Consider the following 57,671-nt stretch of genomic DNA (forward strand, 5'->3'; position numbering starts at 1 on the left):
AGGTACCGGGGCTGTGTTTTTTCGCATTACTTCATGGAGCGTGCCAGGAAGGCTGCGATCTGTGCTCTTGTGCAGGTGGCGTTGGGGTCGAACCGGTCGCCGCCCACGCCCTGGGTGATGCCGCTTTCCACGGCCCAGGCCACGGCCTGCGCGTAGTAGCTGCCGGCGGGAACATCAGCAAAGCTGACCTTATCCGTTGCGGCGGGCTGACCCATGGTGCGCCACAGCATGGTGACCATTTGGGCGCGGGTGATGGTGGCGTCGGGGTTCGTGCCGTCGGAAATACCTTTATCCTTGGACCACAGCTGCGCCTTTTCGTACCAGTTGGCGCCGCCGGAGAGATCCGCGTCGTTCTGCCGGGCCAGGATCGTCCACAGCTGGGCGCGGGTGGCGGTGGCGTCGGGCGCGTAGCGCGTGGCGCTTATGCCGTTCACCAGCTCACGGGCGCTGACGAAGTTGATCTCGTCCTTGGCCCAATGGTTTTGGGTGTCGATGAAGTTCTTGGCATTATCCACGATCTTCACCGTTGCACTGCCGTCCACAGTGAGCCGGATGCCATCCTTGGTTGGAATGGAATCCTTCAAAATCTCCTCGGTGCCGTCGGGACGGACGATAATCGCCACGGTGCCGGCGTTTGCGTTGGAAACGGGAATTTCCACCTCGGTCTTGCCGGAGTTCTGGGGCAGCTCCACCTTGACGGTGGGGGCGGTGCCGGAATTGCGGCCGGCCTCCACCTCAACGGGAGCTTTGACCGGCTTGCCGTTCTTCTTGGCGTTCTCAATGGCCTTATCGCTGACCTTGGCGTTCGCCTCGGTCTGGCCGTTCTTGCCGGTTTTCACCGTGCCGGTGGAGCCGTCGACGGCCTTATTTTCGGTGACGGAGCTGCCGTTGGGGTTGGTGGTGGTCTTGGAGACAGAACCGTCCTTGCCGGTGGTGGTCTGGGTCACGGTGCCGTCTTTGCGGGTCTCCGTTTTGGTGGTGGAGCCGTCCGGATTGTTCTTCGTCTCCGTCTTGATGATGGGGTTGCTGTCGTAGCTGCCGGAGTCGCCGGAGGAAGAGCCGCCGGGCTGAGAAGGCGTGGTGCCGCCGGTTTTCTCGGTAATGGTAATGGGAAGGGGCTCGCTAACGGCATCCTTAAAGGTCGCGTCACCCTTCTTGACAGCTGTGACCTTCACCGTTCCCGCCTTTTCGGCGGTCAGCACATCGCCCTCAATTTTAGCTTTGCCGGTTCCACCACCGAGCACTTTGTACTCCACTGCACCGGAGCCGGAGCCGCCTTTGAACGAAAGAGTCAGCGTTTCGCCAACGGCAAGGTATTCTTTGTCGGATGTCACATACAGCGTATTCTGTTCCTGCTTCCCGGTCGTGCTGGAGACAATCTCATATTTCACAGAAGCGGTCTGGCCGCCCACGGTGATTTTTGCCATGTACTTGCCGACCTTGGTGGGAGCGCCGGAAATTTCTGTAGAATCGCCGCTGGCGGCGAATTCACAATAGGTGATGTCAGACTCCTGGGCTTTTGCCACGTCCGTGGGCCAATTATCGGAATAGGTTAATTTCGCCGTGGGCGCTTCCATATTTTCGGAATATGGATAGGTGGACTGTGTCATGCTGATCTTCACAGACGCGGATTTGGTTTTGTGTTCGCAGTTGCCATCGCCTGTGCAGCTGACATAAATCGTCGAAGAATCGTCGCCTTTCGTTTGATAGCTCCAGATGTGGGTGTGCGTCCCGGCGATCCTCTCCAGCACCAGCTGGTTGTTTTTGTACTTGACCTTATATGTGTTGTCGTCGCTGAAGAATTTGCTGCTGTAATCCTGATTCACACCGGTGGCAATGACGCCGTTGTCGACCTCCTTCTTCTTGGTCACGCCGATGCTTGCGCCGTCGGTCAGACCCTTCTTGTCAATGGTGATGTAGGCGCCCCCAGCCAGATACACATTGCTGGCAGCGCTGTCAGTACTTCCCTTTGTGTTCCCCGTGACGGTCGGCGTGTTGGACACGGTGAAGGTGCCGCTGTTCACAAACACGCCGTTGCCGGTGTTGCTGCTGATCTTGCCGTCGTTCATGTTGAACTTGCCGGATGACACAGATACGCCGCCGCCGTTGGTTGCCGTGTTGCCCGTGACACTCGTTGCGTTGCCGTTCATGTTGAAGGTGCCGCCGCTGACATACACGCCGCCGCCGTAGGTGGTGTTCTTCTTGTCGGTGTTCGTCGCCGTGTTGCCGGTGATGGTGCCGTCGGTCATGTTGAAAGTGCCGCTCTTGTTGACATACACGCCGCCGCCGTTGGTGTCGCTCGGCGTTTTGTCGTTTTTCGCCGTGTTGCCGCTGATGGTGCCGTCGTTCATGTTGAAAGTGCCGCTTTCCACATACACGCCGCCGCCTTGGTTCGCCGTGTTGTCCTTGACGCTGGCGCTGTTGTTCATTTCGAACTTGCTGCTCTTGCCGGTCACATACACGCCGGCGCCGTTGAGGGCGGTGCCTCGGTTCGCCTTGTTGCCGGTGACGCTGGCGTTTTTGTTCATTTCAAAGTTGCCGCCGCTGACATACACGCCGCCGCCGTTGAGGGTGCCGCTGTTGTAGTCCGCTATGTTGTTGGTGACGCTTGATGTGCCGTTCATGGTGAAGGTGCCGCCGTTCACATACACGCCGCCGCCGTTGCTCAGGCGCTTTATCTTGTTCTCGGTGACGCTGGCGGCGTTGTTCATGATGAAATTGCCGTTTTGTTCCACATACACGCCGGCGCCGCCGCTGTCGTTGCCGCTGCCCCTGTCGCTTGTGTTTTTGGTGATGGTGCCGCCGTTCATGTTGAAGGTGCCGCTTTTCACATACACGCCGCCGCCGTAGCTCGCGGTATTTTCGGTGATGGCGCCGCCGTACATGTTGAAGGTGCCGCCGCTGACATACACGCCGCCGCCGTAGCGATCAGTGTTCTCGCCTTCTTGCCCCTTGTTTCCGGTGATCTGGCCTTTGTATAGATCGAAGGTGCCGCCTGTCACATACACGCCGCTGCCGGAGTCGATCGAGGTGGTGCCGCATGTAACCTTGCCGGTACCTTTGCAATCCGTCAGGGTCAGCCTGAAGCCGGATGGAACCTCGAACACGGGGGTTGCATCACCTTTTGTTTTTTGAATCTCCTTGCCGTTCAGGCAAATGGTGACATTGCCCGTGATCTTAATAGTGCGTTCGGTCTTATAAATATTACTCGTGTCACCGTCCAGATAATAGTTGCCTGCCGGCAGTTTCCACTGGTTGTTTGTGGTGTCAAGCTCAAGATTCGCAGCATCGCTCATACCCTTTTTAGTATGCCAGCTATAATCACCGCTTTCGCTGTACAGCTTCGTTTCAAAGGCGTTGTCCGGGTGCGGCATGCCTGAACCTGTATGCGAACAGGTTTTCCCGCAGATAGGGTGCGTGTGCGGCGTCGCCGCCAGCGCCGTGGCTGGCAGCAGCGTCAGGCACAGGGCCAGCGCCATAAAACAGCTTAAAATTCGTTTTTTCATAGGTCTCCTCCTTCACTTCATTCCCTGCCGGGGGCATAGCTCCCGCGGGCAGGGGGTATCCCGTAGGGAGTTCTTCCTACGGGTCCGGGGGCGCCCCCGGATCGGTTTGCAGGTTTACACGCTGAGTATAGCATATTTTTCGCGGTTTGTGCAGTCAACTGCACGAAATGTACTTATTTCGGCCTGAAATGTCACCGGAGCGGCCCCGGCTGATGTTCCGGTGACATTTCTGCCCCTTTTCTGTACGGCAGGATCATACGCCGTAGATTAGGGTATTGCAGCGGGGAAAAAGGCGAATGCAACCTTTATTTAATTATTTAATATTGCGATAGGGTAAAGGGATATTATTGAATGTGTCTATAACTATCTAGCATATTTTATGCAAAAAGACGAAAAGATTTAGAAGAGGGAGAAAAAGGAACTTTTGGAAAAGGGAATCGTCTAATAAAGTAAGTAAGCAGCTCTTTGAAACACGAAAGGAGAGGACGGGACATGAAAAGGATCATGGCGTGGATCGTGGCAATGGTGCTTCTGCTGGGGATGGCCCCCGGCGTTTGGGGAGCATCGGAAGAGTGGAATCAGCAGGCCCAGCAGGTCACCGGGAAGGTCAAGGCTCTTCTCGGGATCGGCGATGAGTACACCGGTTTCCACAGCGAGTATCAGACCGACGAAGGGGTGCCTTTGTGGGTGCTCAACTGGAGCTTGGATGAGCTGCGGCTGACGGTGGAAGCGACCTCTCAAGGGCAAGTGATGGAATACCGGCTGGATGATGGGGACTATTCCTCTCAGGAGCCGGGGTTTGCTCCCTCTGTGCCCAAGGTGAGTGACGCTCAGGCTTTGAAGTTGGCCCAGGCCTTCATCGACAAGCTGCTGCTGGAAGGGGAAAGCGTGAAGCTGGACGCTTCCCGGATCAGCCGGGGCGGCGATGAGATCCGGTTTTATTTTGACATCGCCCTTCATGGTCTGCCTTCCCCCTTGTCCGGACGGATCACTCTGGACGGGGAAGATGGAACGGTGATCTCCTATCGCCGCACCAATCCGGAGCACTATCGGGGCGGTGTGGACAACCCCAAGCCTTCGGTGACTCTGGAACAGGGCCGGGGCACTTTGCAGGGAACGCAGAAGCTTCAGCTGGAATACACCCGGCAGATGGAAAATGGTACAGAGAGCCAGCAGGCTCATTTGCGCTATGTGCCGGTGAGCGGGGACAATTATGTGGTGGATGCCTTTACCGGAAAAGCGGTCAACCTGTCTCAGCTGCGGCAAGAATATTATGAGGGATCCGGCGATCAGGAAAGCGGAGGCAGCAAATCTGATGCGGGCGGCGGCCTGAGCAAAGTGGAGCTGGAAGGGCTGGGCAAGCTGGATCAGGTCCTGGAAGAAAAGAAACTGGACAGTTTGCTGCGGCAAATGCCTCAGCTGGCCCTGCAGGATTTTCAGCTGGCCGAGACGGCCTACTATTATAACAAGGAAGACGATCGCTATACCGCCTCCCTCAGCTATACACGGCAGAAAGGAGAGGTACGGGAATATAAAATAGCCACCGTCAATGCTTCCGATGGACAGCTGATCCGGTTCTTTGCCTTTGGAGACGAAGAGCGGGAGGCTTTGGAAGGAGAAGCGGCTATGGCCAAAGGCCGGGCCTTCCTGGAAACCTATTTCCCCCAGCAGTTCAGCCAGGTGGGAGCCTATGAGGGAAGCAGTCTGCAAGGAGAAGGCGTGGTGTTGGTGCGTCAGGCAAATGGCGTGCCTTTCCCGGAAAACTATTATCGCATGAGTTTTGACAAGCAGACCGGCGACCTGCTGTCCTTCCGGGGGCAATGGGATGAAGATGTGACCTTTGCAGGCAAAGAGGGGATCATCTCCCTGGAGCAGGCCGAGAACATCTGGAAGGAAGCCCGTCCGGTGGAGTTGGGGTATTCGGCGGCTCCCACCGATCAAGGGGATAAATTGATGCTGGCCTATCAGTATGCGGAGGAAGCCAAGCAGGTTTATGGTGTGGATGCACTGTCTGGCGAAGCTCTGCGCAATCAGTGGGAGCAGGTGCAGGTTTCCTATACCGATGTGAAGGAAGGAGACAGCGAGATTTTAGCCCTGGCCCAGATGGGGGTGGGCTTTAAGAGCGATCTGTTCCAAAAGGACAAGGCATTGACTCAGGCGGATCTGCTGGCCTTCCTGGTGTCGGCCCAGGGGCAGTATTACGATCCTCGGGTGCCGGAAGAGCTGGAAAGCCTGTACTGGAGTGCCTATGAGCTGGGGATCCTGGAAAAGAACCAGCGGCAGGAGGATGCCCTGATCACCCGGGGCCAGCTGGTGAAGATCATTCTGGATATGTCGGGCTATGGCAAAGCGGCCGGAATGTGGCAGATTTACCAGTGCAATTTCAGCGATGCCGGAAAGATCCCCAAGGAATATTACGGTTATGCCGCCATTGCCCAGGGGCTGGGCATGGTGAAGGGGAATGGCAGCGGCCGGTTTGCGGCCCAGGATACCGCGACCCGGGAGCAGATGGCGCTGATGTTCTACCGCTTTATGGATCGGACTGTATAAAATGAGGAACAAAAAGCCGTCCCCAGGGACGGCTTTTTATTCTTGTATCAGTTTTTTGATTGATCATAAAAGAAGGGAAGGAAGGGCACATCTTCCACCTGGAAGGTCTTGCCCTTGAGATAGGAAAGCTCTCCCCAGTCTCCCTCCTGGGAAAAATGGAGCTTGTAGGAATACAGGGCCTGGTGGGTCATGCCGTAGGGGCGATTGCGCTCCATGGTGCCGTACTTGGTGTCGCCCACCAAGGGCCAGCCACGATGGGACAGCTGCACCCGGATCTGATGGGTGCGGCCGGTGAAGAGCTCACATTCCACCAAAGAGAGCTTGCCCCGGCTTTGCAGCACTTTGTAGCTCATGGATGCAGTACGGGCGCCAGGGGTGTTCTTTTTCACCACCCGCACCTGGTTTTGTTTGCTGTCTTTCAAAAGGGTATCCTGAATGACGGCCTGCCGGGGGGATGGGGTGCCATGAACCAGGCAAAGGTAGAATTTATGCACCTGGTGCAGCCGGATCTTTTCGTTGAGCACCCGCAGCCCTTCTGCTGTCTTGGCGGCCATGACAATGCCGCCGGTGTACCGGTCGATCCGGTTGCACAGAGCAGGGGTAAAGGATCGCTCTTTGTCCGGGTCCCATTCTCCTTTTTCATAGAGGTAGGCCTTGATGTGGTTGATCAGGGTGTCCAGCGTGCCCTGGTCGTCTTCATGAACCACCATGCCCGGGCGCTTGTCACACAAAAGGATGTGATCGTCCTCATAGAGAATGTGCAGCCGGGGAGTGATCCGGCGAAAGGCTTCCTCTTCCTTTACAGGCTGGAAAAACTCATCATTGATATAAAGGGAAAGCACATCTCCCTCGGTCAGCCGGTCGCTGGTCTGGCACCGTTTGCCGTTGCATTTGATCCGCTTGAGACGCACATATTTGTGCATCAGGGAGGGAGGCAGTGAGGGCAGGGCTTTTTGAAGGAACTTGTCAAGACGCTGGCCGGCGTCGTTTTTGCCGATGGTCATCTCTCGCATGGCGTTCTCCTGTCGGGTTGTTTTTTTCTTAAAGTTGTGGTATCATTATACACCAGCGGCTGTCTTTTGCAAACAGGCCGCCTGAAGCCAGGGTGAAAAATTGGGAAATGTGGGTTTTTTGAAACTATTTCTTGACAAACCCTCGGCAGAACACTATAATATTCGATGTATCATTGTGGGAGGTGTGTATTTGTGCTGCTCAACCTCCGTGATGTGCTGGCTTCCGAGGGGATGTGTCTGCCCTTTGATTATGCCTTTTCCCTGGCGGAAGAGGAGCTTTATGGGGAGCGTCCGTTTCAGGGGCCGGTGAAGGTCCAGGGGAAACTGGAAAACAAGGCCGATGTGTTTTATCTCACCGCCGCCGTTTCGGTTCCCGTTTCCACCCGCTGTGCCCGCTGCGGCAAGCCGGTGGAGTATGTGAAAGATCTGGATCTTGCGTTGGTCATCACCCAGACGGTCAGCGGCGATGATTTGGCCGAGGATGTGTATGTGGTGGAAGGGGACAGCTTTGAGCTGGACGACATCGTCCGGGAAGAGCTGCTTCTGCACATGGAACTGACAGTGCTTTGCAAAGAGGATTGCAAGGGACTGTGCCCCAAGTGCGGCCACGATTTGAACGAAGGAGACTGCGGCTGTGACCGCAGGGAGATCGATCCACGCCTTCAAAAGCTCACACAGCTTTTTCAGGAATAAATAATATGTTTTCATAGATCGAGGAGGTGTCACCGATGGCGGTCCCGAAGAGTAAAATCTCGAAACAGAGAAGAGACAAGCGGCGTAGTGCCCACTGGAAGCTGGAAGTTCCCGGTATGGTCAAGTGCCCCAAGTGCGGCGAACTGGTCATGCCCCACAGAGCATGCAGAAGCTGCGGCACATATAAAGGCCGTGAGGTCCTCAAAGTCGAGGTCAGCAAATAACACACGCATGAAAGATAGAGAGGGGACACCACCTTCTCTATTTTTTGTTATGCGGATGTTTTTGACCAAATGTTTGCCGAAAAGGAGGAACGGCCTGTGCCAGCTAAGATTGTGCATGTGGATCAGGGCAGCCCGGCTGAGAAAGCCGGGATCTCCGCTGGATGGTGGCTGCAAAAGATCAACGGCCATCCCATCCGCGATGTGCTGGATTACAAGTTTTATTCCTATGACAGCCGCCTGGAGCTGACCCTGAGCCAGGAGAAGGACGGGGAGGAAAAGTTCCTTTCCATCGGAAAGGCCGAGGGGGAACCTTTGGGGCTGGATTTTGAGACCTATCTCATGGACAAGCAGCGCAGCTGTGCCAACAAATGCGTCTTTTGCTTTATTGACCAGCTGCCCAAAGGGATGCGTCCTTCGCTGTATTTCAAAGACGATGACGCCCGTCTCTCCTTTCTCATGGGCAATTATATCTCCATGACCAATCTGAGCGAGGCCGATGTACAGCGGATCATCGCCATGCACATTTCCCCGCTGAATGTGTCCATCCACACCACCAATCCGGATCTTCGCAGCCGGATGCTGGGCAATCCACGGGGTGGGGAAAGCCTGGAATACCTCCGGCGGTTTGCTCGGGCCGGACTCAAGATCATGGGCCAGATCGTGGTGTGCCCCGGCTGGAACGATGGGGAAGAGCTGGAGCGGACACTGGAAGATCTGGCGGCCATGCACCCCAGCATCGCCCATGTGGCTCTGGCGCCGGTGGGTCTGACCCGTCACCGGGAAGGGCTGGAGCCGCTGCGCCCGGTGGACCGGGAAAAAGCCCGGCAGATCATCGGAGTGGTGGACAAGGCCCGGGAAAAGTGCCTGAAAACTTACGGTGAAGCCTTTTTCTATGCAGCCGACGAGTTTTACCTCATAGCAGGATGGCCGCTGCCGGGGGAGGAATACTATAACGGTTATCCCCAGCTGGAAAACGGTGTGGGGCTGATGTCTTTGTTCCGCCAGGAACTCCAGGGGGCGTTGCTGATGGCTGAGCCCACGGAAAATCCTCCGGCCTTCCTGATCGCCACCGGCGTGTCCGCCGCTCCCTTTATGGAGGAAATGGTGGCGCTGTGTAAAGAGAAGTGCCCGAACTTGCAGGGACGGGTGCAGCCGGTGAAAAACGACTTTTTCGGCCACGGTGTGGTTGTGGCCGGCCTGCTCACCGGCGGGGATATCATCCGCCAGGTGAAGGATGTGCTCCGGCCGGGAGAAGAACTGTGGATTCCCGACTGTATGCTTCGCCACGGCGAGACCGTCTTTCTGGACGATGTGTCGGTGGAGGAAATGGAGCAGAAACTGGGGACAAAGGTGCGGGTGCTGCCGGTGGACGGCGGCGCCTTCTGTGACGCCATCTTCCCCTGGGAAGAATAGAGAGAAGGCGGCTTTCACGCCGTTAAGATCGAAAGGGGGCAGCTATGCGAAAGCCTGTCATTGCCATTGTGGGACGGCCCAATGTGGGCAAGTCCATGCTTTTTAACCGGCTCATCGGCCGGAAACAGTCCATTGTGGAGGATACTCCCGGCGTCACCCGGGATCGGATCTATGCCGAGGGTGAATGGCGGGGCCGGGTGTTTGAGCTCATCGACACCGGCGGTATCGAGCCCAAAACCGACAACGAAATTCTGAAATTCATGCGGGAGCAGGCGCTCATCGCCATTGACACCGCCGATGTGATCATCTTCATCACCGATGTGCGCACCGGCGTCACCGCTGCCGACCAGGATGTGGCCGCCATGCTCAAGCGGTCCAAAAAGCCGGTGGTGCTCTGCGTCAACAAGCTGGATGCTCCCGGCGATCCGCCGGCGGAGTTCTATGAGTTTTACAACCTGGGCATGGGCGACCCCATCGGCGTGTCGGCCATCCACGGTAACAACACTGGCGATCTGCTGGATGCCTGCTACGCTTATTTTCCTCCGGATGCCGGAGAGAGCGAAGAAGAGGAAAACTGCATCCGGGTGGCCATCATCGGCAAGCCCAATGCAGGCAAATCCTCTCTTCTCAATCGCATCGCCGGGGAGGAGCGGGTCATCGTCAGCGATGTGCCCGGTACCACCCGGGACAGCATTGACCAGCGGGTCAGCAACAAATACGGCGATTATATCATGGTGGACACCGCCGGTATCCGGAAAAAAGCCCGGGTGGACGAGGACATTGAAAAAATCAGTGCTCTGCGGTCCATCATGGCCATTCAGCGGGCCGATGTGTGCCTGATTATGATCGACGCCACCCAGGGCGTCACCGAACAGGACACCAAGGTGGCCGGCTATGCCCATGAAAACGGCAAGGCCGCCGTCATTGTGGTGAATAAGTGGGACCTGGTGGAAAAAGAAACCAACACCCAGCGGGAATTTGAGCTGAAGATCCGGGAAGGGCTGGCCTATATGCAGTATGCCCCGGTGATCTTCCTGTCGGCCCTCACCGGCCAGCGGGTGGAGCAGCTGTTCCCCCTGATCAACACCGTGGCCCAGAACAATGCCATGCGGATCACAACAGGCACGCTGAACACCATTCTGGCTGAGGCCACCCTGCGGGTGCAGCCCCCCACAGACAAAGGCCGCAGGCTGAAGATTTACTATATCACCCAGACGGGGATCAAGCCCCCCACTTTTGTCTGCTTCTGCAACGACGCCCGCCTGTTCCACTTCTCCTATCTCCGGTATCTGGAAAACCGGATCCGGGAAGTCTTTTCTCTCACAGGCACTCCCATCAAGATGATTGTACGGCAAAAAGGAGAAGAATAGGCTTCTTTTTCCTGTTTTGCGGTTTACAAACCGGTACCCTTTGTTGTAAACTGGATGTAAATTGACCATCAAAATAGTTGAGGGGGAGAAGAAATGTTTCCGCACAGCCTGTGGGCCTGGGCGCTGGCCTTGGTCTGCGCTTATCTGATGGGGTCTTTCAGCACATCCATCACCGTTTCCAAACTTTTTTACAAAACCGATATCCGCAAGATGGGCAGCGGCAATGCAGGAGCTACCAACACCCTGCGGAATTTCGGAGTGAAAAAGGCATTGCTGGTGGTGCTGGGGGATGGCCTCAAAGCGGCGCTGGCTATGGTGCTGGCTAAAATCCTGGTGGGGCCGCAGGCCGTACTCTATGCAGGATGCGTGGCAGTGCTGGGACATATCTTTCCGGTGTATTATGGATTCAAAGGCGGCAAAGGCGTCATGAGCGCCGCCGCTATGATCCTGGTGTTTGACTGGCGGATCTTTCTCTTTGTGCTGGCCGTCTTTTTGCTGGTGGCCGTGTTCACCCGCTATGTGTCGTTGGCTTCCATAATGGCGGCGGTGGCTTTTGCCGCAGGGCTCCTTGTTTGTTACCGGGATCATTCCGGCTATCTGGCAGCGGGCCTGTGTACGGCGGTCATTGTGGTCTGGAAGCACCGCAGCAACATCAAACGGCTTTTGCACGGAGAAGAATCCAAGCTGGGTAAGAAAAAATAGATCCATTTTCAGCAGGGCCATCGCGGCCGGAGGTTACTATGAAGATTTCTGTCATCGGTTCGGGCAGTTGGGGCATTGCGGCCACCAAGATGCTCAGCGAAAACGGCCACGACATGACTCTGTGGTCTTTTGATCCCAAAGAAGCGGCCCTTTTGCAGGAAAAGCGGGAGAATCCCGCGCTGCTCCCCGGCATTCTTCTGCCGGAGCGGGTGCAGGTGACCACCGATATCGCCTGTGTGCAGGGGGCTGATATGGTGGTGATGGCGGTGCCCAGCTTTGCTGTGTTTGAAACCGCCCAGAAGATGCGGCCCTATGTGAGCAAAAACCAGGTGATGGTGCTTTTGTCCAAGGGCTTTGATAAAAACAGCGGTTATTCGCTCTTGTCCGATCTGTTGGAGCGGGTGTTCCTGGGCGAGGTGCCGGTGGTGGCCCTCACAGGCCCTTCCCACGCCGAAGAAGTGGGAAGAGGAATCCCCACCGCTGTGGTGGCCGCTTCCGTGAACCAGCAGGCGGCGGCCCTGACCCAGGAGGTCTTTATGAACCCGGTATTCCGGGTGTATACCACCCCGGACATTGTGGGAGCCGAGCTGGGCGGCGCCATGAAGAACATCGTGGCTTTGGCTGTGGGCATCAGCGACGGCGCCGGTTTTGGCGACAACACCAAAGCCATGCTGATGACCCGGGGCATCATGGAAATGGCCCGCTTCGGCGTGGCTCTGGGTGGACGGCCCGAGACCTTCACCGGCCTTTCCGGCGTGGGAGATCTGATCGTCACCTGTATTTCCCAGCATTCCCGCAACCGGCGGGCCGGATTGCTCATCGGCTCAGGTGTTTCTCCGGAAGAGGCCATCCAGAAGGTGGGGGCCACGGTGGAAGGGTATTTTGCCGCCCAGGCCGTTCACGCCCTGTCCCAGGGGAAGGATCTGGAACTTCCCATCTGCCAGGCGGTTTACGGTCTGCTCTATGAGGGCAAGCCTCTGGACGAGACTGTGCGGGCGCTGATGACCCGGGATAAAAAGAGCGAGACCCAGGAAAGCTGGATGCAGCATATCAACTGGTAAAAGAAAAAGCCTGTCCGAAAAACCGGGCAGGCTTTTTGTGTATAACAAAGAAAGGAAAATCAAAAACCCTCTGCCAAAGCAGAGGGTTTGATGTTTCACACATATTCCAGGGAAAGGCCTTAGATAGCTCTAGTGACCTTGCCGGAACGAAGGCACCGGGTACAGACATTGACATGGCTGGGAGTGCCGTTGATCAGCACTTTTACACGCTTCACATTCGGCTTCCAGGTCCGGTTCGATCTTCTGTGTGAATGGGAGACTTTGATGCCGAAGCTGACGCCCTTGCCGCAAATATCACACTTTGCCATTTTCTCTGCACCTCCTTTACCCATAAGCTACAAAGCGACACAAGCTATATTACCACAACTGTTTTTCAAAATCAAGGATTATTCGAAAAAAATCATTCTGTTGCCAAATTTTCTTCCATCCCCTATAATGGAAACAGATAGGACAGGCCGCGTGGCCGATGTTAAAAGGAGGTTTTTGACGATGGAGAAACCCTTTGTCAAATTGCATCAGATCATCGATGAATTTCATTTGAATCTGTTTTATGCGCCGGTGGGCTGTCTGGAGTCCCATGTGACCAGCATGGATGTGTACCGTCCGGGCCTGCAGCTGGTGGGTTTTTACGATCATTTTGATGCCGAAAGCATCCAGGTGCTGGGAAAAGTGGAGTGGGCCTTTTTACAGGGGCTGGATTCCCACCAGCGGGAGAGGGTCTTTGAGCTGCTGTTTGAAAAGAAGATCCCCTTGCTCATTTTTGCCCGGGATTATGAACCCTTCCCTGAGTGCCTGGCCATGGCCGAAAAATACGGCGTGCCGGTGGCCGGATCCGGGGAATACACCACCGACCTGATGGCCGCCATGACCTCTTCCCTCCATGTGCACCTGGGCCCCACCACCACCCTTCACGGCGTGCTGGTGGAGGTGTATGGCGAAGGCATTCTGCTGCTGGGCGGCAGCGGCATCGGCAAAAGCGAGACCGCCATTGAGCTGGTCAAGCGTGGCCACCGGCTCATCGCCGATGACGCCGTGGACATCAAAAAGGTGTCGGCCAAGACGCTGGTCGGTTCGGCGCCGGAAATGATCCGCTATTTTATCGAGCTGCGTGGCATCGGTATCATCGATGTGCGTCGCATCTTCGGTATGGGCTCGGTGAAGCCCACCGAGCGAGTGGATCTGGTGGTGCGTCTGGAAAAATGGGAGGACGGCAAACCCTATGACCGGCTGGGTGTGGACGAAGAGACCATGACCATCCTGGATATCAAGGTACCGGCCCTGACCATTCCGGTGCATCCTGGGCGGAATCTGGCGGTGATCCTGGAAGTGGCCGCCATGAACAACCGGAACAAGCGCATGGGCCACAACGCCGCCAAAGAGCTGAGCGACAAGCTGTACCGCACCATGCTGGCCCAGCAGAACCCGGAAGAAAACGATTAGACCACACCTGCCCAAGGGCGGACCGGATGTCCGCCCTTTTTCTTTCCCATAGGCGGGAGAAATCTCCCCTCTCCACTACCAATGGAGAGGGGTTTGTGCTATAATTATAGTAGAATATTGTGCGCATTGGGAGGACACTATGGAACAGAACAATTCCTTGAGCCAAGCCGCTGAAAAAGAAGATATCAAGATCTATTGGGATGAACCCATGAGCCGTCACACCACCATGCAGGTGGGCGGCCCCGCCGCCATGCTGGCCCAGCCCCGGGACATCCGGGAGCTGGTGAGCCTGGTCTATCTGGCGGGAAAGAACAACTTCCGCTGCATGGTTATGGGCAATGGCTCCAATCTGATTTTCCCCGATGAGGGGTACAAGGGACTGGTGATCAAGACGGTGCCCAATTATGGGGGCATTTATGTGGATGACGGCGGGGTGATCCGGGCAGAAGCCGGAGCACTTCTGTCCCAGGTGGCCACGGTGGCGGCCCAGAACGGCCTCACCGGTTTGGAATTTGCCCAGGGCATTCCCGGTACTGTGGGCGGTGCGTTGTGCATGAACGCCGGGGCCTACGGCGGAGAAGTGGGAAATCTGGTGCAGCGTACCTGCTATATGGACGCAAATGCCAAACTGCATATGCTGGCGCCCCAGGATCATCTATTTGGTTATCGCACCAGCCTGTTTAAGGAGAAGCCGGGAAATGTGGTGCTTTACACCGAGTTCAAGCTTCAGCCGGGAGGCCAGAAGGAAATTCAGGAGAAGATGAGCGATTACGCCGCCCGCCGCCGGGAGAAGCAGCCTTTGGATCAGCCTTCCGCCGGCAGCGTCTACAAGCGCCCCGAAGGCCACTATGCCGGGGAACTCATCGAGCAGTGCGGCCTGAAGGGATATCAGATCGGGGGAGCCATGGTTTCTCCCAAGCATGCCGGATTCATCGTCAACACCGGCAAGGCCACTGCATCTGATGTGATCGCCTTGATGGAGCACATTGAGGAAGTGGTGCTGGAAAAGACCGGCGTTTCTCTGGAAAGAGAAGTGCGGGTGGTGACTCACCGGCGGTAACGATCGCCGAAACGATGTCTGGAAAGGAGTGTGACTTTTCATGGAATGTTTGATTATATCGGGCATGGCCGGTGCAGGCAAGAGCATGGCGGTGGATGTGCTGGAAGATATCGGCTATTATTGCATTGACAATATGCCGGTTTCCCTCATTCCCCGGTTTATTCAGTTGTTTGAAAAAAGCCGGGAGCAATTCGACCGGGTGGCCCTGGTGGTGGATGCCCGCAGCGGTGACGGCTTTGAGGAGCTGTGTCAGGAACTGGACGATGCCCGAGGGCCGGATTTTTCCTACCGGATCCTGTTTCTCGACGCCCGCAACGCCATTTTGACCAACCGGCACAAGGAAAGCCGTCGGCGTCATCCTTTGCAGACGGCGGACATGGATCTGGAACAGGCCCTGCATCAGGAGCGGCGGGTGCTGGAACCCATTCGCCGCCGGGCGGATTTTATGATCGACACCAGCGCCTTGCTTCCTGCCGATTTCCGGGCCTATCTGGTGAGTTTGTTTGCCGGTGGAGAAGAAGGGGGCAATATGGTCATTTCCATCGGCTCCTTTGGCTTCAAATACGGAATGCCCGGGGAGTCGGACATGGTGTTTGATGTGCGCTTTTTGAAGAATCCCTACTATGTGCCGGAACTGAAAGACAAGACCGGCCTGGATCAGGATGTGTTTGACTATGTGTTTTCCGACCCGGCGGCAGAGGATTTCTGCGAGCGGGTCTGTTCGCTGTTGGAATTTCTCGTTCCCCGGTATATCGAAGAGGGGAAGATGAGCCTGGTGGTTTCCATCGGCTGCACCGGCGGTCAGCATCGTTCGGTGTCGGTGGCCCGGCATCTGGGCCAGTTGCTGGGCAGGCATGCCCGGAATGTGACCGTGCGCCATCGGGATGTGAAAAAGCACTAGGAGGCCGGTGGTATGCTGCAAAACCAAGTGCCCCATGATCTGTTGCGGGCCGCCCGGGCGGCGGGACGCAAGGTGGCGGCCATCGGCGGAGGTACCGGCCTTTCCACGCTGCTCCTGGGGCTGAAAGAATATACCGACAACATTACCGCCATTGTCACCGTCACCGATGATGGCGGCGGCAGCGGCGTTTTGCGGGATGAATACGGGATGCTCCCGCCGGGGGATATCCGCAACTGCCTGCTGGCGCTGGCCAACACCAGCGATGCCATGAACGAACTGCTCAATTACCGTTTTCCCGAAGGTTCCCTCAAGGGCCAGAGCTTCGGCAACCTGTTTCTGCTGGCCCTCAATGGGGTGTGCGGCTCCTTCCGTACCGCCGTGGCCCGGATGAATGATTTTCTGGCGGTTACAGGCCAGGTCTTGCCGGTGACCACCAGCAATGTGAGCCTGTGTGCCCAGTTTGAAGACGGCTCCTGCGTCACGGGGGAGACCGCCATCACCAAGGCCAAAAAGCAGAACAATCTGGTGATCCAGAAGGTGAGGCTTAAGCCGGAAGGGGCCAAGGCCTTACCGGAAGTCATCAAGGCCATTGATGAGGCCGATCTGATTATTCTGGGGCCGGGGAGTCTTTACACCAGCATTATCCCCAACCTGTTGGTGGATGGAGTGGCTCAGGCCATTCGCCGCTCTCAGGGGCTGAAAATCTACATTCTCAACATCATGACCCAGGACGGCGAGACCGAGGGGTACAGTGCCTCGGATCATCTCAAGGCTTTGATGAGCCACGGCGGCAAAGCCGATGTATGCCTCTATAACACCGACCGGGCGGCCCGCAGGCTGCTGGAAAAATACGCCGGCGAAAGCGCCCGGCAGCTGTGGCCCGACCCGCGGGAATTCCGGCAGATGGGAGTGGAGCTGACAGGGGAATCCATTTTGTCCCGGGACGCTCACTTTGTCCGCCATGACCCATTGCGCTTGGCCTATGCGGTGATGAAGACCGCCGCCCGGCTGGCGCCCCGGCAGCAAGTGCTGCGCTATTATGACGAATTGATGCTGCGGCAGGAGGAATAAGATGTCCTTTACACAACAGATCAAAGAAGAGCTTTGTCGCCTGGGGCCGGGCAAGGACTGCTGCGCTCGGGCGGAGTGTTATGGGATGCTGCTCTTTGCCGCGGTTTTCTCCCAAAGCCGCTTGCGGGTACACAGTGACCTGGCGGCAGTGCGGGGGAGAGTACGGCAGCTTCTCCGCCGGTGTGCCGGTGTGGAGATCTCTCCCCGGCCCGATGGGACCAACGCCTTGGTTTTGGAAGACCCGCCTTCTTTGCGGCGGGTTTTTTCCGCCTTTGGGTATGAATTTGAAGGGACCGCCCTTCATCTCAACCGGGCGGTGGTGGAGGAGGACTGCTGCCGCATCGCCTTCCTTCGGGGGGCTTTTCTCACCGGTGGGTATGTGTCGGCCCCCGGGCGAGGGTATCACCTGGAGCTGGTGACCTCCCATTACAATGTGGCCCGGCAGACGGTGCTGCTGTTGGAAGAAATGGGCCTTAGCTGCGGGTTTGTTTCCCGCCGGGGGAATTTTGTGCTTTACTACAAAGACAGCAATGTGATTGAAGATATCATCGGCCGCATGGGGGCCCCGGGGGCCGCTATGGATTTCCGGCTGCGGAAGGTGGAAAAGGACTTCCGCAACAACATCAACCGGAAGGTCAACTGTGAGACGGCCAATCTGGGAAAGACAGTGGAAGCCGCCGCCCGCCAGTGTCATGCCATTGGCAAATTGGAAAAAGCGGGCCAGCTGGAGCAGCTGCCCGAAAGCCTGAGGGAGACGGCTCGGGTGCGCCTAGGGCATCCGGAAGAGTCCCTCGCTGAGCTTTTGCAGCATTTTGATCCGCCCCTTTCCAAACCGGGGCTGAATAACCGGCTGCGGAAGCTGGAGCAACTGGCGGCCAAATTGGAAGATTGAGAAAAGGCAAAGAAATTGGGAGATAAAGATACTATGGCCATTGATTTTGTCCATTTGCATGTGCACAGCGTGTTCAGCCTGTTGGACGGTGCCTGCCCTGTGGCGGAACTGCCCCGCAGAGCCAAGGAGCTGGGGCAGCAGTCCCTGGCCGTCACCGATCACGGGGTGATGTACGGGTGCATTGATTTTTATAAAGCCTGCAAGGCGGAAGGAGTCCATCCCATCATCGGCTGCGAGGTCTATGTGGCGCCTCGCAGCCGCTTTGACAAAACAGCCGAACTGGACGGGGAAGCCTATCACCTGGTGCTTTTGTGCCAAAACCAGAAGGGATATGAAAACCTGATCTATCTGGTGAGCCAGGGTTTCCTCCAGGGGTTTTACAACAAACCCCGGGTGGACTGGGATTTGCTGAAAGAATACCATGAAGGACTGATCTGTCTGTCGGCCTGCCTGGCCGGGCAGGTGCCCCGGCTGCTGGACCAGGACAGCTATGAAGGGGCCCTGGAGCTGGCCACACAATACCGGGATCTGTTTGGCCCGGAGAACTATTTTATCGAGGTGCAGGACCACGGCATCCCGGAACAGAAAAAGGTCAACGAGGGCCTGTGCCGCCTAGCCAAAGAGTTGGGCGTGGGATTGGTGGCCACCAACGACGCCCACTATCTCAAGCGGGAGGATGCCTCCAGCCAGGATGTGCTCCTTTGCATCCAGACGGGAAAAACGGTGGATGAGCCCAATCGGATGCGCTTTGAAGGGGAAGAATTCTACCTGAAAAGCGGAGAGGAGATGGCGCAGCTCTTTCCGGAGGACAAATTCCCCGGGGCCATTTCTAATACGGTAAAAATAGCAGAGCGCTGCCAAGTAGAGTTCGATTTTTCAGAGCAGCACCTGCCGGCCTTTGATGTGCCCGAAGGCTATGACGCCGAGGGGTATCTGCGTCATCTGGCCGATGAGGGCTTTGCCCGCTTGTATCCCGACAAGGATACTTCTTACCGGGAGCGTCTGGAATACGAGCTGGACATGATCTGCCGCATGGGCTTTACCGACTATTTCCTCATTGTGGCCGATTTCGTCCGCTTTGCCCGGTCCCGGGATATTCCGGTGGGCCCTGGTCGGGGTAGCGCCGCAGGCAGTATGGTCAGCTATTGCCTGGGTATCACCGACATCGACCCCATGCGCTATAACCTGTACTTCGAACGGTTTTTGAACCCGGAACGGGTGTCCATGCCCGATATCGATATGGACTTCTGCGGCGTGCGGCGGCAGGAGGTCATCGACTATGTGGTGGAAAAATACGGAGAAGACCATGTGGCTCAGATCATCACCTTCGGCACCATGGCGGCCAAGGCGGCGGTGCGGGACTGCGGCCGGGCGTTAAATATGACCTATGCCGAAGTGGATGCGGTGGCCAAACTGGTGCCCCAGGAACTGAAAATCACCCTGGACAAGGCTTTGAAGGTCTCCCGGGAGCTGCGCAGCTTGTACGAAAGCGACGAGCGGGTGCACACCCTTCTGGATACCGCCCGGAAGCTGGAAGGCACTCCCCGTAATGCCTCCACTCACGCCGCCGGTGTGGTCATCACCAAAGAGCCGGTGCATCGCTATGTGCCTCTGGCCAAAAACGACCAGGGCGTTGTCACCCAGTACATCATGACCACTCTGGAAGAACTGGGCCTTTTGAAAATGGATTTTCTGGGGCTGCGGAACCTGACCATCCTGCACGATGCCGTGGAACTGGTGAAGCAAAGCGGGGTGGAGCTGGATCTGCACAATATCGACTATGAGGATAAAGGGGTCTATGAGATGCTCTCCCAGGGCAAGACCTCCGGGGTGTTCCAGCTGGAAAGCGCCGGGATGCGCGGGGTCGTGGTGGCCATGAAGCCCCATTCCATCGAAGACATCACCGCGGCCATCGCTCTGTACCGCCCGGGCCCTATGGCCAGCATCCCCACTTATATCGATTGCAAGCATCATCCGGAAAAAGTGCAGTACAAGCATCCCCTCCTGCGGGATATCTTGCAGGTGACTTATGGCTGTACCGTTTACCAGGAACAGGTGATGGAGATCTTCCGCCGTCTGGCCGGTTATTCTCTGGGAAAGGCCGACCTGGTGCGCAAGGCCATGAGCAAAAAGAAGATGGATGTGCTGAAAAGCGAGAGGGAAAACTTTATCCACGGCAACAAGGAAGAAGGCATCGTAGGATGCGTGGCCAACGGCGTTTCCGAAGAAGTGGCTTCCCAGCTCTTTGACGATCTGCTGGACTTCGCCAATTACGCTTTCAACAAAGCCCATGCGGTGTCCTATGCCGTTTTGTCTTACCAGACCGCCTATGTAAAATACCATTATCCCACGGAATATATGGCGGCCCTCCTCACCTCGGTGCTGGGGGACAGCGCCAAGGTATCGGAATACATTCTGGAATGCCGGGAAATGGGCATCACCATCCTCACACCGGACATCAACCAATCGGGGGCGGACTTCACCGTCCGGGACAAGACCATCCGTTTTGGTCTTGCGGCGGTGAAAAATGTGGGCCGGAGCTTTGTGGCCGCTTTGGAAAAAGAGCGGCAGAGCGGCGGACCCTTCCGCTCGTTCAGCGATTTTTGCTCCCGCATGGTGGAGACCGATCTGAACAAACGGGCCTTGGAAAATCTTATCCGCTGCGGCGCTTTTGACAACTTCGGCCACCGCCGCTCCCAGCTGCTGCGGGTCTATGAGCAGGTGCTGGACGCTTCGGTGAGCGAACGGCGGAAGAACATCGAAGGCCAGATCGATCTGTTCGGCATGGCCCAGGAAGAAGAAGCGGCGGAAGTAGAACTGCCCGACATCCCAGAATATCCCAAGCGGGAACTTCTGGCCATGGAAAAGCAGACCACCGGCATCTATCTGTCCGGCCATCCTCTGGACGAGCAGGGAGAGCTGGTGAAACAGGTGGGGGCCACCCCCATCGGCCAGGTGCTGGCTGCCTTTGCCCCGGAAGAAGAAGAGGGCATGGGAAGAGCAGAAAGCGATCTGCGGGATGGGATGTACATCACTTTGGCTGGCATCGTTTCGGCGGTCAAGCTGAAGACCACCAAAAACAACACCACCATGGCCTATGTGACCCTGGAGGACCGGTCGGGAAGCATGGAGCTGCTGGTGTTCCAGAAGGCCATGGACAGCGCGCCCGGGGCTTTTGTGGAGGACAACGCCCTGGTGGTGTATGGCCGCATTTCCGCCCGGGAAGATGAAGCGCCCAAGCTGGTGTGTGACCGGTGCGCTGTCCTCACCCCCCAGAGTGCGGCGGAATGGCAGAATAAAAACAGAAATAGTGGATGGAGAAATGCCTCCCGTGGGTCCGCTCCACGGCCTCAGGTCCGGGAGACGAAGGAAGGGGCAGAAAAGGAGCCCTCCGGCCCCCGGCTGTATCTCCGCTTCAGTGGAGAAAACGCCCCGCTATTGGAACAGACCAAGGCCCTTCTGCGCCAAAGCCTTGGTCAGACGCCGGTGGTCATCTTTTACAGTGATACCGGCAAGCGGTTCCTGGCCCGACAGGAGCTTTGGGTCACACCGAGGGAGGAACTGATCCAGAACCTGGGCGGACTGCTTTCTCCCCAGAATGTGGTGCTTCGATAGAAAAAGGGAAAGGGAACAAAGATAAATGACGGAATTTGATATCAAATACAGTGCTTTGCGCAAATCCATCCTGGAAGAGGAATTTTCCGGGCTGAACGCTATGCAGCGGGAAGCGGTGTTCTGCACCGAAGGGCCGCTGTTGCTGCTGGCCGGTGCGGGAAGCGGCAAAACCACAGTGCTCATCAATCGGGTGATCAATCTGTTGAAATACGGCAGAGGCTACGAAGAGGAAATGGCTCCTGTGGGAGCCACCGAAGAGGACTTAAAGCGCATGGCTTCCTATCTGGCCCAGCCGGAAGAGGCGACGCCGGAGGATATTGTGGATTTGTGCAGCGCAGACCCTCCCCGTCCTTGGCAGATCATCGCCATCACCTTTACCAACAAGGCGGCCGGGGAGCTGAAGGACCGGCTGGAAAAAGCCTGCGGTGCCATGGCTGAGGACATCTGGGCCCATACCTTCCATTCGGCCTGTGTGCGCATTCTCCGCCGGTATGGGGAGCGGATCGGCTACGGCAACTTCACCATCTACGATGAAGACGACAAAAAGAAAATGATGGGCCAGGCTCTGCGGGAGCTGGGCTATGATGAAAAGAAGTTCGATCTGCGGGGGGTCATCAGTCAGATTTCCCGGGCCAAGGACAAACTGATCACCCCCCGGCAGTATCAGCAGCAGGCAGGAGACGACTATTACCAGAAGGCCGTGGGCCGTATTTACGAAGAATACCAAAACCGGATGCGCCGGGCCGGGGCCATGGATTTTGATGACATCATCATGGAGACCGTCCATCTGCTCCAGGAGTGCAGCGATGTGCGGGAGCACTACCAGCGCCAGTTCCGCTATGTGCTGGTGGACGAATATCAAGACACAAACCACGCCCAATATGTGCTGTGCAGCCTGCTGGCCGGGGGCTATGGGAACATCTGCGTGGTGGGCGACGATGACCAGAGCATTTATAAATTCCGGGGGGCCACCATCGAAAACATCCTGGAATTTGAAAAGCAGTACGAAAATGCCCGGGTGATCCGCCTGGAGCAGAATTACCGTTCCACCATGAGCATCCTGGAAGCGGCCAACGAGGTGATTTCCCACAACACCGCCCGGAAAGGCAAGCGCCTGTGGACGGAAAACGGCGAGGGAGATAAGATCGTCTATTTCTCCGGGGATAACCAGGAGGACGAAGGGCAGTTTATTGCCAGCGAAATCCTCAAAGGCTATGGGAAAGGCCAGAAATTTTCTGATTTTACCGTGCTCTACCGAAACCATGCTTTGTCCAACAGCATTGAAGGAGCCCTCAAGCGCAATGCCATCCCCTACCGGATGGTCAGCGGCCTGCGGTTTTTCGACCGGGCCGAGGTGAAGGATATGCTGGCCTATCTGTGGGTCATTGCCAATCCTTCGGACGGCATCCGTCTGCGGCGGATTATCAACAACCCTCCCCGGAAGATCGGCGCCAAGACCCTGGAGCATGTGGCCGACCTGGCATCCATGGAAAATATCGACGATTTTTCCGTGATCCAAAGAGCGGGAGAATATCCCGATCTGGCTCGGGCCAAGGACAGCCTGGAGGCCTTTGCCAGGATGATCAAGGGCCTGCAAGACAAGGCCCACGATCTGTCTTTGGGCGAACTGTATGACGCCTTGCTGGAAGAGAGCGGGTATCTGCGGATGCTGCGCAGCCAGGAGAACATCGAAGCCCAGACCCGGATCGAAAATGTGATGGAGCTGAAATCCAACATTGTGGAGTTTGAAAGCACCCATGAAGGGGGCACTTTGCTGGACTTTTTGGAAGAAGTGGCCCTGTTTACTGACATTGACCGGTACGACGAGCAGGCCGACGCCGTCACGCTGATGACCATGCACTCAGCCAAGGGACTGGAGTTTGATACGGTGTTCCTCTGCGGTATGGAAGAGGGCATTTTTCCCTCCCATCGGAGCATAGACAGCGACGAGGAACTGGAAGAAGAGCGGCGGATCTGCTATGTGGCCATGACCCGGGCCAAGCGGAAGCTTTACATCACTTGCGCTCAGCGGCGGATGCTCTATGGTCAGACTTCGTTTTGCCGGCCTTCCCGGTTTATCGGGGAAGTGCCGGAGGAGTATATGGAGAAAAAGGCAAAGGCCCGTCCTGCTCCTCAGCGCCGTCAGGCTGCCAACATCCGGCCCACCGTGCAGAAGAGCTTTGCCTCGGCCTTTGGAAGCCGCGCCAAGGAGGCGCAAAAGGATCTGCCCTCTGTGCGCCCCGGCCAGGCCATCACCCACAAGGCCTTTGGGGATGGCGTGGTGCAGGCCTGCACGCCTATGGGAAACGATGTGCTGATGGAAGTGAAGTTTGCCGAAGGTACGAAAATGATGATGCTGCGCACAGCCAGCCAGTTCATCACCATCAAATAAAGGAGGAAACCCTATGAACCGTCCCATGCGTCTTGGAAACCGGGCGATGAAAGAGGAAAAAGCCCGGAAACTGCTGGCAGAATGTGAATATGCACTGTTTACCACAGTGGATGAAGAGGGAGCGCCTCACACCGTGCCGGTCTCTCCGGTGGTGTTGGGAAATGCTCTGTATTTTCATTGCGCTCCGGCGGGAGAGAAGCTGGACAACATCCAGAAGAATCCTCAGGTTTGCCTGTGCGCCCTGGGGCGCACCCAGGTGCTGCAAAAGGAAATGACCATGGCCTATGAATCGGTGGTGGCCCAGGGAAAAGCCCGGCTGGCCCAGGGAGAGGAAGCACAGCGGGCCCTTTTGGCCATCTGCCAGAAGTATTCCCCTGGTTATGAAAGCGAGTGGGAAAAGGAGATCGAAAAGTTCCCCATGGTGCAGGTGGTTGCCGTGGACCTGATCCATATCACCGGCAAGAGTAACCGCCTGTGATGGAAAAAGACCTGCCGGAAAGGGGCAGCTGGTGCCTGTACATCCTCCGCTGCGGCGATGGCAGCCTGTATACCGGCGTGACCATCGATCTGCCCCGGCGGCTCCGGGCCCATCGGGAAGGGCGGGGGGCCAAATACACCCGGGGCCGGGGAGAACTGACGCTGGTTTACTGGGAAAGCTGTCCCAGTCAAGGCGATGCCTTGCGCCGGGAGCGGCAGGTGAAAAAGCTGAAAAAGGCAGAAAAGCTGAAGTTGATTCAAAGTCACCCCTTTTCTTCGGGGGAAACACGGCCCGGAGAAAAGAAAGCAGAGGGAAGGGGAGAAGCCGACATGGAAAGAGAGATTTTGCTGCTGGGAGATCCCAGACTGTACCAGGTTTCCCAGGAGGTCAGGGAGGAAGAACTGGAGCAGCTGCGCCCTATGTTTGAGGATATGTTCGACTGCATCCGGGGCATTCGCCGGGATTATGGTTTCGGAAGGGCCATTGCGGCCCCGCAGATCGGGGTGCATAAACGGGTGATTTGTATGCTCACCGACAGGCCCTATGTGATCATCAATCCCCAGCTTTCCTTCATCGGTGAGGAAACCATGGAGCTGATGGACGACTGTATGTCTTTTCCCGGGCTTTTGGTCCGGGTACGCCGGCATCGCCACTGTTTGCTGCGCTACCGGGACGAAAATTGGGTGGAACAGGAAAAACAGATGGACGATGACATGGCCGAGCTGATCCAACACGAATACGATCATCTGGATGGCATCCTGGCTACCATGCGGGCCATTGACAACCGGTCTTTTGTGATGAAGAAGCGGCCATAGGCCATAGTTTGGTCCTGAGAATGAAGAAGGAAGAACAAAGGAGGAACTTCCCGTGCGCTATGATCTGGCCCCTCTGGAGGGGATCACCGGCCCTCTGTACCGGCGGACGCACCATCAAATTTTTGGCGGCGTCGATCGGTACTATACCCCCTTTCTTTCTCCGGGAGAAGGGGGCACGCTGAACAAAAGAGAGCTGCGGGACATCGCCCCTGAGGAAAACCAGGGTCTGCCTCTGGTTCCTCAGCTGCTCACCCGGCGCAGTGGGGATTTCATTGGCGCGGCCCGCAGACTGTGGGAACTGGGCTACCAGCACATCAATCTGAATCTGGGATGTCCTTCGGGGACCGTCACCGCCAAGGGCAAGGGATCGGGGTTTCTGGCCCATCCACAGGAGCTGGATCACTTTTTGGAAGAAATCTTTTCCGCCGCTCTGCCGGTGAAAATTTCGGTGAAAAGCCGGTTGGGCATGACTTCGGAGGAGGAATTTCCTCCCATTCTGGCCATTTTTGAAAAATACCCCTTGGAAGAGCTGATTTTGCATCCCCGGGTGCGTCAGGATCTTTACCGAAAACCGGTGCGGCCTCAGGCTTTCCGGTGGGCGGCAGAACACACCAGTCTGCCTCTTTGCTATAATGGCGATCTGGTGACTGCGGCCGACTGCGCTCGGATGGAGCAAGAGTATCCCATGCTGCGGGGGCTGATGCTGGGACGAGGGGCCATTGCCGACCCGGCGGTGTTCCGCAAGGCCAAAGGGGGCAAAGCGGCTCAGAGGGAAGAGCTGCGGCTGTTTCATGACACTCTGTACCAAGGGTACTGCCAGGCATTCCAAAGCCCCAAAAACGCCATTTGCCGCATGAAGGATGTTTGGCGGTGCATGATTTTCCTCTTTGAAGATGAGCAGGGATTGGGCAAGGCCCTTCGCAAGGCCACAGAACCGGCTGATTATCAGTGGGCTGTGGAAGGGATTTTCCGCCTGCCCTTGCGGGAGGATGCCAAAGAACCCTGGTGACCCGCCCTTTCCCCAAAGTCTTTTTGGCTTTGGGGATTTTTTTTGCCATAAGGAAGCAAAAAGCCAGGACAAGGAATCCAATGGTTGAAAGGAGGAAGCGGGATGGAGCAGGAGGAAAAGAAAGTCCTTTTTCAGAAAATGCTGGAGGAAGAAGGGGACCGGCTTTTGCGGCTGTGTACCCTCTATCTGAAGGATCGGAATCTGGCGGAGGATGCGGTGCAGGAAAGTTTTTTGCGGGCTTTTCAGCACATGGACGAATTTCGGGGTCAGGCAGCTATGGCCACCTGGCTGACCCGCATTGCCATCAATGTATGCAAAGGCTATCTGCGCTCGCCCTGGCATTGGCGCCGTCTGCCCGCTCAGGTGCTGGAACAGCTGCCGGCCCCTGGCATGCCGGAGACCGATGACACCTTGCCACGAGCGGTGATGGCTCTGTCCCGGCCCTACCGGGAAGTCGTTTTGCTTTATTACTATCAGCAGCTGAAGGTGAGGGAGATTGCAGAGATTCTCCATGTCCCCTTGTCCACGGTGACGGTGCGTCTGTCCCGGGCCCGTCGGCAGCTGAAAGAGCAGCTGAAAGGATGGTATTACGATGAAGAATAAGCGGGATTTTCGTCAGGATATGGATCAGGCCCTGTCCGGGCTGACCTTGGGAGAAAAAAAGGAAGAGATCCTGGAAAAAGCGTTTGCTCCTCAAAAGAAACGGAAAGGCCGGATGATACGGCGTCTGGCGGTGGCCTGCCTGGCAGTGTGTGCTCTCACGGCGGCGGTCTTTGCATTTTCCCCCGGCCTGCGCCAGATTCTGAACCAGCACCTGGGCGGCTGGCAGGAGGAAAGCCAGCAGTTTTCTGACGTGGAGACGGAGGACAAGGGCATCTCTGTCCGGGCAGTGTCCGCCCTATCCGATGATGGTTTTACCCAGATCTATCTGGAAATCCAGGACAAAACAGGAGATCGTCTTGGGGAGAATACCAGTCTGGGGTCCTATGGAGGTGACTGGAATCTGGAATTGCCTTCCCAGGAGATGGCTACCATGGGTCAGAAATGTCTGGGTTACGACCCGGAAAGCCGCACCGCCTTGGTGAAAGTGAGTTGGAGTGGAGAAACCACAGGAGAAGAGCAGCTGGCAAAGCTGACCTTACAGAAAATCAGCGCCCAGGAGGAATTCACAGCCTCTTTGCCGCAGACGGAGATTTCTTCCCAGATCCAGAAAACCATCCTGGCAGAAAACACCCAGAAAGATGGGGAAAAGAACCCTGTGCTCCAACCGGGGGAGGAAGCGGCTCCTTTGGAAGGCGGAAAGGGATTTTCTCTTTCGGCCCTGGGCTTTGGAGACGATGGAGCGTTCCATGTGCAGGTCAAGTGTCCGGAAGACATCTGTCTGGAGTATCTGAATGTGCTCACCACGCTGCGCAGCAGAACCGGCCAGGAAGCTCAGTACAACCAAAGTCTTACCCAGACCTTGTTTGACTGGGAGGGAGAGCTTTATTATGACCTGGCCTATGGAGGCGTGGGGCCGGAGATCCTAAATGATCTGGTGTTGGAGGACTTGTATTTCTATTACCCCAAGACACAGCCTGTGGAAGGAAATTGGGAGCTGGAGATCGACCTGGAGACGCCGGATCAGCTGGTCTATACCCCGGGAACCCAGGTGGAAGGGTGCCCGGTAAACCGCATCGTCCTCACCCCCATGACTTTTAGCGTGGAGATCGGAAGCGATCATGCAGGCTTTGGCCAGTCCACGGTGACCTTTATAATGGAGGATGGATCCAAACTGGTTCTGGACAAGGAGGACTGCGTCACCAGTTTCTGGAATGGACTGGAAAAGCAGAATGGTACCGGTCATTTCTTTGGACGGTGGCTCTTCCCCAAAGCCATCCAGCCGGAAAAAGTGCAGTCCATTTCGTTGGGAGATACAGTGATTTTTTTCCAATAAGCAGCAAAAAAGAGGGTAAGGCCAATGCCTTACCCTCTTTTTCTAGTTGGCCCAGGCGCGGACGAGAGCCTGGGTCAGGGCGGGGATCTCTTCCAAAGGCAGCCGCCCATAACCGCAAAGCAGGGTGGAAGGGGGTGCCAACACGGGGTCATGGTAACAGTGGGACAAAGGAAGAAGATCCACTCCCTGTTCCCAGGCTTTGCGGGCCATTTCTTCTTCCGAAAGGCCGCCATGGAACCGGAGGAGGAAGTGGAGCCCGGCCTGGGAACCTAAAATTTCCAGGCTTGGCCCCAGGGGAGAGGCTTTCAGGCTGGATGTCAGCTCCTCCCGCCGTTTTTTATACAGGATGCGGGTGCGGTTGAGATGCCGTTCCCAGTAGCCTTCTTCCAGAAAGCGGCACAGGGTGTGCTGCTCAAAGCGGGAAACAGTGGAGGACTGGAGAGAGAACAGCCGGTGATAAGCGGGAAGCAGGGACACAGGCAGTACCAGATAGGCGATGCGGAAGGAAGGGGCCAGGCTGCGGGAAAAGGTGCCGCAGTAGATCACCCGGTCGTGAAGATCGCTGCCCTGCAAGGCGGGGATGGGACGGCCGGCATAGCGGTATTCGCTGTCGTAATCGTCCTCGATGAGATACCGCCCTTCCTGTTCCGCTGCCCACCTTAGCATCTGGGCCCGGCGGGGAGCAGGCATCACTCCGCCGGTGGGAAACTGGTGGGAAGGGGTGAGATAGGCACAGCAGGCCCCGCTTTCTTCCAGCTTCGCCGAGTCCATTCCATCTTTATCCACCGGGATGTGGACAACTTTCCGCCCCAGATTGCGAAAGGATTGGGCGGCTTTGGGATAACCGGGCTCTTCCATGGCGTACACCGTCTCGGTGGGCAGGAGGCAGCAAAGCAAAGTGAGCAGATATTCCATCCCTGCGCCAATCAGAACCTGGTAAGGCTGGCATTGAACGCCACGGTATTGGTGAAGATAACGGCACAAGGCCTGGCGCAGGCACAGATCTCCCTGGGCTTCCCCTTTGGACAGAAGCTCTCCTTGTCCCATCACTTCCCGGGTGAGCTTGCCCCAGGTGGCAAAGGGAAAGGCGCTGGGGTCGGCGGAGCCGGGGGAGCAGTCAAAGGGGAAGGAAGCTTTGGGCGCCTGGGGCGGCGGTGGGGGAGAAAGGGGCCGCTGAGGTGTAGGAAGCTGCGGCAGCGGACAGACATAAAAACCGCTTTTGGGTGCGGCACGAAGGTAGCCTTCGGTGGTAAGCATCTGGTAAGCGGCATCCACTGTGTTGACGCTCACCGAAAGATGCTGGGCCAAGGTGCGCTTGGAAGGCAGTTTTTCCCCGGCCTGCAACCCGCCTTTTTGAATTTCTTTCAAAATATGCCGGTAGAGCTGAAGGTAATAAGGCTCGCCCCCGGAAGTGAGAAGGGGAAAGGTGATGTGGCTCATGATAAAACGCTCCTGCAAATGTGATAGGGTGCAAAAGGGTAAAAATCCCGTGTGGGACCAGATCAGATCCCTTCTATCATAGCAGAGGCGGGGCGGGGGAACAAGGTCAGTTTTCCTCCGGGCTTTGGAGCAGCCGGGGGAAAGTGCGGTCAATGGCAAAGGCACCCAAGGGGGCCGTGATGAGGATAGCCAGTACCGCCACCGTCAGCACCAGCTCTCCGCAGGGCAGGCCCATGGCCAGGGGCACCGAGCTAATGGCCGCCTGTACAGTGGCTTTGGGGGTATAGGCCAGAGCGCAGAACAGCCGCTCTTTTTTGTTCAGCGGCGTTTTCAGAAGGGAGAGTCCCACTCCCATCATGCGGAAGAGCAGCACGCCCAGCAGCAGCAAAACCGCCATAGGTCCGGCTTTGAAGGCATAGGACACATCCACCTGAGCACCTACCAGCACGAAGAGCAGAATTTCCGCACCGCTCCACAAAAGGGACAGCTGCCCGCTGAGGGAAAGGCTGGTTTTGGGAGAAGCGTGACGCCAGGAAACTCCCATGGCCATCACGGCCAGCAGGCCGGAAAAACCAATGAAGCCGGTGAACAGGTCTTCGGCGGAGGAGAGCAAAAAGGCACAGGACAGAGCCAAAAGCAGACGGCGCACAGGAAGCAGATTCCATTTTTGACAGAAGCGTGCCAGAATTTGCCCCAGCAAAAGCCCTGCAAGGCATCCCAAAACAATGGAGGTGGGGATGCGCAGGAGATTCAGAGGAGAAAAGTGGCCAGTGGCGCACAGATCAGAAAATACCGAAAAGAGCACGATCACATACACATCGTCGGCAGAGGCCCCGGCCATGACCAGCTGAGGAATGTGGTGGTTTTTACCCCATCCCTTTTCCAGCAAAGAAAGCATCTTGGGAACCACTACTGCCGGAGAAACGGCAGCGATTACCGCGCCCAGCAAAGCGCTTTCCAGCAGGGAAAGACCCAGCAAAGGGGGAGCCAAGAGGATCATGCCCACGATTTCACAGGTGGCGGGGAGAAAACACATGAGGAAGGCAGGGCGGCCCACCTGCCGCAGTTCTCCCACATCCAGGTTGAGGCCGGCCCGGGCCAGAATGATTAGCAAGGCCACCTTGCGCAGATCGGCAGACACGGCGGAGAGGGAAGGGGAGAGCAGGTCAAACACAGAAGGCCCCAGCAGGATACCGGCCAGAAGCATTCCAAAGAGGGGCGGCAGCCCCAGTTTTTGAGATGCTTTTCCCAAAAGCATCCCCAGTAGAAAAACAAGTGCTAGGCTATACAGCATTTCGATTGCTCCTTTCTGTTTCGGGGCAACAAAAAAAGCTGATGCCCCTGCGGAAAATGTCGCAGAAGTCATCAGCCAAAAAGCGGTTTGGGCCTCAGAAGGCCGGGGGAGAACTTCATTCCCGGAAAAAAGAATACCACAGAGGAAAGCGCTTGGCAAGAAAAACTTCCCCGAGGAAACCCTCGAGGAAGTCAGCGTGTCGAAAAAGTGGCTTAGGCCACTTTTTCGAGTTTTTGCAAGGGGCTGTATGCACGCCTTTGGCGCACACTTGCCCCTTGAGAAGTGCAAAAAGCCACGCACAGGTCGCGGCTTTTTGCGGATTTATAGGGGTAGGGCGGACGACCCTTTTCGTTATATAGGTTTTTCGACAGTCTGACTTCCCCGAGGAAACCCTCGGGGAAGTAGAGGTATTTTATTTTCTTATTTCTGGGGCTGGGGAATGGGGACCTCTTCGGGAATGGGGCAATGATAGGTATCGCCATGCATCCGCTCGTTCCACTCTTCCTTGGCCTTTTCCACCAAGGTAGGATCGTCCACCAGCTTGCTGGCGGTGGCGGCCAGCACCTTGGCGCCATAGAGCATACCCTTGTGGCCAATGCTCATACCGGCGCAAGCGGTGATCTGCCAGCTGTGGCCCGGAGCGGCCCGGTTACAGGTGGCGGTGCTCACCATGATGCAAGGCACGATGTGCTGTACATCGCCCACATCGGAAGAGCCATACCCGTTGCGATTGGCAATGGGAGGCACCACCGAACAGATGGCAGGGCCGTCCAGCAAACCGGCTTCCTTCATTTTTTCATATTGGGGGCTTTCCAGATTAAGCTTCTGGGCAAAGTCCAGTTCCTCCGCTGTCCACTGGGGCAGGGGGATTTGCTCCATCATGTCATGGGCCACTTCCACCAGCACCTTGTTGCTCATGGAGTTATAGCAGCCGCCCAGGAATTCGATTTCCAGCTTGGTTTCGGTCATATGGGCAGCGCCTTCGGCCACCTTTACCAGACGGGCATAGGTATCCTCGATGGCCTGGCGGCTCATGGCCCGCACATAATACCAGACGCTGGCGTTGTCAGGAACGATATTGGGGGCTGTGCCGCCCTCTTTGATCACATAATGAATGCGCACATCGCTGGTCACATGCTCACGCAGATAGTTTGCGCCCACATTCATCAGCTCTACGGCGTCCAGGGCCGAGCGGCCATTGTGAGGATCGCCGCCGGCATGGGCGGTAACGCCGTGGAAATGGAAAATGGCGCTGTTCAGGCCGTTGGAAGTGCCCAGGTTGACCCCGTTCATGGAGCCGCCGTGCCAGGCCAGAGCCACATCCAGCTCTTTGAAAGCGCCGCCGCGAGCCATGAAGGTTTTGCCGGTGAGGGCTTCTTCGGCAGGGCAGCCATAGAAGACCACGGTGCCTTCCTTTCCGGTCTCTTCCAGGTGAGCTTTCATGCCCAGAGCGCCGCCGACGCAGGCTACACCCAGCAGGTTATGACCGCAGCCCTGACCGGGTGCGCCGGGAGTGACAGGATCTTTCTGGGTGCAGATCTTCTGGCTCAGGCCGGGAAGGGCGTCATATTCTCCCAAAAAGCCGATCACCGGATGACCCTTGCCCCAGGTGGCCCGGATGGCAGTGGGAAGACCGGCATAGCCAACTTCCACAGTGAAGCCCTGCTGACGCAGATAATCGGCCAGCCACTGGCAGGCGTTGACTTCGTTGTAGGCGGTTTCGGGAGTTTCCCAGATCTTCTGAGCCAGTTCAGTCAGTCCCTGGGCGGCCTGATCCACAGCACGGGTGGCAGCGATGTCCAACATAAAAGTTCCTCTCCTTTTCTGGTGGGAGGGTCAGCCGGAAAGGATGAATTCGGCAAGTTGCCGAAAAACATAAAAATTTATGTATAAAATACATAAATACTCCGGTATTTGCCCTTCCATTTGTGGATTATGAATCAATTCTACTCCCGTTATAGCGGGTTTGTCAATGCAGTGGGGCTATTTGACAGCAAAAGAGGGGATGTGGTATCATCAGAAAAAACAAAGGGAGGATGCGAAAGTGAAAAAGGCTTATATTTCTGCGGATATCGAGGGAATGGAAGGGGTTGTCACAAACATCCAGTGCTCCCGCCAGGGGGCGGACTTTGCCGTGGCCCGCAAGCGCCTGGCCTTGGATGTGAATGCCGCCGCCCGTGCTTGTTTCGACAGCGGCTATGACGAAGTGCTGGTGTGCGATGGTCACGCCGATATGGAAAATCTGCTCATTGAAGATTTGGACGAGCGGATCAAGCTGCTCTCCGGCGCCATGCGCCAGAGTCTGCAGATGGAGGCCATCGATAGCTCCTTTGATGCTTACATTTCCTTTGGCCATGCCGGAGCCGGTCTGACTCCCGGCGGCGTCATCGACCATTGCTACAATGGGGGAAAGGTGTATAACCTGCGTTTCAACGGCATTACCATGAACACCGAAACGGTGGCCAATGCAGCTATGGCCGGTCATTACGGAGTGCCTCTGGTGGCCTGCATCGGCGATGCGGCCCTGGCCAAGGAGGTACAGGCCTTTGTGCCGAATTGTGAGGCCATTGTGGTGAAAGAGGGGGTTTCCCGCTTTGCTGCCATTTCTATTCATCCCAACAAGGCCCGGCAGTTGATCTATGAGGGGGTCAAGGCAGGGCTCGCCCGGCGGGATCAGATCCAGCCTTTGCGTCTGGGGGACGAAGTGACCATGGAAGTGGACTATAAAGATTCCAACATGGCCGATACCGCCATGCTCATTCCCGGAATGCGCCGTTTGAGCCAGCGGACGGTGGCCTATACTGGGGATGCCGAAACCGTTTTCAAACTCCATGAGCTGATGCTCTATCGTCTGGTGGACAAGCTGTAAACAGAAGGGAGAAGGAAAGTGCGTTACCCGGAACTTTTGAAAAAAGGGGATACTTTGGGCTTTATTGCCCCTTCCTTTGGCTGTGCTATTGAGCCCTATCGTTTGGCTTTCCAGAATTCTCTGAAAAAATGGGAGAGCTTGGGATACTCCACTTTGCTGGGGCCCAACTGCTATGAAGGCCAGGGCGTGGGAATCAGCAACACGCCCCAGGCCTGCGGGGAAGAGGTCAATGAGTTTTTCCTCCATCAGCCGGTGCAGGCCATTTTGTCCTGTGGCGGTGGGGAACTGATGTGCCAGATCCTGGATCATGTGGATTTTGAGTCCATCAGCAAAGTAAATCCCAAATGGTTCATGGGTTATTCCGACAACACCAATCTGACCTTTCTGCTCACTACCCTGTGCAATCAGGCTTCCGTTTACGGTCCCTGTGCTCCGGCCTTCGGCATGGAGCCTTGGCACCCCTCTCTGAAGGACGCCCATGGGCTGCTTACCGGGGAAAAGTGGACGGTGGAAAGCTATGACAAATGGGAAAAGGAAAGCCTGAAAGACGAAAACCATCCCCTGGAGCCCTATCATGTCACGGAAGAAAACCGGGTTCTGGCATTTCCTCAGCAGGATGCCGCTTTTTCCGGCCGGCTCCTGGGCGGGTGCATGGACTGCCTGGTAAATCTCACTGGTACTCGTTTTGACAAGGTGGTGGAGTTTTGCGACGCCTACCGGCAGGACGGGATTTTGTGGTTCCTGGAAAGCTGTGATCTGAATGTGTTTGCCATTCGTAGGGCTTTGTGGCAGATGAAAGAGGCCGGTTGGTTCCGGCACGCCAAAGGTTTTCTCATCGGCCGCCCTGGCGTTCACGGCCAGCAGATGATGGGGCTGGATCAATACCAGGCGGTGACAGAAGTGCTGAAAGAGTTTTCCGTCCCGGTGATTCTGGATGCCGACATCGGCCATCTGCCTCCCATGATGCCCTTGGTATGCGGCGCCCTGGCCCAGGCAGAATACCGGGGAGGAAAGCTGTCCCTCAAGATGAAGCGGGGATAGGGCTTGACGAAGAGCCTGTACCGTGGTATGCTGAATACAGAAAAGAGCGTTTTGCGGATCATACCCGATCTGCAAGGCGCTCTTTTTTTATTTTTGGAAAAGGAGCGGAAAGTGTATGACAAAATATCGGAAGATCGGGGCCGATGTGGCCATGGAGATTTTGGGTGGAATGCTCATTGCTTTGGGCGTTTACAACTTTGCCCTGGAAGCCGATTTTCCCATGACCGGCTTTTCCGGCATTTCCCTGCTGCTTTATCGTTTTTTGGGGGTGCCGATCGGCCTTTCCACTGTGCTGCTCAATGTACCGGTGGCTATTTTGTGTTTCCGGCTGCTGGGACGAGGGTTTTTCTTCCGTTCCATTCGGTGTATGGTGCTTTCCTCGCTGCTCATTGACTATGTAGCGCCCTTACTGCCCCATTATGAAGGCAACCGATTGCTGGCGGCCATCTGCACCGGTGTGCTGGCCGGGCTGGGCTATGCCCTGATTTATCTTCGTTCCTCTTCCACCGGAGGTACCGATTTTATCATCATGGCGGCCAAAAAGAAATGGCCCCATGTGACCCTGGGCAAGATCACCTTTATCACCGATGTGACGGTGGTGCTGTTGGGAGGACTGCTCATGGGGGATGTGGATGGAGTGATTTACGGCATGATCGTCAGCTACATCATGGCCATTGCGGTGGATCGGGTGATGTACGGCGTGGATGCGGGCAAACTGGCCCTTGTGGTCACCCGGAAAGGGCAGCAGGTGGCCGACGCCATTGAGACCTGCTGCGGCCGGGGCTCCACTTTGCTTCAGGGGCAGGGGGGATTCCTGGGAGAAGAAAAGAAAGTGGTGATGTGCGCCTGCAACAATAAACAGATGCATCTGGTGCGTCAGGCGGCCAAGGGAGTGGACCCCCAGGCTTTCATCATCATTCTGGAATCCAATGAAGTGCTGGGAGAAGGGTTCAAAACAGGCGCAGCATAAAAAGAAAGCAGATGCTGGGGAACGATCAAAAGCGGGGCGACTGCCCCGCCTGAGCGTGTCGAAAAAGTGGCTTAGGCCACTTTTTCGAGTTTTTGCAAGGGGCTGGCGGAGTGCCTCCGCTCCCATACTGCGCTCCCGCGCTGGGCAGGTCCGATGCAGAAAGGCAAAGAAAGTATGGCCGTCCGGCCACCGGACCAGCGGGACGCCCCGCCCTTGAGAAGTGCAAAAAGCCACGCACAGGTCGCGGCTTTTTGCGGATTGATAGGGGTAGGGCGGACGACCCTTTTCGTTATATAGGTTTTTCGACAGTCTGAAGCGGGGCGACTGCCCCACTTTTAATTTATGGCCGAATTGTTGATAGTTTATTTAGGTAAAGTTCTGCTTGCCGTCTATCTGTGCCAATCTTCTTTGAGCCAAGTTTTTGCGTCCACACCTTCTTCCTGCATGTTTTGCAGCAATATTTGCCAGTTATTCCCGGACGCGTTCCGCGTCTGAGGCATTGCTTCTATCGCTGTTTTCAGCGACATATACAGATCCTTGATGGGCAGCAGTTCCATGCAAGTGACAGTAAATTCCACATCCTGAGGAGTAGGGTCATTCAGCAAGACTTCTTCCAGCAGGTAATAATTGTTATCGATCATCCCTTTTTTCATGATATTATCCACTTTTGGATGCTGGACCACCATTCGCAGCGCTTCCAGGTCGCTCAGCATTTGCATGTCGTAGACCAGGGAGTCCTTTTTTGTGCTTTCCAAATCGGAGTCTAAAAGCTCATTGCACAGCGCTATGATTTCATCCTTCTCTTCCCGTGAAGCACCGTTTTGCATCTGCTGCACCAGAGTATCAATGGCTTCCGGTAGTTGCTCCATGTCTCCTTTGGAGTGGTACGCTGCGACTGTTTTTTTCGCCATGTCCACTGCAGCTTTTTGATTGATTTCATTTAGCCGGTTCATAGCGCGAAAACGCAGATTTTTATCGGCATCCTGTGTTAGCATGCGCAGGACTTCCATTTCTTCCGGTGTGCGGAATCCTACAAAATGGATCAAGGATGTTTTGAAGGACGGATCCACATGTTCATCTTGCAAGAGTTTTAAAAGTCTGGGATGGTTATGATCCTCTTGGGGATATTTCTGATAAAACATCTCAACCCACCATTGCCGCAGGTAGGCATCATCCATCGCCTCTTCAATCCGGTTGATGATTTCGTCATCTGAAAACTCAGATGCTCGTTCGATGCAAACCTGCCCCCAGCAAACCCCCAGTTCAGGATCGCCTTTTCCGTTTTGGATGTCCTCCATAGCCTGGTCAAAATCTTTCAGAAAGTCCGCTGTGGTCAGTTGATGGAGCTTTTCCATAATTTCATCCTGGGTTATCCCTTCCGTATGGCCCCAAACTACTTGGCGATCTGCAGACACCCATACGCTGGCCGAAACCAGCAGCGCCGTCGCAAGAGCCAACCCGGCAACAGAAATCAACATGTTCCGTTTCATCTAATTCCTCCTCACCTCTTTGTGTCAGAAAGGCAAATCACAAGCGTTTGTTAATTGAGTAAAGTTTAATTTATTGTTTTTACATTGTCAATTATATTTTTTTATTTTTCAAAAGTAATAAAGAAGCATTTCGAATTGCTTAAAATATCAAGAAGGCGGAGGAACTTCCTCCGCCTTCTTGATATAGCATATTCTTTTTGTGTTTATTTCACCACAGAGCTGTCTTTCAGCACCACATCGTGAGAACCGCCTTCCACGATGCTGGTGGCCGAGACCAGGGTGATCTTGGCATTTTTCTGCAGATCGGGAATGTTCAGCACGCCGCAGTTGCACATGGTGGAGCGGACTTTGTTCAGAGAAACCGTCACATTGTCCTTCAGGCTGCCAGCGTAGGGAACATAGGAGTCCACGCCTTCTTCAAAGGACAGCTTCTTATCGCCGCCCAGGTCATAGCGCTGCCAGTTGCGGGCCCGGTTGGAACCTTCGCCCCAGTATTCCTTCATATAGTTGCCGTTGATAATCACCTTGTTGGTGGGGCTTTCGTCAAAACGGGAGAAGTACCGGCCCAACATGATGAAGTCGGCACCCATGGCCAGAGCCAGGGTCATGTGATAATCATGGACGATGCCACCGTCGGAGCACAGGGGGATATAGATGCCGGTTTCCTCGAAATATTCATCCCGGGCCTTGGTCACTTCGATGACAGCGGTAGCCTGTCCGCGGCCGATACCCTTCTGCTCACGGGTGATGCAGATGCTGCCGCCGCCGATGCCGATCTTGATGAAGTCAGCCCCGGCCTCAGCCAGGAAGCGGAAGCCTTCGGCGTCCACCACATTGCCGGCGCCAACCTTCACTTTGTCGCCATAGCGGGAGCGGATCCAATCCAGAGTGATCTTCTGCCACTCGGAGAAGCCTTCGGAAGAGTCGATGCACAGCACATCGGCCCCGGCCTCCACCAGAGCGGGAACCCGTTCGGCATAGTCACGGGTGTTGATGCCGGCGCCCACCATATAACGCTTGGAGCTGTCCAGCAGCTCATGAGCGTTTTCCTTGTGGGAGGAATAGTCCTTACGGAAAACGAAATACTTCAGCTTCTGGTCCTTATCCACCAGCGGGAGAGAGTTGAGCTTGTGTTCCCAGATGATGTCGTTGGCTTCCTTCAGGGAAGTGGAATCGGAAGCATAGATCAGTTTGTCAAAGGGAGTCATGAATTCGGACACCTTGGTGGAGGTGTCCATGCGGCTGACACGGTAATCGCGGCTGGTGACCACACCCATCAGCTTGCCGTCGGGAGTGCCGTCGTCGGTGATGGCCATGGTGGAGTGGCCGGTCTTTTCCTTGAGGGCCAGTACATCGGCCAGGGTGTGTTCCGGAGTCAGGTTGGAATCGCTGCGGACAAAGCCAGCTTTGTAAGCCTTGACCCGAGCCACCATAGCGGCTTCATCCTCCACGCTCTGGGAGCCATAAATGAAGGAAAGCCCGCCTTCCTTGGCCAGGGCAATGGCCATGCGGTCATCGGAGACCGATTGCATAATGGCCGACACCAGAGGGATGTTCAAAGACAGGGGGGACTCTTCCCCTTTTTTGAACTTGACCAAGGGGGTTTTCAAACTCACATTGGCCGGGACGCACTGGGTGGAAGAGTAGCCGGGAATCAGCAGATATTCCCCAAATGTATGGGAAGGTTCCTCATAATAAAATGCCATGCACAACTCTCCTTTATCTCTATATGTTTTCTACAAAAAATAACACAAAAGTTTGGCGAAGTCAACAAGAAATTTTTCAAATTACAGAACAGGGGGCTGTTTCATGCCCAGACAGCTGAAAACCACCGCAGTCGCGCCGGCCACCATGGCGGAAATGCCCAGCACCAGTCCGGTGATGGCAAAGGCTTTTTTCATATGCTCCATCCTTTCTCCCGGCGGGCCGGGCGTATCGTTTTTGGGGAACGGCCAATCCTATAATAGATGTAGTATAGTATAACACACAATGAGACAAAAAGCATCCATTCTTCTGCGGAAAAACCGAAAAGGGAAAGAAAAAGTTTTGACCGGGCCGAAAAAAACAGTTGAAAAATCCGAACCAATCCGTTATACTATTTGAGTAACACGCCGGTGTGATGGAACTGGCAGACGTACGGGACTCAAAATCCCGCGGTGGCAACACCGTGCGGGTTCGACCCCCGCCACCGGCACCATACTGGAATGGAAACATTCCACTTGAAGAGCCCAGCCAAATTGGCTGGGCTCTTTTCATAACTATTTCCAGTAGAATTGGTTGAGCTGGGCGGAAAAATATGTCTGTTTTCGCAAACAGCAAAAGTGAATGAACAGCTGATCGCAACCCCGAGAAGAACTGTTATGTTCTTCTCGGGGTTTTCTTGAATATTAACTTTAATATTATTTATGATATACTCAATATAGTTAAATTAAAAACGAAAGGAAAATTGAAATGGAAATAGATAAGATTCCACAGTGGATTCTTGCATTGGAACCGGAAGATGCGACTTTTCTTAAAAATTTTGTGCTGAAATCCGGGTCGCTCAAAGAAATTGCTCGCTTGTATGAGGTATCCTATCCCACTGTTCGTCTTCGTCTGGATAAACTGATCCAGAAAATAGAACTGAACGATAAAAAGGAGGAGGAACCCTTTTCCACTTTCATCAAAGGGCTGGCCGTGGATTCCAGAATCGATCTGGAAACGGCGAAGCTTATTATTGATAAGTACAAGCAAGAGAAAGGAGAATAGCAATGTAACATTGGATTTTTATGATTGCTGTCATAGGCCTTTTGCAATCCATGAAAAACGGGGCATTGGTTTATAACTGAGAACCTTTGACTGAATGAGCATAGATGCGCAGGACTGAAATGATGAAAGCAAGTGATATATAAGGATATTTGAATCAAAGTCAGACCGTAAACCCGAGAAGTGGTTGACCCTTTGTTTTTTAGTGCCATAAATGTTTTATCGTTGTTCCAAGATCCACAAGCTTTTTTAAAGCTTGTGGATTTTTTATGCACAGGCACAGAAAGCATTTCAGACTTTCTCAGAAAGCGCGGGAAACAGCGTTTGCAAGTTGAACCGAACGAAGAAACAGTGTATAATATAAAATTAGCGTTTTGATTATTTGGGAGCCGTGAGGCGAGGGAGCGGGAAAAATGGAGAGGGAAAAAAGGCCGGTGTGGCAGATCCTGGTATGGGACTGGGGATATTTGCTCTGTTTTGAGTTGGCACATAAAATGGCAGGGTTTTTGCTGCTTTTGCCGTTGTTTCGTGGCATGTCGGCCCGGATGCTCCGCACCTCCGAGCTGGAGACCGTCACCAAGCAGACCTTGCGGGCCATGACCGAAAGCCCTGCCGCAGCGGTGGTGAGCTTTCTTTGGCTTCTGCTGTTTTTGTGGTATTTTTATTTTGAGATGATGACCTTGACTCTGGCCTGTGAACGAGCTTGGCGGCGGGAAAGCTCTTCTTTTTTCAAACTTCTGGGAAAGGCTTTTCTCCGCTCCGTGCGGCTGTTTCGGTGGGCCAACTTGCCGTTGATCCTTGGCTTGACAGCGGCACTGCCAGTGCTGATGGCGCCGTTCACCGGCAATATGGGCATTGCAGGGCAGATCGTCACCTCCTTCCTCAGCCTGGCCCAAGAACATAGTTGGGTGTGGGGGCTGTTTGTGCTGCTGATCCTGCTGCTGGCTGCGGCGTTGTTCTGGTTCCTTTTTGGTTTTCAGGCCATGGCCGATGGAGCCAATTTCTTACAGGCGTGGGAGAGCAGCTTCAGCATTCTGAGACGGCATAAAAAACAGGCTTTGAATCAGGTGGTCCGCTATTTTCTGCGGATCGGCCTGGGAGCACTGGTACTCTATTTGGTGGCTGTGTATATTACAGCCGGAGTGGCCAACTTCCGCTATGATACCGACGAAGCCCGTTCGGTTTTTCAGCTGGACTATTTGGCCTGGAGCCGATTGGGGCGTATTGGTGTTTTTGTGCTTTTCTCCGTGGTGTTCTTTGCCCTTACCACGGTGCTGTACCATCGGTTCCGGGGAGACTGGCAGCCTCAGGGAAAGCAGAGACGGAGGCTGTCCCGGATCCTGCGTCTGGTCTCCATTGCGCTGGGGCTTGCGGCTCTGGCTATTTTCAGTGAAACCGAGCTGGGCGATCAGGTGTTTTATTGGCCGGAGACTCAGATCCAGGTGGTGGCTCACCGGGGCGGCGCACAGTTGGCGCCGGAAAACACACTGGCCGCTTTGCGGGCAGCCAAAGCCAGTGGGTCGGCCATTGCAGAGATCGACATCCGCCAGACGAGTGACGGCACTTTGATTTTGCTCCACGATACCTCGCTGCGCCGCACCACCGGTTACAATGCCCAGGCGTGGGATGTGACTTATGAAGATGTGCAGAAGCTCAATCTGGTGGAGCCCATTCCCACACTGGATGAAGCCATCAAGGTAGCGGGGAAAAAACTGGACCTGATGATCGAGCTGAAGGTCACCGGAAACGAACGGTCTTTGGTAGAGCGAACGGTGGCCCTCATCCGGAAGAATCAGGCGGAGGAGCGTTGCTCCATCGCTTCCATGGATTTGGAGACCTTGGAACGGGTGAAGGAGATCGCGCCGGAGATCAAAACAATCTATATCACTTCTCTTCTTTATGGCGATCAATATAATATCGATTATGTAGATGGATACAGCATTCAGTATACATTCCTCAATCCTTTGCTGGTGTCCCAGATCCACGCTGCTGGCAAGGAGGCCTATACCTGGACGGCCAACAGCGAATGGGGCATCCGCCGGGCTATTTATTGTCAGCCCGACGGTATTGTCACCGACAATCCCTATTTGGTTCAGTATTTCCTGAAATCGGGCGATCAAAGCCTGTTGCTGGAATTCTGGACACCGGTGTTCTTTGGCTATCCCACAGCGCCTGCTGTGATGTTGGATGAAGTAAACGATTTGCTGGAATAGAAAAGAGGACAGATATGAAACAGGCCATATTTCTGGATACTTTTTTGGGTCGGGTGGGTATCGCCCAGGAGGGCGGGGCCATTACCAATGTGTTTTTGGGAGGTTCGGTGCGCCCCGATGCTTTTGTGGAAGAGAGCACCCCTCTTTTGGAGGAGGCCGCCCGGCAGCTGCAGGAGTATCTGGAGGGAAAGAGAAAGGAATTTGATTTGCCTTTGCATCCTCAGGGGACGGAGTTTCAGCGCCAGGTGTGGCAGGCGCTCAGGCAGATCCCCTATGGGACTACCATCACTTATGGCCAGTTGGCCCAGATGGTGGGCCGGCCTTCGGCCGCTCGGGCTGTTGGGCAGGCCAATGGCCGCAATCCCATTTCCATTTTCATTCCCTGCCATCGGGTGGTAGGGGCCGCAGGGGTACTGCGGGGTTATGCCGGAGGCATAGAACAAAAAAAGAAACTGCTGCATTTGGAAGGGGCGCTGCCCCAGTAGCTGGGAAAGGAGAAGGAAAGATGACAGGGGAATACACCATTGCCGTTCATGCATTGATTTATTTGAATCATATGGGCACCATGCTGTCCAGCGAAAAGATGGCCTCCAACATTTGCACCAATCCGGCTCGGGTGCGGAAGGTGCTGGCCAAGCTGAAACGGGCCGGGCTGGTGGAGACGAGGGAGGGAAGCGAAGGAGGCTATCGCTTTCAGAAGGACCCCCACCAGGTGACACTGCGTCAAGTGGCCGAGGCGGTGGAAACCACCTTTGTGGAATGCTCCTGGCATTCCGGCGGGGAAGACATCAAATGTCAGGTGGCTTCGGGAATGGCCGGAGTGATGGACGATATTTGCAGCCAGCTCAATGGGATTTGCCTGGATCGCCTGGAGCAGGTGACCATTGCTCAGATCGAAGAAAGGCTGTTCCACAATCAATAAGCCGGAGCGGTCCGCTTGACCTGGAGTAAGCTCCAGGGAGTACAATGGGAAAAAGACAAGCCGGGAGGGAAAGGCATGACCATTGGAGAAGCGGCGCAGAAATATGATTTGTCGGTGGATACGCTGCGCTATTACGAACGCATTGGTTTGATTCCGCCGGTGCCTCGCACCCAAAGTGGACTTCGGGATTATGATGAAGAGTCTTGCAGCTGGGTGGAGTTTATCAAATGCATGCGCAACGCCGGTGTAGCCGTAGAGGCCCTGATCGAGTATGTGGCGCTGTTTCGTCAGGGAGAGAGCACCAGGGAGCAGCGGAAGCAGCTTCTCATGGAACAGCGCCAGAGGCTGTGCAGCCGCATTCATGAGATGGAACAGACTTTGCAGCGGCTGGATGCCAAAATAGAAAACTATGAAAAGTGGGTCATTCCTGCTGAGCGGCGCTTATTTCCCTCCCAGGAATCGGAAAAGGATATGAAGTAAAAGGATGCGCAGCTGCGCATCCTTTTTTATTCACGCTTGAATAAAAATGTTATTAAAGAATTTCGTAAATATTGAAAATGTGCAAATGAACTTTGAAAAACTGGAGAAAATGACTCTGAAAAACAAAAGATAACATGATAGATTTGTGAAAAATGTTTAAATGAAGTTTTGCCTGCGAGGAAATGGAACCCTACAAAATTGTGCAAATTCTCTATTTTGAAAAGGTAAAGTGCGCAAAATATACAAAAACGAAAAGAGGAACGGAGACGAAAAACAGGAATTTATTGTTTCTTAATTTTTGACAGCAATCAAGCAGAAGGCTATAATAAAAGCCAGTCAATGGAAGACAAAATCCGGAGACGAACCCCAAGCTGTCACCTGTGTTTTGCGGGTGAAACGATGAAAATGAGGTGAAAGGTATTATGAAGAAGAAAAGAATACTCAGCTTCCTGCTGGCCACAGTGATGGCCTCTGGCCTGTTGGCTGGCTGCTCCAGTGACGAGGGCAAAAAGGGCAGCGGTAAAGAAGAAGGCGGCAAGAAAGACAGCATTGTCATTGCCACCATGGGCGAGACTCCCTCTTTGTCTCCCACGGAGCACAATGCGGTGGCTGGCTCTTATATGAATCTGCTCACCTACAACACCCTGTTCAAAACCAGTATGACCTTGGAACCGGTTCCCGATCTGGTGGATTCCTATGAAAATGTGGACGAGAGCACCTGGCACTTCAAGATCAAGGAAGGCGTCAAATTCCACAACGGCGATACCATGACCATTGACGATGTGGTAGCTTCCCTCCAGTGGGCTCAGGGTTTTGCCGAAGTCAGTCTGTACAATAAGAACTTCGTCTCCATCTCCAAGGTGGACGATCAGACTCTTGAAATCAAGACCGACGGCCCCGATGCCATGGTTCTGAGCAACCTGAGCCATCATGGCAACGCCATCGTTCCCAAGAAGCTGATCGACGAAGGCCATGACTTTAATGCAGATCCCATCGGCACCGGCCCCTATAAGCTTGTCAAGTGGAACCGGGGCGACAGCCTGGAGTTCGAAGCTTTTGAAGATTACTTTGAAGGCGCTCCTTCCATTAAGAACATGACCTGGAAGATCATCCCCGAAGGCTCTTCCCGCACCATCGCTCTGGAAGCCGGCGAAATCGACTTCATCATTGAAGTGGAAGCCATGGATGCCGATCGTTTGAAGGGCAATGATGATCTGACAGTTATCGATTACAACGCCACCAACCTGACTTGGCTGATGTTGAACAACGAGACCCCCGGCCTGGATAACCAGGATGTGCGTCACGCCATCAACACCGCCATCGACAAAGAAAGCGTTGTTACCGTGGCCTACAATGGTATGGCTACTCCGGCTCTCTCCCAGATGCCCATGAACTTTGAGGGCGCTACCGAAGAGAACGCCGATACCTATGATGCAGAGAAGGCTAAGGAATGGCTGGAGAAGTCCGGTGTGGATCCCGCCTCCATCAAGTTCTCCATCATCTGCTCTGACGACACCAAGAAGCGGGCCGGTGAAGTGATTCAGGCCAACCTGAAGGAAATCGGCATCAACTGCGAAATCGAGAGCATGGACCTGGCCACTTATCTGTCGGCCACAGCCGAAGGCAATTACACAGCGGCTATCGGCGGTTATTCTTCTGACAGCCTGCTGGGCTATGTGGTAGGTGTGTATCATAGCTCCTCCATCAATGCTTCCAACAAGACCCGTCTGAACAATCCGGAAGTGGATGCTCTCATCGACAAGGCGAAGGTTACCGTGGATGCGGCTGAGAGAAAGCCCATCATGGAAGAACTGTCCGCTCTGCTCAATGAGATCTGCTCTCAGGCCCCCATCTATCAGCCCATCTCCATGAGAGCTTTTGATGCTCGCCTGCAGGGTGTGGAAATCACCGACGGCGGCACAATCTTCTGGCAGAATGTTTCTTGGGGCGAATAAACCTTTGAATTGAGAAGCAATTCCAATCAACAACGAAAAAGCCGGGGCGAAAACCCCGGCTTTTTTCTGAGCAGAACAGTTTTCAGATTTCATTGACATTTTCTTGACAAATCACCATGCCTGGGGTAGGATGGTAGCGAGAGGGGCGGAACCATGCAGGAAGAAGAAAAAAAGTCATTGGATCTGTCTGAATATGGGAGGACAGATCTGATTTTCGATTTTGTCTCCACCTATTATGAAAGGACCAATATTTCCCGGGATTATGGTACGGGGGAGAGCTACTCCATGACAGAGGTGCATATGCTCACCCGCATTGCCGATCATCCGGGAATCACGGTCACCGAGTTGTCCCAGCGGGGAAACCGGACAAAAAGCGCCATTTCCCAGGTGGTCAAGCGCTTGGAAGAAAAAGGCTTGGTGGAAAAACGCAAAGCGGCGGACAATGGAAGCCGCACATTGCTGTATGCCACTCCCAGAGGCCAGCAGCTCAGCGATTGCCACAAAACTTATGATGTGGAACACGGCGCGGCCTTTGACGCTATGCTGGCGGCGGAAAAGGGAGAACAAGCTGTGGAACAGTTTTATGAAGTGCTGGCTTGTATGTATGGTTATCTGCGGAAGAAGCGGGAAAACAGCATGCGGGAAAAATGCGGCCGGGAATCTTCTTTGGAAGAGGAGTCTGGCCGGGAAGAATAAGAAGCAGGCACAAAGCGGCGCCGGAAGACCGGCGCCGCTTTTTTTCACAATGCTCATTTAGTCTTTTAGAAGAGAAAAGATGTGGGAAAAGCAGAAGAAGGATCGTTTCGGAACGGGGGAGAAAGACTTATTTCTGGCGGAAGGTGGCGCATTCGGTCTGCTGCTGGCCCGGGCCGCTGCGTACGGTGACCTGAGCGGCGGTGCAGCTGCCGCCTGTATTATAGGTGCAGTTCTGAGCCGCACAGGAAATCTGACAGTTGGGGTGGGGTGTGCCCTGGGAAGGGCCGTTTTGCATGGCGCTGCTTTTGGGCTGGAAAGAAGCGCAGCAGGTGTCGGCACACTGGCTGGCCTGGGTGCCGCTTACTTCGATGCCCTGGAGGCAGCAGCAGCCCTGGGCATTGTTGGCGCAGGAACTGACGCCGCATTGCAGATTTGTCATATCAATCGTCTTCCTTTCTGCGGCCGGGCTTGCCGCTGACCGGCGTTTCGGACCGCAGTGATAGTTTTTCCGAAAAAAGAAGAACCTATTCATAAATTTATCTGTTTTCAGTTGACGGGCTTTTTACGGCATGGTACACTTCGGTCTGTTTGAATATCAAATAAAACAATCGACAAGGACAACGAAAGGGGCGGAAAGATGGCGGGATATTTGGAAAATTTCAATGAGTTTTTGGTGGGGCTTTTCAATGAAATTTTGAAAATTGAAGAAAATGCCTTGTGCTCTGGAGAGGCCCAGGAGATCTCTGTGAGGGATATGCATATTATCGAGGCCATCTGCGCCGGTAAAATATGCGGGAGAGGTGGACAACAGCCGTGGCCCAAAGGTTGGGTGTGACCACTGGAACATTGACAGTGGCCATCAACAGCCTGGAGAAAAAGGGATATGTGGAGCGTCAGCAGGACCCCACCGATCGGCGGATGGTTTTGCTCTCTTTGACGGACAAAGCTCTGCGGGCTCAGCAGATCCATGAAAATTTCCACCGGGATTTGGTGGAAAAAATTGCCGGCGTCCTGTCTCCGGAGGAGATGGCCGTTTTGATGCGGGCTTTGGGAGCGGTACAGGACTATCTGCGTTCGTATCAATAAACAGGCTTTGACTTGTGGAAAAGAGAGGGGAATTTTTATGTCTGTACGCATTTTCACCGATAGCACCAGCGATTTATCCCAGCAGCAGGCCCGGCAGTTGGGAGTGGAAGTCATTCCGCTCACCGTCCGCTTTGGGGAGGAAGAGTTTGTGGACGGCGTCACCATGACCCCGGCGGAGTTTTATAACAAGCTGGAAGAAAGCCAGCAGCTGCCCCAGACGGCTCAGATCAACCCGGATGTGTTCGAAAAGGTTTTCGGTGCGGCCCGGGAGCAGGGAGATACCCTGGTGGGGATTTTCCTTTCTTCCGACCTGAGCGGAACTTTCCAGTCGGCCCGGGTGGCCCAGCAGATGCTGGGAGAAGAGGGGATCGTTCTGGTGGACAGCCGCACGGTTACCTTTGGTCTGGGGCTGCTGGTGCGGGAAGCCGCGGCCATGCGGGATGAGGGGAAAAGCGCCCAGGAGATCGGAGCAGCGCTGGAGGAGCTGCGCCACAAGGTGCGTCTGTATGCCGCTGTGGATACATTGAAGTATCTCCGCTTGGGAGGCAGACTTTCCGGCGCAGCCGCGGCTCTGGGCGGACTGCTCAATATCAAGCCGCTGATCTCTGTGCAGGAGGGAAAAGTGGAGTCTGTGGCAAAGGTACGGGGGCTGGGACCGGCTCTGGACTGGATCGTTTCCCGGATAGAAGCAGAAGGACTGGACCCGGAGCACATGGTGATGTTTGGCCACACCGCCGCACCGGAACTGTGTGGAAAGTTTGCCCAGAAGGTGCTGGAAAAATTGCCGGTGGCCCAGTATGATTGGGCAGAGATCGGCAGCACTGTGGGCACCCATGCAGGGCCGGGAGCCGTAGGTGCTGCTTTCATCAAAAAGGGATAGAAAAAGAACGAAAAGATCGGGAGAAGAATATGGATTTGAATGCCTCTTTGAAGGTCAAAACCATGAAAAAAGGGCAGATCCGGAAGGTGTATCGGGGATGGCTGCGATGGGATTTTCCACCGGCTGAGCGGCGGCCTCTTCGTCGGGTGCTGAAATTTGTCTCTCAGGGAAAATACGAATGTTTGGGGCTTTGGCGGGGAGAAGAGCAGGTGGGGTATGCCTTCCTGGCTTTGGATGGCCGGGGCGGTGCGTTGCTGGATTATTATGCCATGGATCCCACCTGTCGGGGAAAAGGTTATGGCAGCGCCTTTTTTCCGCTGATCGCCCGCCGGTATCCCGCCGGAATACTGGCGGAAGTGGAAAGCCCGGAAAAAGCCTCTTGCCAAGAAGAGGAACTTCTGCGCCGCCGTCGGGTGGAATTTTACCAGCGGCTGGGGATGGAGGATACCGGCCTTCGCTGTCTGCTTTATGGGATTTCCTATGAAATCCTGTGGCAGCCGGGGCGTTGGAGGCCGGAGGAGCTTCTCCGCCATTTGGATGGATTTTACCGGCAGCTGATGACGCCGCTGATGTACCGGGAAAATCTGCGGTATGAGACACCGGAAAACGGTGATTTGCTTTACATTTTTCCTTTGGGGGAGTATCATGGGAGGCAGCGGGGCCGAGGCCCTTTTGTGAAAAAGAAAAAGGAGTGGAGAAATATGGCCAGAGGCATTGTAGGGGCGGAGGATTGCGCCGCTCTGCTGGAAAAATTGGTGACCACCAACACCTGCCAGCCGGAGGGAAACGAGGAAAAGTTGGGGCAGATGATCGCCGATCTGTTTCCCGATACGGTAGAAAAGCGGTGGATCGATCATGGCCATGGCCGGGCCAGCCTGGCGCTGCATATTCCCGGTGAAAGTCCGGAAGGTGGCCTTGCCTTTATGGGGCATATGGATACGGTGTCCTGCGGCGATCCTGCTCTGTGGAAATGCGATCCTCTCAGCGCCCAGCGGGAAGGGGATATGATCTATGGCCGGGGCACCGCCGATATGAAGGGCGGACTGGTGTCCATGATTGAGGCCGCATTGGCTCTGCTGAAGAAAGGGCAGCCTCTCAAGCGGGATCTGTGGCTGTGTTTTACCGCAGACGAGGAAGCCCATGGTACAGGGGCCCTGGCTTTTTCCGAGAACGGCTGGCTGAAGGATGTCAGTGCGCTGGTGGTGGCCGAGCCTTCGGCAGAAAATATCGGTCTGTGTGAAAAAGGCGCTTTGTGGCTGCGGTTTTCTGCTGTAGGTGCTTTGGCCCACGGTTCCCGTCCGGAGATCGGTATCAATGGCGTGGAAAAGCTGATGGAGCTGGAACGCCGGTTCCGTGCCATGGTGCCGGTGGATGAAGCACATCCCAGCTTGAACCATACCACCATGGCGGTCACTCGGCTGGAAGGGGGCATCATGACCAATGTGATCCCGGCCAATGCAGTAATGGAGCTGGACATCCGTACACTGCCCAGCCTGTCTCACGATGCCCTTCTGGAAAAAGCCCAGGGACTGTGCCAGGAAATGATGGAGGCCTGCCCTGGTCTGCGCCTGGAGATGGAAGTGCTCAACAACCGCCCGGCTGTGGAAGTGGCCGAAGAGCATCAGTTTGTGAGTCTGGTGAAAGACTGCTGCAAGGAAGCCGGAATCGAGCCGGTGTGCAAGGGTCTGTATTTTTACACCGACGCTTCCCAGGTAGTGCCTGCTTTGGGCTGTCCCTTCGTGATCTTTGGGCCGGGAGAAGATACCATGGCTCATCAAATCGATGAACGCATTGACATTCATTCTATGGCCCGGGTGGGCGATGCCTATTATGCTGCAATGGAGAAGATTTGCCTGTAATGGGCCGATAAGAAAGAAAAAAGACGGACGAAGAAAATTCTTCGTCCGTCTTTTGTTATTTGCTGCATCCGCTGGGGAAACAGCATAGGAAAATGCCCTTTTTTCGATTTTCAGAAGGGGTATTTAGGCGGCGGGAACTTCTGCGGTGAGAAGTTCGGGGATCTGGCCGCCCAGCATCTCCGTCAGGTCATACACAGTGGAACCGGCCGCAGGCTCGGTGAGCAGAGTGCCGGTGAGTTCACTGTAATCCATGGACAGGTCCATCTTCATTTCCAGAGGCTCGCCGGTAAAGGCATCGCCGGACAGAGAGAAGGACAGTGTGGAATTCTTGGCGTTTTCCGCCATCTTCATGGAAATTTCCATGCCTTCTGCGGCAGCGGTCAGATCCATTGTCATGGCAGAGATCTTGCCGTTGGTCTCAGTGAGGGTCATCTTGAGGCCCACACTCTGGCCATTCTGGGAGAAATCAAAGTTGGAAGTGTACACATTGCCATTCTTGGTGAAGGCCTTGTCGCCCAGGATGCTTTCGCAGGTGCTCAGCATGGTGACCACCTGAGTGTAGGCGTCGGGGGCATCCTTGACCATGTTGGCCGCCATCATCAGAGCGTCCACAATGGACATCTCCTGGCTCTGAGTCATCAGAGTGGCAAAGTCCACATCTGTGCCCAGGATCTGCTGACAGATCTCATTGAGAGACAGGGAATACCAGGCGTCGGCCTGGAAAGAGGGCTCCAGCTGAGCCAGAACGGGCATGTTCAGATAGATCATGCCGGTCTTCATGTTGATGATGTAGTTGATTTCCACATTCTTCAGAGCAGCCATGAGCTGGACAGCCTGCTGGTATTCTTCCGCTGTCATGGAGGATTCGTCCAGCAGCTTGGTCAGATCCAGGGACAGATTGGCCTTCATGTTGGCCGCATCTTCATTCATGCCGCCGGTGACGGTACCGGTGATGGAAATAGGATAGGTGGTGCCGGTGTCTGTGACAGACAGCTCCATGTTCAGCTTGCCGGAGAAAGACATCTCCTTGGGCATTGCTTCCTGCATTTCCTTGGAAGCACGCTCCATCAGCTGGAACTTATCCTGGTAAGCGGCCTTGAGAGCATCCACATCGATGACATTGACCGTCTTGGTTTCCTGATCCCAGCCTACCATGCAGCCCAGAGCCTGAGCGGCAAAGCGAACGGGAACCATGGTGCGGTCGGTGTTGGGGTCGATGTAAGGAGCGGCGTCGGTGGCCACTGTCTGGGTCTCACCGTTTTCCGTGACGGTCACCTGGGTTGTGCCCAGAACAAAAGAAACCTGGGTATCGTCCCGCCGAGCGGTGACAGTGTGGGTGGCGCCGTCAAAGGCCACCTTGGCGCCCAGGGCTTCGAACACGGTCCGATAAGGCACATAGGTCCGGTCATCCTTCAGTTGAGGAGTGGCATCGGTAAAGGTGAGAGCTTTGCCGTCTACCAGCACAGTGACCTGTACATCGGAAGCGGCGGGGGCGGCCACAGCAGCGATGGAAAAGACCATAACCAAAGCCATGACCAAAGCCAAAGACTTTTTCAGCATACGATTCATATCATTTCCTCCTTTTTGATGAAAATGAGCCTTTCCCTATGGGCACAGTATAATACAATAAAGGAAAAACCGCAAGGGATTTGGAGGGGAGAGGGAGTTTTCTTTTTGGCCGGAGCGTGGTATAATCGAAGGGTGAAAAAGAGAGAAAAATGGAAAAAGCAAGAAAATATTCCAAAAAGGAAACAAAATGCCCATTTTCTCCGTCTAATAAATTTGGAGTCAAAAAAGAAAGATAGGAAGAAGCATATGGATTACACAGAAGTTTCCATTGAGACCACTCGCCCCGGGGCCGAAGAGCTGACGGCCGTGCTGGAGGATGTGGCGCAGGGATTTGTCATCGACGATCCCCAGGATGTGCAGGATCTGCTGGATGCCCCTTCTCCCCGTTGGGATTATATCGACGAGCGGCTGGTGGCCCGGAAGAGCGATCAGACAGGGGTCACGCTGCGCTTCTATCTGGAGGACAGCGAAGACGGGCAGCTTTCTTTAGCCGAGGCCCGTCAGCGGGTGGAGCAGCTGAAAAGCCAGGGAGAAGAAGCCTTGGGCAGCCTTTCCATGACTGTGCGTCCTGTGCGCAGCGAAGATTGGGAAAACAACTGGAAACAATATTATAAGCCCTTTGTGGTAGGGCCTCGGCTGCTGGTGCGGCCCTCCTGGGAGGAAGCCCAGCCGGAAGAAGGGCAGAAGGTGCTGGTGATGGACCCGGCCAGCAGCTTTGGCACTGGAAGCCATGCCACTACCCGCCTGTGCCTGGAAGAGCTGGAGGGAATGGATCTGGAAGGGCGGATGCTGCTGGATGCCGGTTGCGGCAGCGGTATTCTGGCCATTGCCGCGCTGTTGCTGGGGGCCCGGGAGGGGCTGGTCTGTGATGTGGAAGAAAATGCCATTCGCACCACCTTGGAGAACATGGAGAAAAACGGCTTGGAGAAAGAGCGCTGCACTTTGCTGCAAGGGGATTTTCTTCAGGATGAGGCCATGTACCGGCAGCTGGCGGAGCACCGCTATGGGATCATCACGGCCAACATCGTATCCGATGTGCTCATCGCCATGGCGCCCCACCTGTGCCGCTGGCTGGAGGAAGAGGGCGACCTTCTGCTTTCCGGCATCATTGATGAGCGGGGAGACGAAGTGCTGGAGGCTTACGAAAAAAAGGGAATGTTGGTAAAAAACCGCAAAAGCCGGGAGGGCTGGACGATACTCCACCTGGGGAAAAAGGTGTGAACAAGGTGAAAATTTTTCCTTCTTTCAGTGAGGGAAAAGCTTTGTCACTGGACAAGTTGGAAAGTTTTTGATAAAATAATAGATACTGCTTCTAACAAAGATAAGAGAAGAGGAGGGCCGCCGTGCGTTTTTTTATCAACCGTCAGGATATCAGCGGTGACACGGTGCAGCTTTCTTCCGAGGACAGCGCCCATATCAGCCGTGTGCTTCGCCGTCGGGAAGGGGACAGTCTGTCCCTCTGCGATGGAGAGGGCATGGATTATGAGGCCTGTATTCTGGAAGCGTCTCCCCAGGGAGTGAAGGCCCGCATCACAGACCGCTTTCCCAACCGCACAGAGCCTCGTGTTCAGGTGACGCTGTATGCCGGTTTGTCCAAGGGAGAACGGTTTGATCTGCTGATCCAAAAGGCCGTGGAGCTGGGGGTCTTTCGCATCGTGCCGGTGCTGTCCCGCTATTGCGTGGTCAAGCTGCCGGAAAAGGAGCGGGAGAAAAAACTGGCCCGGATGAATAAAATTGCCCTGGAAGCCAGCAAGCAGTCCCTGCGGGGCCGTGTGGTGCAGGTAGGGCCGGTGATGGATTTTGCCCAGGCGGTGGAGGAGATGGCCCAAAGCCCCTGTCCATTGCTTTTGTACGAAAAGGAGAATAAGCGATCCCTGTCCCGGCTGCTGGAGGACAATAAGCAGCTTTCCGCCTTCGCCGTGCTCACCGGTCCCGAGGGCGGCTTCGGCCAGGAGGAAGCGGCCTTGGCCATGGAAAAAGGGCTTTCTTCTGTGTCCGTCGGGCCTCGGATCCTTCGGTGTGAGACGGCGCCTTTGGCCGCTTTGTGCGCCATCATGTACCAAACGGGAAATTTCGATATCGGAGAGTGAGATCTTGAAAAAGACAGAGAATAAGACGCGGCGTACGGCCGCCCAGGAGAGCGATTATGTGACCAACCGGGTGCTGACGGTTTTTGCCGGAGGTATCCTGCTTTTGATCTTTGCTACCTATCTGAAAAATGGTTTGAGCTATGCCTCTTCCTTTACCACCGCGCTGGGGGTGGCCCAGGGCAGCATCTGGGCGGGATTGGTTCTGGCCCTGGCCGGTCTGGTCCTCACAGGACGGCAGCTGGCCAAAGGCGCCTATAAAAGCACCACCCTGTTCAACGGCAACGGCCTTTTGATGCTGGGTTTGCTTTTGTCCCTGTGCGGTTATCTGATGGTGGATTTCGGGCCGCAGCAGGCTTTGCGGGCTCTCTATGTCATCATTCCTGTTTGGGCAATCCTTTATTTGATCTATAGTGTATATCCCCGGGAGTTCTTTACCATTGCCACAGCCATGACCCTTCAGGCCGCTTTCCTGTGGCTGGTGGCCAAGAGTGCTGTCAGCAACAGCTTTTCCAGCACCACCGGTGTTTTCCTGGCGCTGGGACTGGTGGTATGCGCCGCGCTGGAAGGACTTTACCTTGCGACCCGGTCCAATCAGGGCCGGCTGAAATGGGGCAAGGTGTCTATCACCGTCTTTAACCATGACACCAAGCATGCCCTTGTGGCCACTGTGGCCGTGGTGGGGGCTGTGCTGCTTCTGGCGGCCTTTTTCCTGGGTGGCAGTGTGGGCTACTATGCCATGTATGCCGTGGCCGCTGTACTGTTTCTGATGGCAGTTTATTACACGGCGCGGATGATGTAATCTCCGCGCCAATCTCCCAAAAATGACCAGAAAAAACTTTTTTGAAAAAATTTCGAAAAAGGGGTTGACTTTTCGGGGAGATGGCCATATAATATATCTTGCTCGCCACGCTTCACAGCTTTACAGCGAACGGCAGCGAGTGAAGAAATGGCGGCATAGCTCAGCTGGCTAGAGCATTCGGTTCATACCCGAACGGTCGTAGGTTCAAGTCCCACTGCCGCTACCATTTTCGGCCCGTTGGTCAAGAGGTTAAGACACCGCCCTTTCACGGCGGTAACGCGAGTTCGATTCTCGCACGGGTCACCATCCATGGAGGCATAGCTCAGCTGGTTAGAGCGTTCGCCTCACACGCGAGAGGTCGTTGGTTCGAGCCCAACTGTCTCCACCATGGAAAAAACACCGCATCCTTTGGATGCGGTGTTTTTTTATTTTTTTTTATATCCGCAGGTCTTCCCTGGTCAGGTGCCCGGTGAGAAAAAGGAGAAAAATATAAAAAAGTCCGGTGAACAGAATGGCCGGAATAAAAGAGGCGGGAATCAGCAGGCGTATGGTGAAGCAGGAGCAGGCCATGCAGAGGGCCGGGCCCAGAATCCATTTTTTCCACTGGAGAGAAAACCCGGCGGTGTCCTGCAGACAGTGGATACTCAAAGTGCCGTTGAAGATCTCGCTGAAAAACAAACACAGCAGATAGCCATAGATTCCGGTGGAGGGGAGCAAAAGGGCCAGCAGACCCAGGGAAAGCAGTGCCTCGGCGATGTTGATCCGGGCCAGGTGGCTTTGTTTGTCCATGGCCTTGAGCATGGCGTCCACAATGTCGTCCAGATACATGATCATTACAATAGGGCTGAGGATGCGGAGAAAGTGGGCCACCTGAGGGTCCTGGTAAATGGCCAGACTGATGTCCTGGGCATAAAACAGCAGGATACCGCAGACGCCGATGGAAAAAAGCAAGGACAGGCGGAAGATCCGGGTGACGATATAGCGGATATGGCCCCGGCGGCCCTGAATGTGCTCTTCGGCCAGTTCCGGAATGAGCAGGGCGCTGAAGGAAGCCAAAAGGGCAGAGGGGAACTGGAGAATGGGCATGGCCATGCCTCGGATCAGTCCATACTGGGCCAGTGCTGTTTGGCAGGACAGACCGTAGCGCTCCAGCCCCAGGGGCACCATCACCTGTTTGGCGGTGTTGATGGCCGAGCGTACCAGGGAGCTGAGGCCCACCGGCAGACAGATAGAAAGAATCTGATGCAGAGTAGGGCCGTTGGCTGGAGCAGAACCGATGAGATGGCGTCTGTCCAGACGATAGAGTATAAGAAGGCAAAAAAAGGAGCAAACTTCCGATAAAGCTCCGCCGATGACCAGGGCCAGGCAGGCCGGTTCCAACCCCTGGGGCGCTATCCAGGTGAAAAGGGCCACAGTGATGCCCATGTGGCTCAGCTGCTCCAGTACCTGGGCCGCGGCGCCTTTGGCCACCCGGCGCACAGCGGTGAAATACCCGCTGTAAGCGGCGGCCCCGGCCATAAAGGGAAGGCTCAAGGCCAAAAGACGCAGAGGCAGGGGAGAGATCTTCCCGTGGAACCAGGCGTTGGTGATAGGCTCTGCGCCCAAAAAGAGCAGACAGGCGGCCAGTAGGCTCCCTACGAGGCTGTAAAGAAAACAGCGGAATACGGCCCGGCGGGCTCCCTGGGCGGAGGAGCGGGTCAGCTGCTCGGTGACCAGGCGAGTGGTGGCCAGACTCACCCCGGCCAGCGACAGGGTGACACCGAAGGAATAGATGGACAGCAGGAGCTGATAGATGCCCATCCCTTCCGCACCGATCTTGTTGGAGATGTATACCGAAAATCCCATGCCCAGAGTGCGCAGGAACAGGGATGTGGCGGTGAGAATCAAGGTGTTGAGCAAAAATTTTCGAGCCTTTTTCATGGGGGATGACCCCCTCCTTCCCCGTGGTCTGTCTATGACAGTCTATGCGGTGGGGAAAAGAGGTAGAAGAATGTTGACAAAAGTATACTTATAAAGTATACTTTTGGATAGACCGATTCCAAGAGAAAAACAGGAGGATGGTATTATGGATCTGAAAGCATTCAATCAGCTGAGCTGCGGGCTTTATCTTATCAGCAGCGCCCACGAAGGAAAAGAAAGCGGCTGCATCGTCAACACCGTGCAGCAGGTAACGGCAGAGCCTCCTCAGTTGGCGGTGACTATCAACAAAAACAGCTATACCGGAGAATTGATTGCCCAGTCGGGGGTGTTTGAAGCCGCCGTGCTCAGCAAGAAGGTGGAGCTGGAGCAGATCGGCCGCTTCGGTTTTCAGTCTGGCCGGGATGTGCAGAAGTTTGAAGGGCTCTCTTGCCTGCGGGACAAAGCAGGGGTGCCCTATGTGAAAGAGGGCATGACGGCCCGCTTCCTCTGCCGGGTCACAGGGCAGATGGATGTGGGAACCCACCGGATCTTTGTGGGCCAGGTGGAGCAGGCCGAGTGCCTGGAAGGGGAGAGCATGACCTATGCCTATTACCATCAGGTAAAGAAGGGCGGCACTCCCAAAGAGGCTCCTTCCTATCAGGGAGAAGAAAAAGAGCAGCCGGCACAAAACGGCTGGCGGTGCAAAATCTGCGGTTATGTGTTTGAAGGCGAAACCCTCCCTTCGGATTTTGTTTGCCCCATCTGCAAGAAGGGACCGGAGTACATGGAGCCTCTGGCCTGATAACGGCCCTTTTTCGCCCTTTTCCAGGCCTGGACAGTTTTCCCGGGCTGTGGTAGACTGGAAGCAAATAAGCCCCCTCAGGGGGCGGGAAAGGGTGAATAGGGATGAATCAGCAGCGTCTGGCAAGAGTACGGCAGGCCATGGCGGAGCAAGGCCTGGAGCAGATCTTGGTCACGGCTCCCGCTTCGGTGTATTATCTCACCGGTCTGTGGGTTTCCCCCATGGAGCGGATGTGGGTGCTGTATATTACGGAGAAAGACTGCGTGCTCTATGCCAATGAACTCTTTGGCGTGGAAGAGCAGGAGGGAGCGGAGTTGGTACTGCACAGTGACAGCGACCAGCCCACCGCAGCCCTGGCCCAGCGGGTGCTTCCCGGCAAGCTGGGGGTGGATAAGTTCTGGCCCAGCCGCTTTTTGATCGATCTGTTGGAA

At 55.2% G+C, this 57,671-nt stretch carries 48 protein-coding genes, 4 tRNA genes and 1 riboswitch (1 of these 53 running past the window's edge); of the genes, 41 read left to right on the top strand and 11 right to left on the bottom strand.

All coding sequences use genetic code 11. The annotated features are described in order from the left end of the window. Nucleotides 1-26: 26 nt before the first annotated feature. Nucleotides 27-3,506 carry an S-layer homology domain-containing protein gene (locus KQI26_RS10770; RefSeq protein WP_216504413.1) on the bottom strand — a complete coding sequence of 1,160 codons (3,480 nt, stop codon included), beginning with the start codon at nt 3,504-3,506 and terminating at the stop codon, nt 27-29. A gap of 492 nt (nt 3,507-3,998) precedes the next feature. Here KQI26_RS10770 and KQI26_RS10775 point away from each other — a divergent pair, with 492 nt between their 5' ends. After that, entirely contained in the window at nt 3,999-6,056 is a 2,058-nt protein-coding gene (locus KQI26_RS10775) for an S-layer homology domain-containing protein (protein ID WP_216504414.1), read from the top strand. Nucleotides 6,057-6,103: 47 nt separating this feature from the next. On the opposite strand, the gene KQI26_RS10780 is transcribed toward KQI26_RS10775, so the two are convergent. Further along, nucleotides 6,104-7,069: an RluA family pseudouridine synthase gene (locus KQI26_RS10780; protein ID WP_216504415.1), complete on the bottom strand. Its 966-nt coding sequence runs from the start codon at nt 7,067-7,069 to the stop codon at nt 6,104-6,106. 192 nt (nt 7,070-7,261) lie between these two features. Here KQI26_RS10780 and KQI26_RS10785 point away from each other — a divergent pair, with 192 nt between their 5' ends. From KQI26_RS10785 to KQI26_RS10810, 6 genes are all read left to right on the top strand, one after another. Beyond that, nucleotides 7,262-7,762: a DUF177 domain-containing protein gene (locus KQI26_RS10785; RefSeq protein WP_216504416.1), complete on the top strand. Its 501-nt coding sequence runs from the start codon at nt 7,262-7,264 to the stop codon at nt 7,760-7,762. Between the two features lie 35 nt (nt 7,763-7,797). After that, entirely contained in the window at nt 7,798-7,986 is a 189-nt protein-coding gene (gene rpmF / locus KQI26_RS10790) for a 50S ribosomal protein L32 (RefSeq protein WP_118747923.1), read from the top strand. A 96-nt stretch (nt 7,987-8,082) separates the two neighbouring features. After that, nucleotides 8,083-9,399, top strand: coding sequence for a DUF512 domain-containing protein (locus KQI26_RS10795; protein WP_216504417.1), 1,317 nt, complete (start codon nt 8,083-8,085; stop codon nt 9,397-9,399). A gap of 44 nt (nt 9,400-9,443) precedes the next feature. Continuing rightward, on the top strand, nt 9,444-10,769 hold the full coding sequence (der, locus tag KQI26_RS10800) for a ribosome biogenesis GTPase Der (RefSeq protein WP_216504418.1): 1,326 nt from the start codon (nt 9,444-9,446) through the stop codon (nt 10,767-10,769). Nucleotides 10,770-10,862: 93 nt separating this feature from the next. Next, nucleotides 10,863-11,471, top strand: a complete 609-nt coding sequence (gene plsY / locus KQI26_RS10805) for a glycerol-3-phosphate 1-O-acyltransferase PlsY (RefSeq protein ID WP_118747925.1) — start codon at nt 10,863-10,865, stop codon at nt 11,469-11,471. Between the two features lie 38 nt (nt 11,472-11,509). Next, entirely contained in the window at nt 11,510-12,532 is a 1,023-nt protein-coding gene (locus tag KQI26_RS10810) for an NAD(P)H-dependent glycerol-3-phosphate dehydrogenase (RefSeq protein ID WP_216504419.1), read from the top strand. 119 nt (nt 12,533-12,651) lie between these two features. Here the strand turns inward: KQI26_RS10810 and rpmB are convergent, their stop codons facing one another. Beyond that, nucleotides 12,652-12,840 (bottom strand): 50S ribosomal protein L28, encoded by a 189-nt coding sequence (rpmB, locus tag KQI26_RS10815; protein WP_118428351.1) that lies wholly within the window; start codon nt 12,838-12,840, stop codon nt 12,652-12,654. Between the two features lie 181 nt (nt 12,841-13,021). Between rpmB and hprK the strand changes: the two genes are divergently transcribed. From hprK to KQI26_RS10880, 12 genes are all read left to right on the top strand, one after another. Next, nucleotides 13,022-13,972 carry an HPr(Ser) kinase/phosphatase gene (hprK, locus tag KQI26_RS10820; protein WP_216504420.1) on the top strand — a complete coding sequence of 317 codons (951 nt, stop codon included), beginning with the start codon at nt 13,022-13,024 and terminating at the stop codon, nt 13,970-13,972. A gap of 139 nt (nt 13,973-14,111) precedes the next feature. Continuing rightward, nucleotides 14,112-15,032, top strand: a complete 921-nt coding sequence (gene murB, locus KQI26_RS10825; RefSeq protein ID WP_216504421.1) for a UDP-N-acetylmuramate dehydrogenase — start codon at nt 14,112-14,114, stop codon at nt 15,030-15,032. A gap of 40 nt (nt 15,033-15,072) precedes the next feature. Continuing rightward, nucleotides 15,073-15,933 carry an RNase adapter RapZ gene (rapZ, locus tag KQI26_RS10830; RefSeq protein ID WP_216504422.1) on the top strand — a complete coding sequence of 287 codons (861 nt, stop codon included), beginning with the start codon at nt 15,073-15,075 and terminating at the stop codon, nt 15,931-15,933. A 12-nt stretch (nt 15,934-15,945) separates the two neighbouring features. Continuing rightward, nucleotides 15,946-17,004 (top strand): gluconeogenesis factor YvcK family protein, encoded by a 1,059-nt coding sequence (gene yvcK / locus KQI26_RS10835; RefSeq protein ID WP_216504423.1) that lies wholly within the window; start codon nt 15,946-15,948, stop codon nt 17,002-17,004. A gap of 1 nt (nt 17,005) precedes the next feature. After that, the gene (gene whiA, locus KQI26_RS10840) at nt 17,006-17,896 is read left to right on the top strand and encodes a DNA-binding protein WhiA (protein ID WP_216504424.1); all 891 of its coding nucleotides are present in this window, start codon (nt 17,006-17,008) and stop codon (nt 17,894-17,896) included. A gap of 33 nt (nt 17,897-17,929) precedes the next feature. Continuing rightward, on the top strand, nt 17,930-21,511 hold the full coding sequence (locus KQI26_RS10845) for a DNA polymerase III subunit alpha (protein WP_253292801.1): 3,582 nt from the start codon (nt 17,930-17,932) through the stop codon (nt 21,509-21,511). Between the two features lie 25 nt (nt 21,512-21,536). After that, a complete protein-coding gene (locus KQI26_RS10850) occupies nt 21,537-23,903 on the top strand; it encodes an ATP-dependent helicase (protein WP_216504425.1) in 2,367 nt (788 codons plus the stop codon). 13 nt (nt 23,904-23,916) lie between these two features. Next, complete coding sequence (locus KQI26_RS10855) at nt 23,917-24,381, top strand: pyridoxamine 5'-phosphate oxidase family protein (RefSeq protein ID WP_216504426.1); 465 nt, start codon at nt 23,917-23,919, stop codon at nt 24,379-24,381. Then, the gene (locus tag KQI26_RS15780; protein ID WP_371744135.1) at nt 24,381-25,196 is read left to right on the top strand and encodes a peptide deformylase; all 816 of its coding nucleotides are present in this window, start codon (nt 24,381-24,383) and stop codon (nt 25,194-25,196) included. Before KQI26_RS10855 ends, KQI26_RS15780 begins: the two co-directional genes overlap by 1 nt. 52 nt (nt 25,197-25,248) lie before the next feature. Then, complete coding sequence (locus tag KQI26_RS10870) at nt 25,249-26,205, top strand: tRNA dihydrouridine synthase (protein ID WP_371744129.1); 957 nt, start codon at nt 25,249-25,251, stop codon at nt 26,203-26,205. Nucleotides 26,206-26,307: 102 nt separating this feature from the next. After that, a complete protein-coding gene (locus KQI26_RS10875; RefSeq protein ID WP_216504427.1) occupies nt 26,308-26,808 on the top strand; it encodes a sigma-70 family RNA polymerase sigma factor in 501 nt (166 codons plus the stop codon). After that, nucleotides 26,798-28,141 carry a DUF4179 domain-containing protein gene (locus tag KQI26_RS10880; RefSeq protein ID WP_216504428.1) on the top strand — a complete coding sequence of 448 codons (1,344 nt, stop codon included), beginning with the start codon at nt 26,798-26,800 and terminating at the stop codon, nt 28,139-28,141. Before KQI26_RS10875 ends, KQI26_RS10880 begins: the two co-directional genes overlap by 11 nt. Before the next feature lie 42 nt (nt 28,142-28,183). Here the strand turns inward: KQI26_RS10880 and KQI26_RS10885 are convergent, their stop codons facing one another. From KQI26_RS10885 to KQI26_RS10895, 3 genes are all read right to left on the bottom strand, one after another. Then, nucleotides 28,184-29,581 (bottom strand): PLP-dependent aminotransferase family protein, encoded by a 1,398-nt coding sequence (locus tag KQI26_RS10885; protein WP_216504429.1) that lies wholly within the window; start codon nt 29,579-29,581, stop codon nt 28,184-28,186. 106 nt (nt 29,582-29,687) lie between these two features. Further along, nucleotides 29,688-30,875 carry a cation:proton antiporter gene (locus KQI26_RS10890; RefSeq protein ID WP_216504430.1) on the bottom strand — a complete coding sequence of 396 codons (1,188 nt, stop codon included), beginning with the start codon at nt 30,873-30,875 and terminating at the stop codon, nt 29,688-29,690. A gap of 55 nt (nt 30,876-30,930) precedes the next feature. Beyond that, nucleotides 30,931-31,007, bottom strand: a riboswitch (Fluoride riboswitch). Nucleotides 31,008-31,295: 288 nt separating this feature from the next. Beyond that, the gene (locus tag KQI26_RS10895) at nt 31,296-32,681 is read right to left on the bottom strand and encodes an amidohydrolase (RefSeq protein ID WP_216504431.1); all 1,386 of its coding nucleotides are present in this window, start codon (nt 32,679-32,681) and stop codon (nt 31,296-31,298) included. Between the two features lie 238 nt (nt 32,682-32,919). On the opposite strand from KQI26_RS10895, the gene KQI26_RS10900 reads away from it, so the two are divergent. The 3 genes from KQI26_RS10900 (at nt 32,920) to KQI26_RS10910 (ending at nt 35,755) form a co-directional block, all read left to right on the top strand. Then, complete coding sequence (locus KQI26_RS10900; RefSeq protein WP_177614342.1) at nt 32,920-33,744, top strand: M55 family metallopeptidase; 825 nt, start codon at nt 32,920-32,922, stop codon at nt 33,742-33,744. An 18-nt stretch (nt 33,745-33,762) separates the two neighbouring features. After that, complete coding sequence (locus tag KQI26_RS10905) at nt 33,763-34,785, top strand: S66 peptidase family protein (RefSeq protein WP_216504432.1); 1,023 nt, start codon at nt 33,763-33,765, stop codon at nt 34,783-34,785. Between the two features lie 115 nt (nt 34,786-34,900). Beyond that, nucleotides 34,901-35,755, top strand: coding sequence for a YitT family protein (locus KQI26_RS10910; RefSeq protein ID WP_216504433.1), 855 nt, complete (start codon nt 34,901-34,903; stop codon nt 35,753-35,755). A 389-nt stretch (nt 35,756-36,144) separates the two neighbouring features. On the opposite strand, the gene KQI26_RS10915 is transcribed toward KQI26_RS10910, so the two are convergent. Together KQI26_RS10915 and KQI26_RS10920 are read right to left on the bottom strand one after the other, a co-directional pair. After that, nucleotides 36,145-37,245, bottom strand: a complete 1,101-nt coding sequence (locus tag KQI26_RS10915) for a hypothetical protein (RefSeq protein WP_216504434.1) — start codon at nt 37,243-37,245, stop codon at nt 36,145-36,147. 203 nt (nt 37,246-37,448) lie between these two features. Next, entirely contained in the window at nt 37,449-38,951 is a 1,503-nt protein-coding gene (locus KQI26_RS10920; protein ID WP_216504435.1) for an IMP dehydrogenase, read from the bottom strand. A 404-nt stretch (nt 38,952-39,355) separates the two neighbouring features. Between KQI26_RS10920 and KQI26_RS10925 the strand changes: the two genes are divergently transcribed. The 8 genes from KQI26_RS10925 to KQI26_RS10960 all read left to right on the top strand — a co-directional run bounded on the left by KQI26_RS10925 (nt 39,356) and on the right by KQI26_RS10960 (nt 46,256). Then, a tRNA-Leu gene (locus tag KQI26_RS10925) sits at nt 39,356-39,442 on the top strand. A gap of 254 nt (nt 39,443-39,696) precedes the next feature. After that, a complete protein-coding gene (locus KQI26_RS10930; RefSeq protein ID WP_204751882.1) occupies nt 39,697-39,993 on the top strand; it encodes a DUF2089 family protein in 297 nt (98 codons plus the stop codon). 410 nt (nt 39,994-40,403) lie between these two features. Then, the gene (locus KQI26_RS10935) at nt 40,404-42,203 is read left to right on the top strand and encodes a glycerophosphodiester phosphodiesterase family protein (protein ID WP_216504436.1); all 1,800 of its coding nucleotides are present in this window, start codon (nt 40,404-40,406) and stop codon (nt 42,201-42,203) included. A gap of 14 nt (nt 42,204-42,217) precedes the next feature. Further along, the gene (locus tag KQI26_RS10940; RefSeq protein WP_216504437.1) at nt 42,218-42,688 is read left to right on the top strand and encodes a methylated-DNA--[protein]-cysteine S-methyltransferase; all 471 of its coding nucleotides are present in this window, start codon (nt 42,218-42,220) and stop codon (nt 42,686-42,688) included. 20 nt (nt 42,689-42,708) lie between these two features. Continuing rightward, entirely contained in the window at nt 42,709-43,125 is a 417-nt protein-coding gene (locus tag KQI26_RS10945) for an Rrf2 family transcriptional regulator (RefSeq protein WP_118748209.1), read from the top strand. A gap of 75 nt (nt 43,126-43,200) precedes the next feature. Further along, the gene (locus tag KQI26_RS10950; RefSeq protein ID WP_118748210.1) at nt 43,201-43,605 is read left to right on the top strand and encodes a MerR family transcriptional regulator; all 405 of its coding nucleotides are present in this window, start codon (nt 43,201-43,203) and stop codon (nt 43,603-43,605) included. Between the two features lie 422 nt (nt 43,606-44,027). Then, complete coding sequence (locus tag KQI26_RS10955) at nt 44,028-45,560, top strand: ABC transporter substrate-binding protein (RefSeq protein WP_118748211.1); 1,533 nt, start codon at nt 44,028-44,030, stop codon at nt 45,558-45,560. A gap of 153 nt (nt 45,561-45,713) precedes the next feature. Beyond that, nucleotides 45,714-46,256 (top strand): MarR family winged helix-turn-helix transcriptional regulator, encoded by a 543-nt coding sequence (locus tag KQI26_RS10960; RefSeq protein WP_216504438.1) that lies wholly within the window; start codon nt 45,714-45,716, stop codon nt 46,254-46,256. A gap of 127 nt (nt 46,257-46,383) precedes the next feature. Here KQI26_RS10960 and KQI26_RS10965 read toward each other — a convergent pair whose 3' ends face one another. After that, nucleotides 46,384-46,695, bottom strand: a complete 312-nt coding sequence (locus KQI26_RS10965; protein ID WP_216504439.1) for a DUF1540 domain-containing protein — start codon at nt 46,693-46,695, stop codon at nt 46,384-46,386. Nucleotides 46,696-47,069: 374 nt separating this feature from the next. Here KQI26_RS10965 and KQI26_RS10970 point away from each other — a divergent pair, with 374 nt between their 5' ends. The 3 genes from KQI26_RS10970 to KQI26_RS10980 are packed head-to-tail and all read left to right on the top strand — an operon-like array spanning nt 47,070 to nt 50,081. Further along, nucleotides 47,070-47,342 carry a MarR family transcriptional regulator gene (locus KQI26_RS10970; protein WP_216504440.1) on the top strand — a complete coding sequence of 91 codons (273 nt, stop codon included), beginning with the start codon at nt 47,070-47,072 and terminating at the stop codon, nt 47,340-47,342. Between the two features lie 37 nt (nt 47,343-47,379). Next, nucleotides 47,380-48,222 (top strand): DegV family protein, encoded by an 843-nt coding sequence (locus tag KQI26_RS10975; RefSeq protein ID WP_216504441.1) that lies wholly within the window; start codon nt 47,380-47,382, stop codon nt 48,220-48,222. A 29-nt stretch (nt 48,223-48,251) separates the two neighbouring features. Further along, on the top strand, nt 48,252-50,081 hold the full coding sequence (locus tag KQI26_RS10980; RefSeq protein WP_216504442.1) for a M20/M25/M40 family metallo-hydrolase: 1,830 nt from the start codon (nt 48,252-48,254) through the stop codon (nt 50,079-50,081). Nucleotides 50,082-50,204: 123 nt separating this feature from the next. On the opposite strand, the gene KQI26_RS10985 is transcribed toward KQI26_RS10980, so the two are convergent. Then, nucleotides 50,205-51,650, bottom strand: coding sequence for a copper amine oxidase N-terminal domain-containing protein (locus KQI26_RS10985; RefSeq protein ID WP_216504443.1), 1,446 nt, complete (start codon nt 51,648-51,650; stop codon nt 50,205-50,207). A 246-nt stretch (nt 51,651-51,896) separates the two neighbouring features. On the opposite strand from KQI26_RS10985, the gene prmA reads away from it, so the two are divergent. The 6 genes from prmA (at nt 51,897) to KQI26_RS11015 (ending at nt 54,927) form a co-directional block, all read left to right on the top strand. Beyond that, the gene (prmA, locus tag KQI26_RS10990; RefSeq protein ID WP_216504444.1) at nt 51,897-52,871 is read left to right on the top strand and encodes a 50S ribosomal protein L11 methyltransferase; all 975 of its coding nucleotides are present in this window, start codon (nt 51,897-51,899) and stop codon (nt 52,869-52,871) included. Nucleotides 52,872-52,993: 122 nt separating this feature from the next. Continuing rightward, entirely contained in the window at nt 52,994-53,740 is a 747-nt protein-coding gene (locus KQI26_RS10995) for a 16S rRNA (uracil(1498)-N(3))-methyltransferase (protein WP_216504445.1), read from the top strand. Between the two features lie 4 nt (nt 53,741-53,744). Continuing rightward, a complete protein-coding gene (locus tag KQI26_RS11000) occupies nt 53,745-54,539 on the top strand; it encodes a hypothetical protein (protein ID WP_216504446.1) in 795 nt (264 codons plus the stop codon). Nucleotides 54,540-54,688: 149 nt separating this feature from the next. Further along, nucleotides 54,689-54,765, top strand: a tRNA-Met gene (locus KQI26_RS11005). 5 nt (nt 54,766-54,770) lie between these two features. After that, nucleotides 54,771-54,845: transfer RNA gene (locus tag KQI26_RS11010), tRNA-Glu, on the top strand. Nucleotides 54,846-54,850: 5 nt separating this feature from the next. Then, a tRNA-Val gene (locus tag KQI26_RS11015) sits at nt 54,851-54,927 on the top strand. A 47-nt stretch (nt 54,928-54,974) separates the two neighbouring features. Here the strand turns inward: KQI26_RS11015 and KQI26_RS11020 are convergent. Continuing rightward, on the bottom strand, nt 54,975-56,459 hold the full coding sequence (locus KQI26_RS11020) for an oligosaccharide flippase family protein (RefSeq protein ID WP_216504447.1): 1,485 nt from the start codon (nt 56,457-56,459) through the stop codon (nt 54,975-54,977). A gap of 145 nt (nt 56,460-56,604) precedes the next feature. Between KQI26_RS11020 and KQI26_RS11025 the strand changes: the two genes are divergently transcribed. Both KQI26_RS11025 and KQI26_RS11030 read left to right on the top strand, forming a co-directional pair. Further along, nucleotides 56,605-57,240, top strand: coding sequence for a flavin reductase (locus tag KQI26_RS11025; protein ID WP_216504448.1), 636 nt, complete (start codon nt 56,605-56,607; stop codon nt 57,238-57,240). Between the two features lie 104 nt (nt 57,241-57,344). After that, a protein-coding gene (locus KQI26_RS11030; RefSeq protein WP_216504449.1) for a Xaa-Pro peptidase family protein crosses the window boundary here: on the top strand, nt 57,345-57,671 show its 5' portion. Its footprint extends 738 nt past the window's final position; 327 of the gene's 1,065 nt are visible here — the first part of the coding sequence; it begins with the start codon at nt 57,345-57,347; the stop codon falls past the right edge of the window.

The sequence above is a fragment of the Intestinimonas sp. MSJ-38 genome (genome assembly GCF_018917925.1).
GTDB lineage: Bacteria > Bacillota > Clostridia > Oscillospirales > Butyricicoccaceae > Pseudobutyricicoccus.

Excerpts from the sequence above, each read along its gene's own strand:
- rpmB (WP_118428351.1), bottom strand. The coding sequence starts at position 12,840 with ATGGCAAAGTGTGATATTTGCGGCAAGGGCGTCAGCTTCGGCATCAAA.
- rapZ (WP_216504422.1), top strand. The coding sequence starts at position 15,073 with ATGGAATGTTTGATTATATCGGGCATGGCCGGTGCAGGCAAGAGCATG.
- KQI26_RS10810 (WP_216504419.1), top strand. The coding sequence starts at position 11,510 with ATGAAGATTTCTGTCATCGGTTCGGGCAGTTGGGGCATTGCGGCCACC.
- KQI26_RS10775 (WP_216504414.1), top strand. The coding sequence starts at position 3,999 with ATGAAAAGGATCATGGCGTGGATCGTGGCAATGGTGCTTCTGCTGGGG.
- KQI26_RS10845 (WP_253292801.1), top strand. The coding sequence starts at position 17,930 with ATGGCCATTGATTTTGTCCATTTGCATGTGCACAGCGTGTTCAGCCTG.
- KQI26_RS10910 (WP_216504433.1), top strand. The coding sequence starts at position 34,901 with ATGACAAAATATCGGAAGATCGGGGCCGATGTGGCCATGGAGATTTTG.
- KQI26_RS10975 (WP_216504441.1), top strand. The coding sequence starts at position 47,380 with ATGTCTGTACGCATTTTCACCGATAGCACCAGCGATTTATCCCAGCAG.
- KQI26_RS11020 (WP_216504447.1), bottom strand. The coding sequence starts at position 56,459 with ATGAAAAAGGCTCGAAAATTTTTGCTCAACACCTTGATTCTCACCGCC.
- prmA (WP_216504444.1), top strand. The coding sequence starts at position 51,897 with ATGGATTACACAGAAGTTTCCATTGAGACCACTCGCCCCGGGGCCGAA.
- KQI26_RS10960 (WP_216504438.1), top strand. The coding sequence starts at position 45,714 with ATGCAGGAAGAAGAAAAAAAGTCATTGGATCTGTCTGAATATGGGAGG.
- murB (WP_216504421.1), top strand. The coding sequence starts at position 14,112 with ATGGAACAGAACAATTCCTTGAGCCAAGCCGCTGAAAAAGAAGATATC.
- KQI26_RS10885 (WP_216504429.1), bottom strand. The coding sequence starts at position 29,581 with ATGAGCCACATCACCTTTCCCCTTCTCACTTCCGGGGGCGAGCCTTAT.
- KQI26_RS10895 (WP_216504431.1), bottom strand. The coding sequence starts at position 32,681 with ATGTTGGACATCGCTGCCACCCGTGCTGTGGATCAGGCCGCCCAGGGA.
- KQI26_RS10940 (WP_216504437.1), top strand. The coding sequence starts at position 42,218 with ATGAAACAGGCCATATTTCTGGATACTTTTTTGGGTCGGGTGGGTATC.
- hprK (WP_216504420.1), top strand. The coding sequence starts at position 13,022 with ATGGAGAAACCCTTTGTCAAATTGCATCAGATCATCGATGAATTTCAT.
- KQI26_RS10950 (WP_118748210.1), top strand. The coding sequence starts at position 43,201 with ATGACCATTGGAGAAGCGGCGCAGAAATATGATTTGTCGGTGGATACG.
- KQI26_RS10945 (WP_118748209.1), top strand. The coding sequence starts at position 42,709 with ATGACAGGGGAATACACCATTGCCGTTCATGCATTGATTTATTTGAAT.
- KQI26_RS15780 (WP_371744135.1), top strand. The coding sequence starts at position 24,381 with ATGGAAAAAGACCTGCCGGAAAGGGGCAGCTGGTGCCTGTACATCCTC.
- KQI26_RS10855 (WP_216504426.1), top strand. The coding sequence starts at position 23,917 with ATGAACCGTCCCATGCGTCTTGGAAACCGGGCGATGAAAGAGGAAAAA.
- der (WP_216504418.1), top strand. The coding sequence starts at position 9,444 with ATGCGAAAGCCTGTCATTGCCATTGTGGGACGGCCCAATGTGGGCAAG.
- plsY (WP_118747925.1), top strand. The coding sequence starts at position 10,863 with ATGTTTCCGCACAGCCTGTGGGCCTGGGCGCTGGCCTTGGTCTGCGCT.
- KQI26_RS10915 (WP_216504434.1), bottom strand. The coding sequence starts at position 37,245 with ATGAAACGGAACATGTTGATTTCTGTTGCCGGGTTGGCTCTTGCGACG.
- KQI26_RS10920 (WP_216504435.1), bottom strand. The coding sequence starts at position 38,951 with ATGGCATTTTATTATGAGGAACCTTCCCATACATTTGGGGAATATCTG.
- KQI26_RS10875 (WP_216504427.1), top strand. The coding sequence starts at position 26,308 with ATGGAGCAGGAGGAAAAGAAAGTCCTTTTTCAGAAAATGCTGGAGGAA.
- KQI26_RS10850 (WP_216504425.1), top strand. The coding sequence starts at position 21,537 with ATGACGGAATTTGATATCAAATACAGTGCTTTGCGCAAATCCATCCTG.
- KQI26_RS10955 (WP_118748211.1), top strand. The coding sequence starts at position 44,028 with ATGAAGAAGAAAAGAATACTCAGCTTCCTGCTGGCCACAGTGATGGCC.
- KQI26_RS10780 (WP_216504415.1), bottom strand. The coding sequence starts at position 7,069 with ATGCGAGAGATGACCATCGGCAAAAACGACGCCGGCCAGCGTCTTGAC.
- KQI26_RS10935 (WP_216504436.1), top strand. The coding sequence starts at position 40,404 with ATGGAGAGGGAAAAAAGGCCGGTGTGGCAGATCCTGGTATGGGACTGG.
- yvcK (WP_216504423.1), top strand. The coding sequence starts at position 15,946 with ATGCTGCAAAACCAAGTGCCCCATGATCTGTTGCGGGCCGCCCGGGCG.
- KQI26_RS10880 (WP_216504428.1), top strand. The coding sequence starts at position 26,798 with ATGAAGAATAAGCGGGATTTTCGTCAGGATATGGATCAGGCCCTGTCC.
- KQI26_RS10930 (WP_204751882.1), top strand. The coding sequence starts at position 39,697 with ATGGAAATAGATAAGATTCCACAGTGGATTCTTGCATTGGAACCGGAA.
- whiA (WP_216504424.1), top strand. The coding sequence starts at position 17,006 with ATGTCCTTTACACAACAGATCAAAGAAGAGCTTTGTCGCCTGGGGCCG.
- KQI26_RS10985 (WP_216504443.1), bottom strand. The coding sequence starts at position 51,650 with ATGAATCGTATGCTGAAAAAGTCTTTGGCTTTGGTCATGGCTTTGGTT.
- KQI26_RS10770 (WP_216504413.1), bottom strand. The coding sequence starts at position 3,506 with ATGAAAAAACGAATTTTAAGCTGTTTTATGGCGCTGGCCCTGTGCCTG.
- KQI26_RS11025 (WP_216504448.1), top strand. The coding sequence starts at position 56,605 with ATGGATCTGAAAGCATTCAATCAGCTGAGCTGCGGGCTTTATCTTATC.
- KQI26_RS10965 (WP_216504439.1), bottom strand. The coding sequence starts at position 46,695 with ATGACAAATCTGCAATGCGGCGTCAGTTCCTGCGCCAACAATGCCCAG.
- rpmF (WP_118747923.1), top strand. The coding sequence starts at position 7,798 with ATGGCGGTCCCGAAGAGTAAAATCTCGAAACAGAGAAGAGACAAGCGG.
- KQI26_RS10980 (WP_216504442.1), top strand. The coding sequence starts at position 48,252 with ATGGATTTGAATGCCTCTTTGAAGGTCAAAACCATGAAAAAAGGGCAG.
- KQI26_RS10890 (WP_216504430.1), bottom strand. The coding sequence starts at position 30,875 with ATGCTGTATAGCCTAGCACTTGTTTTTCTACTGGGGATGCTTTTGGGA.